The organism is Pseudomonas delhiensis (assembly GCF_900187975.1).
GTDB classification, from domain to species: domain Bacteria; phylum Pseudomonadota; class Gammaproteobacteria; order Pseudomonadales; family Pseudomonadaceae; genus Pseudomonas; species Pseudomonas delhiensis.
Window position 1 is genome coordinate 1 of the sequence record NZ_FZPC01000033.1, and the last position, 53,854, is coordinate 53,854.

Sequence of the window (53,854 nt, forward strand, 5' to 3'; positions counted from 1 at the left end):
CTGGACGAACACGAGCGAAATGATCGATACCTGACGATGCGAGTGTCACCCATGTGACTGAACTCATTTGTTACCCATGTGCTTGTCCTCTACATGCCCCGACATACGGGCCCGATGAAGCCGGGCTACTCTCGCGAATTCCCCCGCCACGGAGGCCCGCCCCGACAGCACGTCCCTGTGCTGATCGGGGCTCTCGCGACATCCATGTCGCATGACCTCCTGAGCGCCGGTTTCGCTCAGCCTTCTGAAGGGGCGCTCCGGTGCGCCCGGAGGTTTCTCTGGAAACCCGTAGGCTCGCCGGGCGCACCGGGCTACCCTGTGGCACGCTCCCCTTCGCGAACATCCTCACCTACCCTTCCCCCTCCACACCCCGCGAATTCCCTGCTCCCGCGGCTTGCGCGAAGGGGCGTGCCTCACTAACGTAGCGGCTTTCCGCAAGCCCTGTGCAGGAGCACGCTTCCATGGCCTCGCGAGCCTTCCGCCCGCTTCCCCGATTCGGCCTCGCCGCCGCCCTCAGCGCCGCCGTCAGCCTGACTGGCTGTCAGACCTGGCTGAACGACCGCTACGCCGACAGCCTGCCGCCGACCTCCGGCGTGCAGCCGCTCAAGGGCCTGGCCGAAAGCGTGTCGGTGCGCCGCAATGCCCTGGGCATGCCGCTGATCGAGACCAGCACCTTCCACGACGCGCTCTTCGCCATGGGCTACGTGCATGCCAGCGACCGCATCAGCCAGATGGTCGGCCTGCGCCTGATGGCCCAGGGGCGGCTGTCGGAGATGGTCGGCCCGGGCGCCCTGGAAATCGACCGTTTCATGCGCACGGTCGATCTCAAGCAATCCGCCAACGCCCTCTACGCCGGCGCCTCGCCGCGCCTGAAGCGCTTCTTCGAGACCTACGCGCGCGGCGTCAACGCCTACCTGTTCCGTTACCGCGACAAACTGCCGATGGACATCGCCGAGTCCGGCTACCGCCCGGAATACTGGAAGCCGGAGGACTCCGCGCTGGTCTTCGCCCTGCTCAACTTCGGCCTGGCGGTGAACCTGCAGGAGGAACTGGATTCCCTGGCGCTGGCACAGAAGGTCGGTGCCGAGAAGCTCGCCTGGCTCACGCCCATCTACCCGGACGAGGAGCTGCCCTTCGCCGAGGCCGACAAGCTCAAGGGCCTGAAGCTCGCCGGGCAGATTCCCGGCCTGGCCGAGGTGGGCGCCGCCGCCGAGACGGTGGCCAGCCTGCAGATGCTCGGCGTGGCCGCCTCCAACAACTGGGCCATCGCCCCGCAGCGCAGCCGCAGCGGCAAGAGCCTGCTGGCCAACGACACCCACCTGCCGCTGTCGATGCCGTCGATCTGGAACTTCATGCAGGTCCGCTCGCCGAAATACACCGCCGCCGGCGTCACCATCGCCGGCGTGCCCGGGGTGGTGGCCGGCTTCAACGGCAAGCTGGCCTGGGGCATGACCATGGTCATGGGCGACAACCAGGACGTCTTCCTCGAGCAGGTGCGGCGCCAGGGCGGCAAGCTCTACTACCTGGCCGACGGCCAGTGGAAGCCGGCCCGCGAGCGCGTCGAGACCTTCTTCGTCAAGGGCCAGCGCCCAGTGCGCGAGACCATCTACGAGACCCGCCACGGCCCGCTGCTCAACAGCGCCCTGCTCGGCGCGAAGAAGAACGACCTGCAGCCGCTGCCGCTGTCCAGCGGCTACGGCCTGGCCTACCAGAGCATCCAGGCGGTATCGGACAGGAGCCTGGATGCCTTCTTCGACCTGTCGCGGGCCAGGAGCGTCGAGCAGGCCTTCGACGCCACCCGCGAAATCCGCGCCATGCCGCTGAACATCGTGTTCGCCGACGAGAAGCACATCGGCTGGCAGGTCACCGGGCGCTTCCCCAACCGCAAGGACGGCCGCGGCCTGCTGCCCTCCCCGGGCTGGGACGGGCGCTACGACTGGGATGGCTACGCCGAGCCGATCCTCCACCCGTCCGACCAGGACCCGCAGCAGGGCTGGCTGGGCACCGCCAACAACCGCACCGTGCAGCCCGGCTATGGCGCGCAGCTGTCCAGCTCCTGGTACTACCCCGAGCGCGCCGAGCGCATCGCCCAGCTGGCGAACGCCAGCAACCGACACGACGCGCGCAGCATGATCGCCATGCAGTACGACCAGACCACGCCCTTCGCCGCCAAGCTGCAGGGCATGCTCGACGCGCCCGGCATGGCCGGGCCGCTGAAGCAGGCGATCCAGGCCCTGCCCGCCGGCCAGCGCGAGCTCGCCCGCGAGGCCCTGGACCGGCTGATGGCCTTCGACGGCAAGCTCTCCGCCACTTCCGCCGATGCCGCCCTCTACGAAGCCTTCCTGCAGGAAAGCGCCCGGCAGATCTTCCTCGACGAACTGGGCCCGGAAGACAGCCCGGCCTGGAAGGCCTTCGTGCAGAACGCCGACCTTTCCTACTCGGCCCAGGCCGACCACCTGCTGGGCCGCGACGACAGCCCGTTCTGGGACGACGTGAAGACCCCGCAGAAGGAAGACAAGCCGGCCATCCTCGCCCGCAGCCTGGCTGCCGCCACCGCCTTCTGCGAACAGAAGCTCGGCGCCGACCGCCGCGCCTGGCAGTGGGGCAAGCTGCACACCTACGACTGGGTCAGCGACAGCACCAAGATGGCGCCCTACCTGGACGCCGGCCAGCGCGCCAGCCTGGGGGCGATCAAGGGCTACCTGGACCGCGGCCCCTACCCCGCCGGCGGCGACCACAGCACGCTGAACGTGTCCGCCTACGCCTGGGGCCAGGACTTCGACACCTGGCTGATCCCGGCCATGCGCATCGTCGTCGACTTCGGCCAGAGCGAGCCCATGCTGGGCCTCAACAGCAGCGGCCAGTCCGGCAACCCGGCCAGCCCGCACTATGCCGACGGCATCGACGCCTGGCTGAAGGGCGACTACATGAGCTTCCCGTTCCAGAGCCAGAACCTCGACCGCGTCTACGGCAGCAAGCGCCTGACCCTGGTGCCGCAGAAATAGTCGGCCGGCGCGGGAACTTCCGCCGCGCCGCCGACTCCTAACTGTCGACTTACTCCATGATCATCTTGAAGGCACCCTCGGGTGCCTTTCTTTTTTGGTGCCTGCGCCACAACCGGCGCACCAGGCTGTTACCGAAAGCCCCGCCCCCTCGCCCCGTTACGGGGCATCGCTTCCCCGACCGGCTGCTATACCTGTCGTAGGAACGCGCCTGTCGTCCGCCTCCTACCGCCGAGGCCCGTGGTTGCGCCCCTGGTTCGAAACTTGCTGTCACATTGATGTTATGCCTTTCGTTCCACTGCTTGAATCAACCACCAAGGATTCCAACCGATGAAAAAAGCATGGCTGACCCTCTCCGCCCTGGTGCTGCTGGCTGGCGCCGGAGCCCTGCAGGCCAAGGAATGGAAAGAAATCCGCTTCGCCACCGACCCGTCCTACGCGCCCTTCGAGTCCAAGGCGCCGGACGGCAGCCTGGTCGGCTTCGACATCGACCTGGGTAACGCCATCTGCGCGCACCTGAAGGTCAAGTGCGTATGGATGGCCAACGACTTCGACGGCATGATCCCGGGCCTGAAGGCTCGCAAGTTCGATGGCGTGATCTCCTCGATGACCGTCACCGAGGCGCGCCAGAAGGAAATCGACTTCAGCGACAAGCTGTTCACCAGCCCCACCGCGATGATCAGCAAGAAGGGCTCGGGCCTGGAGGCCACCGCCGCATCCCTCAAGGGCAAGACCGTCGGCGTCGAGCAGGGCACCATCCAGGAAACCTTCGCCAAGGCCAAGCTGGAGCCGGCCGGGGTCAACGTGAAGAGCTACCAGAACCAGGACCAGGTCTACGCCGACCTGGTGTCCGGGCGCCTGGACGTCTCGCTGCAGGACATGCTGCAGGCCGAGCAGGGCTTCCTCACCACCGACCAGGGCAAGGGCTTCGAGATCAGCAAGCCGGTGCACGACCCGCTGATGCCGGCCGACATCGCCATCGGCATCAGGAAGGGCAACAACGAACTGCGCGAGATGATCAACAAGGGCATCAAGGCGATCCACGCCGACGGCACCTACGACAAGCTGCAGAAGAAATACTTCGGCGACATCGACATCTACAACGACTGACCCGCGCCCGCCGCCCCCGGCCGCCGCCAAGGCGGCCGGGGGCGGTCTATTCTGCTGACAAGGCACAAGGAGTTTCCTGCGCATGCTCCAGGACTTCTTCCGGACCCTGGCCGAGAACATGAGCCTCAAGGGTTACGGCTCCATCCTCCTCGACGGCACCTGGATGACCGTCAAGCTGTCGATCTGCTCGCTGCTGCTGTCGGTGCTGCTGGGCCTGCTCGGCGCCAGCGCCAAGCTGTCCGGCTCGAGGCTGCTGCGCTTCCCCGCCATCGCCTACACCACGCTGATCCGCGGCGTGCCCGACCTGGTGCTGATGCTGCTGATCTTCTACAGCCTGCAGACCTGGCTGGCCGACATCACCGACTACATGGAGTGGGACTACATCGAGATCGACCCCTTCAGCGCCGGCATCATCACCCTCGGCTTCATCTACGGAGCCTACTTCACCGAGACCTTCCGCGGGGCCATCCTCGCCGTGCCGCGCGGCCAGCTGGAAGCCGCCAGCGCCTTCGGCCTGACGCGCCTGCAGCGCTTCCGCTTCGTGCTCTTCCCGCAGTTGATGCGCTTCGCCCTGCCAGGCCTGGGCAACAACTGGATGGTGCTGATCAAGTCCACCGCGCTGGTCTCCATCATCGGCCTCTCCGACGTGGTGCGCGCGGCCCAGGACGCCGGCAAGAGCAGCTACCGGCTGCTGTTCTTCCTGCTGGTGGCGGCGGCTATCTACCTGCTTTTCACCACCGTTTCCAACATCGTGCTCAACGCCCTTGAGCGCCGCTATGCCATCGGCGTGCGCGAGGCCCTGCGATGATCGAGTTGCTGCAGCAGTACGGCAAGGCCTTCCTCTGGACCGACGGCTACCACATCACCGGCCTGGCCATGACGCTCTGGCTGCTGACGGTGTCCATCGCCTTCGGCTTCACCTTCGCCATCCCCCTGTCCATCGCCCGCGTCTCGCGCAACCCGCTGGTGCGCTGGCCGGTGCAGTTCTACACCTACGTGTTCCGCGGCACGCCGCTCTACATCCAGCTGCTGGTCTGCTACACCGGCATCTACAGCGTGGCGGCGGTGCGCGAGCAGCCGATCCTCGACGCCTTCTTCCGCAACGGCCTGAACTGCACGCTGCTGGCCTTCGCCCTGAACACCTGCGCCTACACCACCGAGATCTTCGCCGGGGCCATCCGCAACATCGCCCACGGCGAGGTCGAGGCGGCCCATGCCTACGGGTTGAGCGGCTGGCGCCTGTACCGCTACGTGATCATGCCCTCGGCGCTGCGCCGCTCGCTGCCCTACTACAGCAACGAAGTGATCCTCATGCTGCACTCCACCACCGTGGCCTTCACCGCCACGGTGCCGGACATCATGAAGGTCGCCCGCGACGCCAACGCCGCCACCTTCCTGTCCTTCCAGTCCTTCGGCATAGCCGCGGCGCTGTACCTGGTGACCTCCTTCACCCTGGTCGGCCTGTTCCGCCTGGCCGAACGCCGCTGGCTGGCCTTCCTCGGCCCCAGCCATGGCTGAACCCCATCCACCCACGGCCGCCAGGGGGCGGCCGGCGCACCCGAGGACTCCATGACCACACTGAAGATCGAAGGCCTGTACAAGCGCTACGGCGACAACGAAGTGCTCAAGGGCGTTTCCCTGGAAACCCGCACCGGCGACGTGGTGAGCATGATCGGCGCCAGCGGCTCGGGCAAGAGCACCTTCCTGCGCTGCATCAATTTCCTCGAACAACCCGACGAAGGCAGCATGAGCCTGGACGGCGAGGTCGTGCGCATGGTCCCCAGCCCTGGCGGCATGCGCGTGGCCGATGCGGCGCAGCTGCAGCGCATCCGTACCCGGCTGGCCATGGTGTTCCAGCACTTCAACCTGTGGAGCCACCTGACGGTGCTGGAGAACATCACCCTGGCCCCGCGCCGCGTCCTGGGCATCGAGCGCAAGGAAGCCGAGGAGCGCGCGCGCAGCTACCTGGCCAAGGTCGGCCTGCCTGCGCAGGTGGAGGACAAGTACCCGGCCTTCCTCTCCGGCGGCCAGCAGCAGCGCGTGGCCATCGCCCGCGCCCTGGCCATGGAGCCGGAGATCATGCTGTTCGACGAACCCACCTCGGCGCTGGACCCGGAGCTGGTGGGCGAGGTGCTCAAGGTGATCAAGGCCCTGGCCGAGGAAGGCCGCACCATGATCCTGGTGACCCACGAGATGGCCTTCGCCCGCGAGGTCTCAAGCCAGGTGCTGTTCCTCCACCAGGGCCGCGTCGAGGAACAGGGCCCGCCCCAGGAGGTGCTGGGCCAGCCGAAGAGCGAGCGGCTGCGGCAGTTCCTCAGTGGCAACCTGAAGTGAGGTCGGCGCGGTTGTTCGTTCTCACCGGCGGCCCCGGTTCGGGCAAGACCAGCCTGCTGGAACACCTGCGCGGCCGCGGCCTGGCCTGCGTCGGGGAAGGCGGCCGGGCGATCATCCGCGAGGAACTGGCCCACGGCGGCAACGCCCTGCCCTGGGGCGACCGCCAGGCCTTCTGCCGGCGCATGTTCGAGCACGCCGCCAGCACCTACGCCGAAGCCCACGAGTCCGGCGGCACCTGGCTGTTCGACCGCGGCCTGCCCGACGTGCTCGGCTACGCCCGGCTATGCGGCCTGGCGGTGGATGCGGACCTGCTGCAGGCGGCGCGGCAGTTGCGCTATCAACCCCTGGTACTCCTGGCCCCGCCCTGGGAAGCCATCTACCACAACGATGCCGAACGCAAGCAGGACTTCGCCGAAGCGCAACGAACCGCGGCGGTGATGCGCGAAGTCTACGGCGAACTGGGCTACCAGGTGGTCGAGCTGCCGCTGGCCGGCCTGGAAGCGCGCGCCGACTTCGTCCTGGAACACCTGCAGGCCTGAGGACGGAAGGGGGCCAGCCCTGGCGTCGGCGTGGCGGCGAAGTCCGCTACCCTCTCCCCAGCCCTCTCCCGCAAGCGGGAGAGGGAGTCGTTCGGCGTCAAGCGAAGCCCAACGGTCATCCCGCACACCCGCCCTGCCCGCTCTCGTAGGAGCGAGCTTGCTCGCGAACGGAGCTACCGGCTGACTCCATGCCCCCTCGCCCTGCCCAACGGTCCCCTCTCCCGAAAGCGGGAGAGGGCGCCGTCCGCAGCAGCCGGGCAGCGACATCGCTAGCCGGTTGGCCCGCAATCGCGCGCAGGGCGCGCTCCTACAGGGGGCCATGCCGCCCTCTTCCCCCCAGGCAACAAAAAACCGGGCCATGGCCCGGTTTCCCGTATATCCGCCTTCGGCCTCAGGCCTTGGGCAGGGTCACCCCGGTCTGCCCCTGGTACTTGCCACCACGGTCCTTGTACGACACTTCGCAGGCTTCGTCCGACTGCAGGAACAGCATCTGCGCCACGCCCTCGTGGGCGTAGATCTTCGCCGGCAGGTTGGTGGTGTTGGAGAACTCCAGGGTCACGTGGCCTTCCCACTCCGGCTCCAGCGGGGTGACGTTGACGATGATGCCGCAGCGCGCGTAGGTGCTCTTGCCCAGGCAGATGGTCAGCACGTCGCGGGGGATGCGGAAGTATTCCACGGTGCGCGCCAGGGCGAAGGAGTTCGGCGGGATGATGCAGACGTCGCTGTTGATGTCGACGAAGCTCTTCTCGTCGAAGTTCTTCGGGTCCACCACCGCCGAGTGGATGTTGGTGAATACCTTGAACTCGGCCGCGCAGCGCACGTCGTAGCCGTAGCTGGAAACGCCGTAGGAGATCACCCGGCTGTCGTCGGCGCCGCGCACCTGGCGCTCGACGAAGGGCTCGATCATCCCGTGCTCCAGGGCCATGCGGCGAATCCACTTGTCCGATTTGATGCTCATGGCGGGCGTCCCGTAGCTGCTGAAAAATGAAACGCGAATCTTACCGGCAGGCGCGCCGCCCGGCAAAGGGGCGCGCCGGGCGGCCTTGTCGCAGGGTCAGTCCTCGCTGATGGAGATGCTCGGCATGGCCGGCGCGTCCTTCTCGCTCAGGGCGATGCGCGCACCGACGCAGCGGGCCATTTCCTGGTAGATCATCGCCAGTTGGCTTTCCGGGTCGGCGATCACCGTCGGCCTGCCGCCGTCGGCCTGCATGCGGATGGCCATGGACAGCGGCAGCGAGGCCAGCAGCTCCACGCCGTACTGCGCCGCCAGCTTCTCACCGCCGCCCTCGCCGAACAGGTGCTCGGCGTGGCCGCAGTTGGAGCAGATGTGCACCGCCATGTTCTCAACCACCCCCAGCACCGGGATGTTGACCTTGCGGAACATCTCCACGCCCTTCCTGGCGTCGAGCAGGGCCAGGTCCTGCGGGGTGGTGACGATCACCGCGCCGGCCACCGGGACCTTCTGCGCCAGGGTCAGCTGGATGTCGCCGGTGCCCGGCGGCATGTCGATCACCAGGTAGTCCAGGTCGTTCCAGGCGGTCTGGGTGATCAATTGCAGCAGCGCGCCGGAAACCATCGGCCCGCGCCACACCACCGGGGTGTTGTCGTCGGTGAGGAAGGCCATGGACATGACTTCCACGCCATGGGCCTCCAGCGGCACGAACCACTTCTGCTCGCGCACCTTCGGCCGGGTGCCCTCGGGAATGCCGAACATGATGCCCTGGCTGGGGCCGTAGATGTCGGCGTCGAGGATGCCCACCCGCGCGCCCTCGCGGGCCAGCGCCAGGGCCAGGTTGGCGGCGGTGGTGGACTTGCCCACGCCGCCCTTGCCGGAGGCCACGGCGATGATGTTCTTCACGTTGCTCATGCCCGGCACCTGGGCCTGGGCCTTGTGCGCGGCGATCCTCACATCCACCTTCACCTGGGCCGACTCCACCCCGTCGGCGGCCTCCAGGGCCATCTGCACGGTCTGCGCCAGGCCATTCCTGAACAGGCCGCAGGCGTAGCCCAGCTCCAGGCCCAGGGCAACGCGGCCGCCCTGGATGTCGAGGTCGCGCAGGTAACCGGCGTCGAGCAGGTTCTGGCCGGTGTGCGGGTCGGTGATCTGGCGGAGGACGGCCTCCACCGTGGCGCGGGTGACGACGCTCATGGGTTCTCCCGAAAAAAGGCTGAGCACGGTAGGAGGGAATTCTAACAGCAGCGGCAGGCTACAGGCTGCAGGCTTCAGGCGAACAGCAGGCAGCGAACGCTCTTCGCTCCTGCCTGCAGCCTATGGCCTGCCGCCTGTAGCCTGTTGTGGCCTGCAGCTTGCCGCTTCCTATATAGTTACCGACTTCCCTCGTTTTGCCCCAATGGCCTGAGCATCATGTCCGAAAACCGCCAGATCCTCGTCACCAGCGCCCTGCCCTACGCCAACGGCTCCATTCACCTGGGCCACATGCTGGAATACATCCAGACCGACATCTGGGTGCGTTTCCAGAAGATGCGTGGCAACCAGGCGGTGTACGTCTGCGCGGACGACGCCCACGGCTCGGCCATCATGCTGCGCGCCGAGCGCGAGGGCATCACCGCGGAACAGTTGATCGACGCCGTGCGCGCCGAGCACATGGCCGACTTCGCCGACTTCCTGGTGGACTTCGACAACTACCACTCGACCCACTCGCAAGAGAACCGCGAGCTGTCCTCGGCCATCTACCTGAAGCTGCGCGACGCCGGGCACATCGCCACCCGCCCGGTGACCCAGTACTTCGACCCGGAAAAGCAGATGTTCCTGGCCGACCGCTTCATCAAGGGCACCTGCCCGAAGTGCGGCACCGCCGACCAGTACGGCGACAACTGCGAGGCCTGCGGCGCCACCTACGCGCCCACCGAGCTGAAGGACCCGAAATCGGCCATCTCCGGCGCCACCCCGGTGCTCAAGGAGTCGCTGCACTACTTCTTCAAGCTCCCGGACTTCGACGCCATGCTCAAGCAGTGGACGCGCAGCGGCAGCCTGCAGGAGTCGGTGGCCAACAAGATCGCCGAATGGCTGGACGCCGGCCTGCAGGAATGGGACATCTCCCGCGACGCGCCCTACTTCGGCTTCGAGATTCCCGAGGCCCCGGGCAAGTACTTCTACGTCTGGCTGGACGCCCCCATCGGCTACATGGCCGCCTTCAAGAACCTCTGCGCGCGCCGCCCGGAGCTGGACTTCGAGGCCTTCTGGAACAAGGATTCCAGCGCCGAGCTGTACCACTTCATCGGCAAGGACATCGTCAATTTCCACGCGCTGTTCTGGCCGGCCATGCTCGAAGGCGCCGGCTACCGCAAGCCGACCGCGCTGAACGTGCACGGCTACCTGACCGTCAACGGCCAGAAGATGTCCAAGTCCCGCGGCACCTTCGTCAAGGCGCGCACCTACCTGGACCACCTGGACCCGGAATACCTGCGCTACTACTACGCTTCCAAGCTGGGCCGCGGCGTCGACGACCTCGACCTGAACCTCGAGGACTTCGTGCAGAAGGTCAACTCCGACCTGGTCGGCAAGGTGGTCAACATCGCCAGCCGCTGCGCCGGCTTCATCCACAAGGGCAACGCCGGCCTGCTGGTGGACGCCAACCCGGCGCCGGAACTGGTCGAATCCTTCCAGAGCGCCGCGCCGAGCATCGCCGCCGCCTACGAGGCCCGCGACTTCGGCCGCGCCATGCGCGAGATCATGGCCCTGGCCGACCAGGCCAACGCCTGGATCGCCGACAAGGCGCCCTGGGCGCTGAACAAGCAGGAAGGCAGGCAGGCCGAGGTGCAGGCCATCTGCGCCCTGGGCGTGAACCTGTTCCGCCAGTTGGTGATCTTCCTCAAGCCGGTGCTGCCGAAGCTGGCCGAGGCCGCCGAAGCCTTCCTCAACGTCGCCCCGCTGAAATGGGCCGACCACGAGAACCTGCTGGCCAACCACCAACTGAACCCGTTCAACCCGCTGATGACCCGTATCGAACCCGCGAAAATCGAAGCCATGATCGAAGCCTCCAAGGAAGACCTCGCCGCCGCCAACCAGCCTAAGGGCAATGGCGAGCTGACCAAGGACCCGCTGGCCGCGGAAATCAACTTCGACGCCTTCGCCGCCGTCGACCTGCGCATCGCGCTGATCGAGAAGTGCGAGTTCGTCGAGGGCGCCGACAAGCTGCTGCGCCTGTCCCTGGATATCGGCGACGAGAAGCGCAACGTGTTCTCCGGCATCAAGAGCGCCTACCCGGACCCGAGCAAGCTCGAAGGCCGCCTGACCCTGTACGTGGCCAACCTGGCCCCGCGCAAGATGAAGTTCGGCGTCTCCGAAGGCATGGTCCTGGCCGCCGGCCCCGGCGGCGAGGAAATCTACCTGCTCAGCCCCGACAGCGGCGCCAAGCCGGGCCAGCGCGTGAAGTAAGCGACCTGCGCTGCCCACGACGCCGGCCCCTGGGCCGGCGTCGTCGTTTCCGCCTTGCCCCACTCCAGCCATGCGCATAACCTATGCGCATTCGCCGCGGAGGTTCCCATGCACACGACCTACGATCCCCAAGCCCCGAAGAAAGCCACCAACCTCAGCCTGAACAGCGACCTGCTCAAGCAGGCCCGCGAGCTGGACGTGAACCTCTCGGCGGTGCTGGAGGAAGCGCTGGCCGACGTGGTGCGCGAACGCCTGCGGCAACGCTGGCTGGAACAGAACCGCCAGGCCATCGACGCCTACAATCAGCATGTGGACGGCGCCGGCGTGTTCGCCGACGACCTGCGGAGCTTCTGATGCCGCAGTTCGACCTGTACCGCAACCCCAGCCCGCGCAGCCGCGAGGATATCCCGCTGCTGCTGGACGTGCAGAGCGACCTGCTCGCCTCGCTGAACACCCGCGTGGTGATCCCGCTCAGCCGCGGCAAGGGCCTGGCCGGCATCGAGCGGCTGATGCCCGAGGTGACGGTGGAGGGCGAGAAGCTGCTGCTGCTCACCCCGCAGATGGCCGGCGTGGCGCGCCGCGAGCTGGGCAAGCCGGTGGGCAGCCTGGCGCACCTGCGGTTGGACATCATCGCCGCCATCGACCTGCTGATCACGGGAATCTGAGCATGCCCAAGTTCCACCGCCCGGCCCGAGGCGCCCGGCCATGACCGAACTCGCCCTGATCCTGGTCAGCGCCATCCTGGTCAACAACTTCGTGCTGGTGCAGTTCCTCGGCCTGTGCCCGTTCATGGGCGTGTCGCGCAAGATCGAGACGGCCATCGGCCTGGCCCTGGCCACCACCTTCGTGCTGACACTGGCCTCGATCTGCAGCTACATCCTCCAGCGCTACGTGCTGCGGCCGCTGGACCTGGAGTACCTGCGCACCATCGGCTTCATCCTGGTGATCGCCGTGGTGGTGCAGTTCACCGAACTGCTGGTGAAGAAGAGCAGCCCGCTGCTGTACCGCGTGCTGGGCATCTTCCTGCCGCTGATCACCACCAACTGCATCGTCCTCGGCGTGGCCCTGCTCAATGCCAACAAGCCCGAGTACGGTTTCCTGCAGTCCAGCGTGCAGGGCTTCGGCGCCGGCCTGGGCTTCTCCCTGGTGCTGGTGCTGTTCGCCGCCCTGCGCGAGCGCATCGCCCTCGCCGACGTGCCCGGGCCCTTCCAGGGCGCGGCCATCGGCATGATCACCGCCGGGCTGATGTCCCTGGCGTTCATGGGCTTCACCGGGCTGATCAAGCTATGACTGCCGTGCTGCTCGCGGTCGGCGTGCTGCTGGCCCTGTGCCTGGCCAGCGGCGCCCTGCTCGGCTACGCGGCGGTGCGCTACCGCGTCGAGGGCGACCCGGTGGCCGAACAGGTCAACGCCCTGCTGCCGCAGACCCAGTGCGGCCAGTGCGGCTACGCCGGCTGCAAGCCCTACGCCGAAGCCATCGCCCAGGGCGATGCGATCAACAAGTGCCCGCCCGGCGGCAGCACCACCATCGCCGCCCTCGCCGACCTGCTCGACGTCGAGGCTCCGCCCCTGGACGCTCCGGCGCAAACCCCGCCGCGTGTGGCCTTCATCCGCGAGGCCGAGTGCATCGGCTGCACCAAGTGCATCCAGGCCTGCCCGGTGGACGCCATCGTCGGCGCCGCGCGGCAGATGCACACGGTGATCGCCGCCGAATGCACCGGCTGCGACCTGTGCGTGGAGCCCTGCCCGGTGGACTGCATCGAGATGCGTGACCTGCAGGTCGGCGTACGCGAATGGAAATGGCCGCTGCCCGCTGCCCGGCTGATCGCCAGCGACCGGGAGCAGGCCGCATGAACGCCAGGGCCTGGGACTTCCCCGGCGGCCTGCGCCTGCCGACCCACAAGCAGCAATCCACCGCCGGCCCCATCCTCCGGGCGCCGCTGCCCAAGCGCCTGGTCCTGCCACTGCAGCAGCACATCGGCGCGCCCGCCCTGCCCTGCGTGGACGTTGGCGAGCGCGTGCTCAAGGGCCAGATGATCGCCAGCCCCGGCAGCGCCATCAGCGCCGCCGTGCATGCACCGACCTCCGGCACGGTGGTGGCCATCGGCGAGCAACCTTATCCACACCCTTCCGGCCTGCTGGCCGAAGCCATCGTCATCGACGCCGACGGGCTGGACGAATGGGCGCCCTTGCAGCCCTGCCCCGACTACCGCCAGGAAAGCCCCGCCGCCCTGCTGGAACGCATCCGCCAGGCCGGCATCGCCGGGCTCGGCGGCGCCGGCTTCCCCACCGCCGCCAAGCTGGCCGCGCGCGCCGCCGAGGACCTGCACACCCTGGTGATCAACGGCGCCGAGTGCGAGCCCTACATCAGCGCCGACGACATGCTGATGCGCGAACGCGCCGCCGAACTGGTGGAAGGCATCGAGATCCTCATCCACCTGCTGCAACCGCAGCAGGTGCTGCTCGGCCTCGAGGACGACAAGCCGCAGGCCATCGAGGCCCTGCGCCAGGCCATCGGCGAGCGCGCCATCGAGCTGCGCGTCGTCCCGACCAAGTACCCCTCCGGCGGCGAGCGCCAGCTGATCCAGTTGCTCAGCGGCCGCGAGGTGCCCAGCGGCGGCCTGCCGGCGGACATCGGCATGGTCTGCGTCAACGTCGGCACCGCCGTGGCGTTGCGCGATGCACTGATCCTCGGCCGCCCGCTGATCTCGCGCATCACCACCCTGACCGGCGCCGCCCTGGCGCGGCCGATGAACGTCGAGGCGCTGCTGGGCACGCCGGTCGGCGAACTGCTGGACTTCGCCGGCCTCGACCACGACAGGCTCGGCCGCCTGCTCATGGGCGGCCCGCTGATGGGCGTCACCCTGGGCGACCTGCAGGCCCCGCTGGTCAAGACCGCCAACTGCCTGCTGGCCGCCACCGCCGAGGAACTGCCGGCGCCACCCGTCGCCCTGCCGTGCATCCGCTGCGGCGATTGCGCCCAGGCCTGCCCGGCCAGCCTGCTGCCGCAGCAGCTGTACTTCTTCGCCCGGGGCGACGACCACGAGCAGCTGCAGGCCTACAACCTGTTCGACTGCATCGAGTGCGGCGCCTGCGCCTACGTCTGCCCCTCCAGCATCCCGCTGGTGCAGTACTACCGCGCGGCCAAGGCGGACATCCGCGAACTGCAGCTGAAACAGCAGAAGGCCGAGCACTCGCGCCTGCGCTTCGAGCACCGCCAGGAACGCCTGCGCCGCGAGGAGCAACGCAAGGCCGGGGAACGCCAGGCCCGCCTGGAACGCGCCGCCCGCGCCCGCGAGGCCCAGGCCGCCGCGCCGCTGGCGGAAGCGCCGCAATCGGCCATCGCGCGCGTGAAGGCGGAAAAGGCCGTGGGCAACGCCGGCGCCGACCTCAAGCGGCTGAAGATCGAGGCCAGCATGGCCCGCGTCGCCCTGCAGAAGGCCGAGAAGCAACTGGCCGCCCACGACACCGAGCAACTGCGCGCCCAGGTCGAGGCCCTGCGCCAGGCCGCCGAACAGGCGCGCCTGGCCCTGGAGGCCGCCGAAGCCGGGCCGGCCCCCGCCGCCCCCGTGCCGGAAGCCCGCGATGAAGCGGCCCTGAAGAAGGCGAAGATCGACGCCGCCATGGCCCGCGCCCAATTGAAGAAGTCCGAGAAAGCCTTCGGCGAAGCGCCCGACGCACAGCAGCAGGCCACCCTCGCCCAGCTGCGCGAAGCCGCCGAGCAGGCCGAGCGCCGCCCGGCGCAGTTGCAGGCGGAGCCCGAACCCGCGTCGGCACCGGCCGGCGACGGCATGGCGCAACTGAAGAAGGCCAAGGTCGCCCTGGTCACCCGCCGCGCCGAGCTGCGGAAAGCCGAGCAGGACGGCGCCGGCGAAGCGCAGCTGGCCCTGCTGCGCGAAGCCCTGGCCGAGGCCGAGCGCCAACTGCACGCCGCCGAGGACGCCAGCGGCAAGCCGGCGCCGGACCTGCAGCGCATCGACAAGCGCCCGGTGGACGCCGCCACCCGCGCCCTCAAGACCGAACTGGCCTACGCCCGCGCCGACCTCAAAAAGCTCGAACGCGAAGGCGCCGACGAAGCCCGCCTGGCCGCCGCGCGCGAGCGCCTGGCGGCAGCGCAAAGCGCGCTGGCCGCGCGCGATACGGAGTAGCCCATGGCCCTGCCGCGTTTTTCCTCGCCCCACGCCACCGGCGCCAACCGCACGCAGAAAGTCATGCTGCAGGTGCTCGCCGCGCTGGTGCCGGGCGCCCTGGCGCTGATCGCCCTGTACGGCGTCGGCCCCCTGTTCAACCTGCTCTGGTGCTCGGCCGTGGCCCTGGGTACCGAAGCGCTGATGCTGTACCTGCGCAAGCGCCCGCTGGCGGTCTTCCTCCAGGACGGCAGCGCGCTGGTCACCGCCGTGCTCCTGGCCCTGGCCCTGCCGCCCTACGCGCCCTGGTGGCTGAGCCTGCTGGCCACCGCCTTCGCCCTGGTGTTCGGCAAGCACCTGTACGGCGGCCTCGGGCAGAACCCGTTCAACCCGGCGATGCTCGGCTACGTGGTGGTGCTGGTGTCCTTCCCCCTGGAAATGACGCGCTGGCCCAGCCCCGACGCCGGCCTCGGGCTGGTCGACGGCCTGTCGCGCATTCTCGGTCTCGGCGCGCCGCCGCCGGACGCCTGGGCTGGCGCCACCGCGCTGGACGTGCTGAAGAACAACCACAGCCTGACCATCGACGAGCTGGTGACGCAGAGCACGGCCTTCGGCCATGTCGGCGGGCGCGGCATGGAGCTGGTCAACCTGGCCTTCCTCGCCGGCGGCCTGTACCTGCTCTGGCGCAAGCTGTTCACCTGGCATGCGCCGCTGGGCATGCTCGGCGGCCTGTTCGTCATGAGCCTGCTGTTCTGGAACGGCTCGGGCTCGGATTCCCACGGCTCGCCGCTGTTCCACCTGTTCGGCGGGGCGGCCATGCTCGGCGCCTTCTTCATCGTCACCGACCCGGTCTCCGGCGCCACCAGCAACCGCGGGCGCCTGGTGTTCGGCCTGGGCGTGGGCATCATCACCTACGTGATCCGCGCCTGGGGCGGCTACCCCGACGGCGTGGCCTTCGCCGTGCTGCTGATGAACCTGGCGGCGCCGACCATCGACTACTACACCCGCCCGCGCACCTACGGGCACAAGAAGCCCAGGCGCGGCTTCAAGCTGGGGGAATGAGATGGCCGACAGCCGCCGCTCCATGCTGAAGAACGCCCTGCTGCTGGGGGCCTTCGCGGTGCTCTGCGTGGGCCTGGTGGCGGTGGTCCACCAGTTCACCCAGGCGCGCATCGAGCAGGCCCAGCGCGAGGCGCGCGGGCGCCTGCTGCTGGAGCTGCTGCCGCCGGGCAGCTACGACAACCACCCGCTGGACGCCCCCGTCGAGGTCTTCGAGCCCAAGCTGCTGGGCAAGCCGCAGCCGGCCCAGGCCTTCGTCGCCCGCCTGCAGGGCCGCGCCACCGGCGTCATACTTCCGGCCACGGCGCCGGACGGCTACAGCGGCGCCATCGAGCTGCTGGTGGGCGTCAGCGCCGAAGGCCGCCTGCTCGGCGTACGGGTGGTGGCGCACAAGGAAACCCCGGGCCTGGGCGACAGGATCGAACTGGCCAAGAGCGACTGGCTGCACGGCTTCGACGGCCGCTCCCTGGCCGACCCCGGCGAGGCCGGCTGGAAGGTGAAGAAGGACGGCGGCCGGTTCGACCAGTTCGCCGGCGCCACCGTCACCCCGCGCGCCATGGTCAAGGCCACGCACAAGGCGCTGCAGTACTTCGACGCGCACAAGACCGAGCTGCTGGCGCCGGCGGCCGGAGGCGAGGCACATGAATAGCTACCGCGAGATCGCCCGCCAGGGCCTGTGGCGGAACAACCCCGGCCTGGTCCAGCTGCTGGGCCTGTGCCCGCTGCTGGGCACCAGCAACTCCATGGTCAACGCCCTGGGCCTGGGGCTGGCGACCGTCTTCGTGCTGGCCTGTTCCAACGCCGCCATCTCGGCCACCCGCCGCTGGCTCAGCGAAGCCGTGCGGCTGCCGGTGTTCGTACTGATCATCGCCGCGCTGACCACCTGCATCGAGCTGCTGATGCAGGCCTGGACCTTCGAGCTGTACCAGATCCTCGGCATCTTCATCCCGCTGATCACCACCAACTGCGTGATCCTCGGCCGCGCCGAGGCCTTCGCCGCGCGCAACGGCATCGCCCGCTCGGCCTTCGACGGCCTGATGACCGGCGCCGGCTTCGCCCTGGTGCTGCTGGTGCTGGGCACCTTGCGCGAACTCATCGGCCACGGCACCCTGCTGGCCGACATGAACCTGCTGTTCGGCCCGGCCGCCGCCGGCTGGAAGCTGCAGATAGCCGACTACCAGGGCTTCCTGCTCGCCGTGCTGCCGCCCGGCGCCTTCCTGCTGCTGGGCCTGCTGATAGCCCTGAAGAACCGTATCGATGAAAGCCTGGCGGAACGCGCCAGGGCGCAGGCGGGCAACGTACCCGCCGCAGAGCGCCAGCGCGTCCGCGTGACCGGAGTGATCGAATGAATGCCGCCAAGCGCGCGGAGATTTTCCGCCGTCTGCAAGAAGACAACCCCGACCCCAAGACCGAACTGGCCTACGACTCGCCCTTCGAGTTGCTGATCGCGGTGATCCTGTCCGCCCAGGCCACCGACGTCGGGGTGAACAAGGCCACGGCCAGGCTCTACCCAGTGGCCAACACCCCGGAAGCCATCTACGCCCTGGGCGTGGACGGGCTGTCGGAGTACATCAAGACCATCGGCCTGTACAACAGCAAGGCGAAGAACGTCATCGAGACCTGCCGCATCCTCATCGAGAAGCACGGCAGCAAGGTCCCGGAGAACCGCGAGGACCTCGAGGCGCTGCCCGGCGTGGGGCGCAAGACCGCCAACGTGGTGCTCAACACCGCCTTCCGCCAGTTGGCCATGGCGGTGGACACGCACATCTTCCGCGTCGCCAACCGCACCAACATCGCGCCGGGCAAGAACGTCCTGGAAGTGGAGCGCAAGCTGCTCAAGTTCGTGCCCAGGGAATACCTGCTGGACGCCCACCACTGGCTGATCCTGCACGGCCGCTACGTCTGCAAGGCGCGCAAGCCGCAGTGCGGCAGCTGCCGGATCGAGGACCTGTGCGAGTACAAGCACAAGACTTCCGACGATTGAGTGCTATCGTCAAAAGCATCGCCGCTCATTGAAAAAATCTTTTTTACCGCCCCGAGCTTTGTCGCTATAAGGGGCGCCAAGCACACCCCGCACGCTGGAGTGATCGTTATGGCCGATAAAGAAGATCTCGAGCTCGAAGACGAAGTGAGCACCGACGATGCCGACGACAGCGTCGAAGCTGCCGCCGAAGTCGCCAAGACCAACCTGACCAAGCGCCGCATCATCGACAACTACCTCGAAGAGCGCCGCCTGCAGCGCCAGCTGTCGGACTACGATTTCGACCTCTGAGCCTTGCCTGCATGAAAAAGCCCCGCACTTGGCGGGGCTTCGTTTTTCCGGCTCACGCGTCCGGCACACCTGCGCTCATTGAAAGACCATATTGTCCTCGGCCAGCACGACGCTTCCCCCGTACAGTGCCTGCAAGCGAGACAGCAGGTCGCTGCGCGCCTCCCCGTGCGTCAGCACGTGGGTGCCGATCAGCAGCCCGGGTTTCACCTTGGCCATCAGCGCCGCCAACTGCGTTTCCGTGGTATGGGCATCGAGCATGTAGTCGCGCCACTCCCCCGGAAGCTTCTCGGTGCCCGCCGAGCTCATGACTTCGCTGATGACGATGTCGCTGCCCGCCAGCTTCTCCTCCAGTGCCGGGGTCAAGCGGTATGAATAGTCGCCGGTGATGGCGATCACCAGGTCCGGGGTTTCCACCCTGTACCCGTATGTCCTGTCGGGGTCCCAACTGCCATGGACGACCTGGAAGGCGGAAACGCGAACGTTCTCGTCGGCGAAGACCAGGCCGGGGGCCGAGAACTCCCTGGTTTCCACGGTGATGCCTGCCTTGTTCCTCGTCCTGGCCGAAGCCAGGCGATAGTCTATCCACGCCTTGTTCCCCTCCAGCACGCCACGCACCAGCGCCTCCGTGCCCGGCGGGCCATGGACCCGGGCCGGTCCCTGGCGGCCGTATATCCAGAAGCGCAGGAGAAACGCCGGCACATCGAGGACATGGTCGCTGTCCAGGTGCGTCAGGAACAGCTTGTCCATGTAGCCGGCGCCCGGGTATCCGGTGGGCATCTTCCACGCGGGGAAGACCTTGCCGTCCGCATACCTGGACAGGTTGTTCATGCTGCCATGCCCGGCATCGAACACGTAGACCTGGTCCTTCACCACGATCGCGATCGATTGCCCGGCCTTGTTCGGCTCGAGGATGGGGCTGCCGGTCCCCAGGAAGACGATGCGCGTCTGGTAGTCCCTGCCCGTGCCCATGAGCCGGCCCAGGTCGACACTGCGGTAGAGGGGAGCCTCGTCCCGGGACGCGGCGATGCCCGGCGAACCGAGGCAACAGAGCGACAGCAACAACAGGATCAGCTTGTTGTTCATACCCCCTCCTCAGAAACCCTTGTGGATATTGGCGATCACCCGGGTACCCTGGCCCCGGTTCCTGGCGTCGAACTCCTCGTACCAGGCCACCCCGAAGCCCAGCCGTGCCTGGCGATGGAAATAGGAGAAGGCCGGCCCGAGCGCGGAGACGGACTCCTTCGAGCGGCCGACCCTGCGCCCGTCGATGCGATCGTCGTGCAACTGTTCCAGCCTGTAGCCCGCCAGGCCCAGCCTGAGGCGCTCCGATACCAGGTAGCCGCTCGACAGGCTCAGGTTCATGGCCGCACCGGGCTGGACGCTCCGGGCCCGGCCGCCGACGGGGTCGTCGTTGCGCTCGCTCCAGACATACCCGAGGTTGAAGCTGTGGCTCCAGCGCCCACTGAAGTAGGTGCCGGCGAACATGGGGTTCAGGTAGAGGTAGTTGCTCCCGACATTGACCTGCTGCCTGGCGTCATAGGCGCCGGTGGGCAAGGTCAGCGCCAGGATCGACTGCAGGGTGAGCCGCCCGGAGCCGAGCGGCATGTCGCGCCAGGTCAGCTTCACCGGCCGCAGGGTGATGTCGCCCACGCCGGAATCGCGTCCCCTGGCTCCTCCTTCGACATCGATGTCCGAGTGGATGACGGGCAGCCTGACCGTGAAACCGTATTCGGCGCCAAACACCTTCTGCGAGGTATTGAGCGCATATTGAAAAATGCTGGTGCTTATTCGGTTGTTCTTTTCCCCGGGTGTTTCCTCTCCGTAGCCGTCCTTTATGTTTTCAACCGAATAGAAGTTCTGCTGAAACATCAGGTGGTGCCCCGGCCTCGCCAGGCCCTCGGCGAAGAAACCGCCGCCTAGATTGACCGGCGGCAGCTTCACCGGATCGACGTTCCTTGCCAGAACCGGCTGTTGCAACAGGTAGCCCACGACACTCAAGGCAAAAAGTGGCGCCTTCATTTCCATTCCTTTTCTTGTTCTTCGTCGCCCTCGGCCAAGCCCTCTGCGCAACCGCAATCGTCATGTCGACGAACGGCACAAAGAAGGCTCGAAATCCGCAATGGCTATTCGATAGAGCGCCATTGGCAGCGCTCCCCCGGCTCCTCCCTGAGCAAGGCTCTGATTCAGCTACTTCCCCCATGAAACAATGTTTCCCCGGGGAAATAGCAGAAGACATGCCAGCCCATTGGGCTCGGCAGTAGATCCGTGTTTCAGGCATTAAACCTTTGGAATCAGCCAGTTGAATGAAAAACTCGCCGAGTGCCGATACGCCGGCCAAGGTTCGACGTTTCAATGCTGAACAGGGGGGTGAACCGACGTGCGAGGTGGGGCGGCCATGCCCAGGTCCCTACCGATGCCTGGTTCATTCGGTAACATCGCGGCGGGCATGAAAAAGCCGCCTGGCCGAAGGGGCCAGGCGGCTCGAACTTGGTGTCGGAGGCCGGCTGCTCGCCTCCAGGGGTAACCTCAGTCCTTGCGCTGCGGCGACAGCAGCTCGATCTTGTAGCCGTCCGGGTCCTCGACGAAGGCCAGGATGCTGGTGCCGTGCTTCATCGGGCCCGGCTCGCGGGTGATCTTGCCGCCGCGGGAGCGGATGTCCTCGCAGGCCTTGTAGACGTCGTCCACTTCCAGGGCGATGTGGCCGTAGCCGGTGCCCAGCTCGTACTTGTCCACGCCCCAGTTGTAGGTCAGCTCGATGACGCTGTTCTCGTCCTCGGCGCCGTAGCCGACGAAGGCCAGGGTGAACTGGCCGTCCGGGTAGTCCTTGCGGCGCAGCAGGGTCATGCCCAGGACTTCGGTGTAGAAGGCGATGGACTTGTCCATATCGCCGACGCGCAGCATGGTATGCAGCAGTCTCATGGGGTGCGTACTCCTCAATCAGGCCCTGTTCCGGGCTTCCAAAACACGAACCCCGGCTCGTGGCCGGGGTTCGTCTGGCTCAGGGGTGCAAGCTTATCAGAACAGCTTGCGGCCCTTGTTCGCGGCGATGCGCATGCGCAGCGCGTTGAGCTTGATGAAGCCTGCGGCGTCGGCCTGGTTGTAGGCGCCGCCGTCTTCCTCGAAGGTCGCGATGTTGGCGTCGAACAGCGAGTCGTCGGACTTGCGGCCGACCACGATGACGTTGCCCTTGTACAGCTTCAGGCGCACCACGCCGTTCACGTACTCCTGGGAGGCGTCGATCATCTGCTGCAGCATCTCGCGCTCCGGGCTCCACCAGTAGCCGGTGTAGATCAGCTTGGCGTAGCGCGGCATCAGCTCGTCCTTCAGGTGGGCGACTTCGCGGTCCAGGGTGATCGACTCGATGGCGCGGTGGGCCTTGAGCATGATGGTGCCGCCGGGGGTCTCGTAGCAGCCGCGGGACTTCATGCCGACGTAGCGGTTCTCGACGATGTCGAGGCGGCCGATGCCGTTGATGCCGCCGATGCGGTTCAGCTCGGTCAGCACCTGCGCCGGGGTCATTTCCTTGCCGTCGATGGCGACGATGTCGCCCTTGCGGTAGGTCAGCTCGATGTAGGTGGGGGTGTCGGGGGCCTTCTCCGGGGAGGTGGTCCACTTCCACATGTCTTCTTCGTGCTCGGTCCAGGTGTCCTCCAGCACGCCGCCCTCATAGGAGATGTGCAGCAGGTTGGCATCCATGGAGTACGGCGACTTCTTCTTGCCGTGGCGCTCGATCGGGATGCCGTGGGTCTCGGCGTAGTCCATCAGCTTCTCGCGGGACAGCAGGTCCCACTCGCGCCAGGGAGCGATGACCTTGACGCCCGGCTTGAGCGCGTAGGCGCCCAGCTCGAAACGCACCTGGTCGTTGCCCTTGCCGGTAGCGCCGTGGGAGATGGCGTCGGCGCCGGTCTCGTTGGCGATCTCGATCAGGCGCTTGGCGATCAGCGGACGGGCGATGGAGGTACCCAGCAGGTACTCGCCCTCGTAGATGGTGTTGGCGCGGAACATCGGGAAGACGAAGTCGCGGACGAACTCTTCTCGCAGGTCCTCGATGTAGATTTCCTTCACACCCAGGGCCTTGGCCTTGGCGCGGGCCGGCTCGACCTCCTCGCCCTGACCCAGGTCAGCGGTGAAGGTCACCACTTCGCAGTTGTAGGTATCCTGCAGCCATTTCAGAATCACCGAGGTATCCAGGCCACCGGAATACGCCAGGACTACCTTCTTCACGTCCGCCATGCCATCACTCCACGGGGGGTTGTCACGAAAACCGCCGATTCTACTGCTGCGTTTCGGGAAATTATAGAGGCGCGACAGCTTTTGACGACAAAGCGACAGATTCTATCGAGGGTGCGACTAGGCGCCGCGGGCGCTCGGCTGGCCCGGCGGCGCCGAGGCCGGGGCGTTGCCGGCCGGCGCCTTGGCCTGCGGCGCGGCGGGCGCCGGGGGCTCGGGCGGCGTGGCGCCGGGCTGTGCGGCATTGGGCGCGGCGGCGGGCGCCGGCGGGGTTTCCGGCAGCGCCTCGCGGGACAGGTGCAGGGTCACCCGGCGGTTGCGCGCGCGGTTGGCCTCGGAATTGTTCTTCACCAGCGGGTAGCGCTCGCCGTAGAAGCGCACGGTGATCTGCTCCTCGGGCACGCCGTGGGCCTTCAGGTACTCCATCACCGCCATCGCGCGGCGCCGCGAGATGTCGCGGTTGCTCAGGCGGTTGCCGCTGTTGTCGGAATGCCCGTCCAGCTCGATGCGGTTCACCGTCGGGTCGGCCTTGAGGTATTGCAGGACGATGTCCAGCTTGGCGCGGGCCACGGCGTCCAGGGCATCGCCGCCGCCGGGGAAGCCGACCTGGGCCTGGCGCACCTGGTCGAAGTTCACCGGCAGCATCTTCGTCGAGCAGTCCTGCAACTGCGCGTAACCGTCGGCGAAACGCGCCGGCAGCAGGCGCACCCGCAGGTCCTGGCCACCCGCCGCCCGCAGGCGCACCTCGGGGCTGCGCCCTTCCAGCACGCCGTCGAGCAGGCGCCCGGCCTGCTGCTGGCTGCTGGTGAAGGGCACCTCGCCGGCGACCAGGGCCACCGGGCCCAGGTCGATGTCGCCCTGGGTCGGCCGCCACGGCGGCGCCGCCGCCAAGAGCGTCGCCGAACCGCCGCCGGCCCAGTTGCGCAGCGGCTTGAGGCGGAAGGTCGGCTGCTCGCCGGCGCGCCAGACGAACTCGCCGACGCCGAAGCCATCCACCTGTTGCGACAGGCGGCATTCGAACTGGTCGCCCGCCGCCGTCCAGCGCGCGTTCTCCAGGCGCGTCTGGAAGGTCAGCCCCCAGGCCGGCACGCTGGCGCACAGGCCGAGCAGGAGAAGGTAGGAATGGCGCACGGATGGCTCCGGGTAATGCTGGAAAGTACCCAGGAGATATCGGACAGGGCCGGTAAAACTTGATAGCGAGTGCCGGCGACGGGCTTTTCCGGTAGCATTTCCCCACTTAACTCCGCTGCAAATCGTCCTCTGGTATCCCCATGTCCGACCGCCTGACCCTGCTGCGCCCCGACGACTGGCACATCCACCTGCGCGACGGCGCCGCCCTCGCCCAGACCGTCGGCGATGCCGCGCGCACCTTCGGCCGCGCCATCGTCATGCCCAACCTGGTGCCCCCGGTGCGCAACGCCGGCGAAGCCGACGCCTACCGCCAGCGCATCCTCGCCGCGCGCCCGGCCGGCAGCCGCTTCGAACCGCTGATGGTGCTCTACCTCACCGACCGCACCAGCCCCGAGGACGTGCGCAACGCCAAGGCCAGCGGCTTCGTCCACGCCGCCAAGCTGTACCCGGCCGGCGCCACCACCAACTCCGATTCCGGCGTGACCAGCATCGACAACATCTTCCACGTGCTCGAAGCCATGGCCGAGGTCGGCCTGCCGCTGCTGGTGCACGGCGAGGTGACCCGCGCCGAGGTGGACGTGTTCGACCGCGAGAAGCGCTTCATCGACGAGCACCTGGCCCGCGTGGTCGAGCGCTTCCCCACCCTCAAGGTGGTCTTCGAGCACATCACCACCGGCGACGCGGCGCAGTTCGTCCTGGCCGCCCCGGCCAACGTCGGCGCCACCATCACCGCCCACCACCTGCTGTACAACCGCAACCACATGCTGGTCGGCGGCATCCGTCCGCACTTCTATTGCCTGCCGATCCTCAAGCGCAACGTGCACCAGGAAGCCCTGCTGGACGCCGCAGTGAGCGGCAGCCCGAAGTTCTTCCTCGGCACCGACTCGGCGCCCCACGCCCGCCACGCCAAGGAAGCGGCCTGCGGCTGCGCCGGCTGCTACACCGCCTACGCCGCCATCGAGCTGTACGCCGAGGCCTTCGAGCAGCGCAACGCCCTGGACAGGCTGGAAGCCTTCGCCAGCTTCCATGGCCCGGACTTCTACGGCCTGCCGCGCAACGCCGAGAGCATCACCCTGGTCCGCGAGGAATGGCAGGCGCCCGCCAGCCTGCCCTTCGGCGACCATGAGGTGGTGCCCCTGCGCGCCGGCGAAAAACTGCGCTGGCGCCTGCTGGAGGCCGGCGCATGAGCGAAGAGCAGTACGAAGAAGAGTTCGACGGCAACTTCCCCCCCGGCCCGCGCCACCCCATGGCGCGCCGCTTCCGCGGCTACCTGCCGGTGGTGGTGGACGTCGAGACCGGCGGCTTCAACTGCGCCACCGACGCCCTGCTGGAAATCGCCGCGGTGACCATCGGCATGGACGAGAACGGCTACCTGTTCCCGGAACATACCCACTTCTTCCGCGTCGAGCCCTTCGAAGGCGCCAACATCGAGGCGGCGGCCCTGGAGTTCACCGGCATCAAGCTCGACCACCCGCTGCGCATGGCGGTGCCCGAGGAGCAGGCGCTCACCGAGATCTTCCGCGGCGTGCGCAAGTCGCTGAAGGCCAACGGCTGCAAGCGGGCGATCCTGGTGGGCCACAACAGCAGCTTCGACCTCGGCTTCCTCAACGCCGCGGTGAACCGCACCGGCCTCAAGCGCAACCCGTTCCACCCGTTCTCCAGCTTCGACACCGCCACCCTCGCCGGCCTGGCCTACGGCCAGACGGTGCTGGCCAAGGCCTGCCAGGCCGCCGGCATGGAGTTCGACAACCGCGAGGCGCACTCGGCGCGCTACGACACCGAGAAGACCGCCGAGCTGTTCTGCGGGATCGTCAACCGCTGGAAGGAATGCGGTGGGTGGATGGAGGATGAGGACTGATTTTGGTCCTTGAGCCACTGCCATGAAAAAGCCCCGCCGATGCGCGGGGCTTTTTCGTTGGGGGTCTTCGTGCCACTGCAGAGGCTGGCAGGGCCTGCGGGTCCGATCGCGGACGGAGTCCGCTCCTACGACCGCGCCTCCTGGAACCATTGGTTCAGGATCCGTCCTACGGGTTCCGGCGTTCGCGGGACTGACGAGGGGAAAGGATGGCGCCTTGCTTCCCGGCCACTCAGGCCAGCCCTCTCCCGCTTGTGGGAGAGGGCTGGGGAGAGGGAGTGGAGCCAGTCAGAAACACAGCCGCCGCCGGTAAGCACCGTTCGCGAGCACGACAAGGAGCGGACTCCATCCGCGATTGGATTCACCAGCCACGCCGGACGCCCCGATGGCACGGCCAACGGCGGATAACCGCGAACGGTTATTGCCCTACGGCGAGGCGGGCCTGACTCACCCTTCGCCGCTCAAAAAGACCATTCGTCGCCATGCCGGAATGTCGCCCACCAAACTTTGACAATCATTCTCATTAACATTAGTATCGACGCCAACAACCCCACACCAGTAGTGCTATCCATGTACGTCTGCCTCTGCCAAGGTGTTACCGATACCCAGATCCGCGACGCGATCTACGAGGGATGCTGCAGTTACCGCGAAGTGCGCGAGAGCACCGGCGTCGGCACCCAGTGCGGCAAGTGCGCCTGCCTCGCCAAGCAGGTGGTGCGCGAGACCCTCGGTGACCTGCAGGGCGCGCAATCGATGAACTACTCGCTGGCCTATGCCGCCAGTTGAGCGATGCCGATTCGGCATACGCCAGAAGAACCGGGCCCAGGCCCGGTTTTTTTATGCCCGCAATTCAAGGGTTTAGCGCCTAACTGCGGAATGAAAACATTCGTATTCATATTCCTTTTTATAACGAAATCAATAGCTTACGTTTGACATCCGGTTATAAGAGGCCCAAAATTTCAGTCCTACCCCACTCCATACGGCAGGACTCGGCATGAAAGGCGACAAGAAAGTCATCCAGCATCTGAACAAGGTCCTCGGCAACGAGCTGATCGCCATCAACCAGTACTTCCTGCACTCGCGCATGTGGAACGACTGGGGCCTGAAGCGCCTCGGCGCCCACGAGTACCACGAGTCGATCGACGAGATGAAGCATGCGGACAAGCTCATCGAGCGCATCCTCTTCCTCGAGGGCCTGCCCAACCTGCAGGACCTGGGCAAGCTGCTGGTCGGCGAGAACACCCAGGAAATGCTGCAGTGCGACCTGAACCTGGAACTCAAGGCCGCGAAGGACCTGCGCGACGCCATCGTGCATTGCGAAAGCGTGCATGACTACGTCAGCCGCGACCTGCTCAAGAACATCCTCGAGTCCGAGGAAGAGCACATCGACTACCTGGAGACCCAGCTCGGCCTGATCCAGAAGGTCGGCCTGGAGAACTACCTGCAGTCGCACATGCACGAAGACGACTGACGGCCATGGGCGCCGCCCCGCGCGGCGCCCCCGTTCCTCCCTATCCCGCCTGCTGCGGGCGGCGCACCAGGTGCGCCCAGAACAGCAGCCCAGCGCACAGCCCCACCACCACCAGCAATGCCAGGCGCAGGCCGATGTGCTCGGCCAGGATGCCGATCAGCGGCGGCCCCAGCAGCAGCCCGCCATAGCCGAACGACGCCACCGCGGCGACGCCGCTGGACGCCTCCACGCCCGGCCGGTTGCCGGCCGCGCCGATGAGGATCGGCACCACCACCGACAGGCCCAGGCCGACCAGGGCGAAGCCCGCCACCGACAGCTCGACGCGGCCGCCGAACAGCGCCAGCAGCATGCCGGCGATGGCCAGCAGGCTGAGCCCGCGCACCAGGGCGACGTCGGCGACGTGCAGGCGCAGGCGGTCGCCGAACAGCCGGCCGACCACCATGGTCGCCGAGAAGGCGGCGAAGCCCAGCGCCGCCACCCGCTCCGAAGCGCCCAGGACGCTGTGCAGCAGCAGCGCGCTCCAGTCCGCCACCGCGCCTTCGGAAACGAACGCGCAGAGCGTCAGCAGCCCCAGGCCGACCAGCGCCGCCGGCGGCAGCCGCGGACCGCGCCGGCGCGGTTGCGCCTCGGCCTGCGGTTCGCTGCGCCCCTCCAGCAGGCGCCGGCCGAACAGCGGCAGGGCCAGCAGCGCCAGCACGGCGAGCAGGCTGAAATGCCAGAACGGCGTGAGCCCCGCCAGCAACGCCGCGCCCAGCGCGCCGAGCAGGCCGCCGAGGCTGTACATGCCGTGCAGGCTGGACAGGCAGGGCCGGCCCAGCAGGCGCTCCACCTCCACCGCCTGGGTGTTCATCGCCACGTCCAGGGTGGCGAAGGTCAGCCCCACCAGCAGCAGCGCCAGGGCCAGCGCCCACCAGCCGTGGCACAGCCCCAGCAGCGGGAACACCAGCAGCAGCGCCGCGGCGCTGGCCAGGGTCACCCGCCGGCTGCCGAGGCGGCGTACCAGGGCGCCGGCGAAGGAGAACGCCAGCAGCGCACCGAGCCCGGCGCCCAGCAGCGCCTGGCCCAGGGCCTGTTCATCGACGCCGGTGAGGCTCTTCAGCGCCGGGATGCGCCCCATGACGCTGCCATGCACCAGCCCGCCCGCGCCGAAGCAGAAGGCGCAGGCCCAACGGGCCGCGCGGGCCCTCTTGCGGTCGTCCATCGGTTCGAATCCTTTCCCCGCACAAATGAAAAACCCCGCGCTGGCGCGGGGTTCTTCGCTACGACGGCTACGCCGTCGATCAGGCTTCGGCGTTGCCGACGGCCTGCTTGATCAGCGGCTGCAGTTCGCCCTTCTCGAACATCTCGACGAGGATGTCGCTCCCCCCGACCAGCTCGCCCCCCACCCACAGCTGCGGGAAGGTCGGCCAGTTGGCGTACTTCGGCAGGTTGGCGCGGATTTCCGGGTTCTGCAGGATGTCGACGTAGGCGAATTTCTCGCCGCAGGCCATCAGCACCTGCGCGGCGCGGGCGGAGAAGCCGCACTGCGGAGCGTTCGGCGAACCTTTCATGTACAGCAGGATGGGGTTGTTGGCGATCTGCTCTTTGATGGTATCGATGATGTCCATTGGCTAACCTCGGCTGAACTTCGCTACTGCCCGGCCATGCAGCCGGTACTTTGCCGACAGTGTACCGGAAAGCCGAGCACCGCGCTCGGCTTTGCCGCCGACCTCAGGCCGCCTCCACCTCCACCGGCACGCCGTTGAGCGCGGCGTTGCCGGACAGCGCGTCCAGGTGGCGCTCGTCGGTCAGGTCGTTGGCGCTGGCGCCGCCCTGCTCGCTGGCGATGGCCAGTTGCACCCCGGGGCGCGCATGGCCCCAGCCATGGGGCAGGCTGACCACCCCGGCCATCACCTCGTCGCTGGCCGCCACCTCGATCTCGACGCTGCCCACCCGCGAGCGCACCCGTACCCGCTGGCCGTCCAGCAGCCCGCGGCTGGCCAGGTCCTGCGGGTGCATCAGCAACTGGTGGCGCGGCTTGCCCTTCACCAGGCGGTGGTAGTTGTGCATCCAGGAGTTGTTGCTGCGCACGTGGCGGCGGCCGATCAGCAGCAACTGGCCCTCGGCCGGCGCCGGGGTGTCGGCGAAACGCCCGAGGTCGGCGAGGAACAGCGCCGGCGCGGCCTCCACCTGGTGGCTGGCGGTCTTCAGCCGCGCTGCCAGGTTCGGCCGCAGCGGGCCCAGGTCGAGGCCGTGGGGGTGCTCGCGCAGGCGCGCCAGGCTCAGCTTGTGCTCGCTGGCATCGCCGTAGGGGCCGAAGCGCAGGCCCATGTCGATCATCTGCTCCGGCGGCGCCGTCGGCTTCAGCTCGGTGCCCTGGCGCGCGGCGTAGGCCCTGGCCAGGCCGACGAAGATCTCCCAGTCGTGCAGCGCGCCGGCCGGCCGGGGCAGCACCGCCTCGTTGAAGCGGGTGACGTTGCGCACCGCGAAGACGTTGAAGGTGGTGTCGTAGTGCTCGTGCTCCAGCGGCGCGGTGGGCGGCAGGATGAGGTCGGCGTAGCGCGTGGTCTCGTTGATGTAGAGGTCGATGGCGAGCATGAACTCCAGGCCGTCCAGGGCCTGCTCCAGGCGCCGCCCGTTGGGGGTGGAGAGCACCGGGTTGCCGGCCACGGTGATGAGCGCGCGGACCTGGCCCTCGCCCTCGCTGAGCATTTCCTCGGCCAGGGCCGCCACCGGCAGCTCGCCGCCGTATTCCGGCAGGCCGGACACCCGGCTGCGCCAGCGGCCGAAGGCGCCGCCGGAGGTACTGGCCACCAGGTCCACCGCCGGCGTGGTGCAGAGGCTGCCGCCGACGCGGTCGAGGTTGCCGGTGACCAGGTTGATCAGTTGCACCAGCCATTGGCAGAGGGTGCCGAAGCGTTGGGTGGACACGCCCATGCGCCCGTAGCACACCGCCTTGTCGGCGGCGGCGAAGTCCCGGGCCAGGGCGCGGATGTCCGCCGCCGGCACGCCGCAGCGCCGGGCCATGGCCTCGACGCCGAAGGGCGCCAGCGCCGCGCGCACCTCGTCCAGCCCGGCCACCGGCAGGTGGCTGGCGCGCCCCAGGTTCTCGCCGAACAGCACATCGAGGATGCCCAGCAGCAAGGCCGCGTCCTGCCCCGGGCGGACGAACAGGTGCTGGTCGGCCAGCGCCGCGGTCTCGGTGCGCCGCGGGTCCACCACCACCAGGCGGCCGCCGCGGGCCTTCAGGGCCTTGAGGCGCTTTTCCACGTCCGGCACGGTCATGATGCTGCCGTTGGAGGCCAGCGGGTTGCCGCCGAGGATCAGCATGAAGTCGGTGTGGTCGATGTCCGGGATGGGGATCAGCAGGCCGTGGCCGAACATCTGCTGGCTGACCAGGTGGTGCGGCAGTTGGTCCACCGAGGTGGCCGAGTAGCGGTTGCGCGTCTTCAACTGGCCGAGGAAGTAGTTGCTGTGGGTCATCAGCCCGTAGTTGTGCACGCTGGGGTTGCCCTGGTACACGGCCACCGCGTCGCTGCCGTGGCGCTCGCGGATCTCCGCCAGGCGCGCGGCGACCAGTTCGAAGGCCTCGTCCCAGGCGACCGGCTGCCACTCGCCGCCGACCCGCCGCATCGGCTGGCGCAGGCGGTCGGGGTCGTTCTGGATGTCCTGCAGGGCCACCGCCTTGGGGCAGACGTGGCCACGGCTGAAGCTGTCCTGGGCATCGCCCCTGATCGACAGGATGCGCTGCTCCTCGGTCTCGATGGTCAGGCCGCAGATGGCCTCGCACAGGTGGCACGCACGGTGGTGGAGGGTCTTGCTCATGGCTCGCCTCTTGTTGTTGCGCCGGCCTTCGCGGGCCGGTCGTTACCAGAGCGAGCACTATGGAACGGCGCAGCGGCGAACGCCACAAGCCTAAGTGCAGTGAATCGCGGGATATAGGCGCGAATCGGGGCCGCGCAGCTGCCCGGCGGGGGCTCCGCGGCAAACTTGCGTCAATGCGTAATTTCCTTATGAGGACGTATGGGGCGCATAGGGGATTCCTGCGCTTCTGCAGCCCCCTAAAACCCCCTCGAAATCGCCAGATTGGTACAAAAAGTGGTACGAACCAATCTGGCTGTCTTGCCCGTTCTGGGCGCCCTACTCCCCCTTCGAAAACGCCCCTCCGATAGCGGCGCCTTAATCATGCGCATGGCCATCAAGGCTCACACCTACCAAAGGCATCGGTTAAACCGACGAACGGTTATTGTGGGTAACAATGTTACCCAATAATCTACGCCCATGCCAGCCACAACGGCGAGGCGAACTGAGGATCGACGAATGTCAAAAGTCACCCTGAACGGCCAGCAGATTGATTTCGACGCCGCCGTAAATCTGATGGACGCAGAGCTTCGAGAGGAGTTGCACAGCGCTCAAGAGTGGACCAACGATCAGGAGTTTCTCGACGCCTACGTGCAAGCCCATGCCGCGAAGTTCGACGGCGAAGAATTTCAGGTCGCCTGACCTAAGAAACCCACCACAGTGGCGAGGCGAAGACAGGGAACGAAGCCATGAAGATCACCAACGATACCACCACCTATCAGGTCGCTGAGTTGATGGGGACTGAGGCCGATGAACTGGACGGGCGGATCATGCTGGGGCTGCTGAGTCGCGAATGCGTGGTGGATACCGACGATCTGACCGAAGATGAATGGCTAGCGCTCATCGACGAGTCGCAGAAAATTCGCCGAACGGAATATGAGGACGCCTGACATGGCCGTTTCACGCGCCGACATTGAGCTTTACATGCGCGGCTTCATCGTGCTGGAAACGACTGATTCGGGCTGGGCATGGGGCATCGACAATGCCGGCGCGGAAGGTGACATCCAATACGGTAACGTCGAACTGATCGAGCATGACGACGGCTTGGCTCTTCGCGGGACCGTCAGCAAGACACAGCAGGAAGCAGTGGAAAAGGGCCTGCGCTACATATGGGCATGCAGACCGGACATCGTAGCCATTGCGAGGAACGATGCCATTGCAGCAGAGAAGTACCGTGCGGAAACCTGACGCTTCCAACCATAACCCAAACCCGCGCTACCTGCGCGGGCTGGTTGAACGGTCCGGCAAGAGTCAGCGCCAGGCAGCCGAATTGCTTGGTCTGAGCTGGGAGGGCTTTCGCAACTACCTGCGCGATGAATCCCACCCTCTCCATCGCTCCGCACCGTACACAGTCCAGTTCGCCCTGGAATGCCTGGCAGAAGCAGAATGATGGGCGCACCGCACGACATACCTCAGCGCAACGCGGCATACGCCGCCTCGCAGGCTAGCCCCCGGGCTCTGGACTGGTCAGCAATGTCTGCCAGGCGCCCCGCTCTTTCGTCAGCGCGCTTGAGCACGTCGGCGAGCACTCGGGCTGCAGCGGCAGCTGCCTTGCTTGCTCCGGCAGTGCAGGTATCGCCGCGGGCTTCACTTGCTGCCAGTCGGGTTGCGAGCTTGTCGGCGGCGTCCCGCAGGCTGCCAGCAGAAGCACGAGCAGCGGCAGCATCCATTTGAGCTTTGTCGATTGCACGTTGGCCGTCCTCGGCGAGTTTGTTGATGGACTGTTGGCGGTTCTGCTCGATGACGCGCTGTTCGGCCTGGGCCTGGGCGGTAGCCGCGGCATCGGCGGCCAGGTGCTGGTCCCACTTAGCCTGCCAGGCTGCATCCGTCGTCGTTACGCCGTGGCGCCAGCATCCAATGCCCACGGCGGCGATGATCAGTACCATCAGGAGTTGGCGCCAGTAGCTGAGCAGCCAGGTCATGCCAGCACCTCCTTTGCCCGCCCCCACAGCGCCAGGCGATCCGCCTGACCATTCAGGCCGCCGTTGATCACTCGGGTGATCTGCTCGAAGCGCCCGGCATCGGCCAGCTCATTCAGGCCATGGTTCGCCCACCACCAAGCGGCAGAGGTCGCGGCCCACTCGGCCTGCTCCAGCAGTTCAGGCTGGTCGAGCAGCGGCAGGCCCAGGGCGGCGCCGGCCTTCCGGTAGTTCTCCCGGCCGGTGATCTGGATCAGGCCGCGGCCCATGAACCGCTTGCCGTCGCCGGGCTGGGTATTGCCCAGATCCTTGCGGCCCTCGTAGCCCTTCTGCGCTGCGGTAGGGCCCCATATCTCGCGCACATAGCGCAGCTGCCCCGACTCGTGGCCGATCTGCGCCAGGAACGCAGCCTGGCGCACTGGCGAGTCGATCCGGTAGCGCTGCATGGCTCGGTTCAGCGCAGGCACAAAAACGCCGGCTCGAGGGCCGGCGCTAGGGAGAATGCGCAGGAGCTGCGCTTCGGTAAGGGGCATAGCTCATCACCTGGGACTGGTAGCAAATCCATTCGGTTAATTTTGCCAGTATGGATTCACCGAGATTCATGTTGTAAATTCTGATACATACCGCATGTCAAACCATCAGTTAACAAGGAAGAAACATGATCATTGATCCAATATTCAGAATGTCAAAGCCAAATAAATATGATCAGGTTTCATCAACTCTTGAACACTCAGGATGGAAGTCTTTTGAGCGACCAATGCCAGAGTTCTTCAACAGGGCTTCTCAGTTAGCAACTGGCGCGATAATCGATGTAGGAGCCAATACGGGGTTTTATTCATTACTCTCAGCATCCGTATCAGAAAGCAAAATATATGCATTCGAGCCGGATCCAGAGATAATCCCAATTCTCCTTGAGAATATCTCAATTAATGATTTCTCATCAAAAATAGACGTATCAACTACTGCACTAAGCAGCAGGCATGGTACATCAATGCTTTACATCCCGGATCAAAGCCATGGATGCGTTGAGACATCCTCATCTTTAAACAAAGAATTCAAGGAATCTCATTCGGATTGCAAGCCTGTGGCCGTCGAGACAATCGACAGGATCTTCTCTCCGGCTCTTCGAAAGAAAGAAAAAATCTCCCTAATAAAAATTGATGTAGAAGGCCATGAGGCAGAAGTTCTGAGGGGGGCAGAGAAAACTATTCGCAGGTGCAGGCCGGTAATTTTTATAGAAATACTACCAGCGGCAGACAACGACTATCTGAATGAATTCATAAAAAGATTCAAATACAAAGATATTGTCATGAATGAACAAGGCGCCATCCTCCAAGAGAGCGTAAAATTTCACAAAGATGGATGGAATCACATATTCTGCCCTGAAGAAAACGTTAATAACTTTCTTCAGGAGGCATAAACGATGTTCCATCGAACAGCCATCCTTGTGATGGCCGTTCTTCAGTTTCAGAGACTTCGATCAGATCAGCCAGGAATTCAGCTGAGAATCGATGCTCCATAGGAATCTCATGTCCTGCCAGGGCCATTGCTGCCTGGTAGGGCTCTTCTCCATAGACTTTCCGGAAATTCTCATCAGGCGCCTCATAAAGAACGCCATTGATTACCTCAACGACTACACCATCCTCAATGCGCACGTACACGCCCATTATGCATACTCCTCTACGATAATCAGACCATCCCCACCTCTTCCACCCACTCCGCCAGCGGCTGGGGTGTTATTGCTAACCCCACCACTGCCGCCGCTACCAAACTGCCCCGCATTGCCTGCCTTGGTAGTAGAGGTAACAGAAAACCCACCACCATAGCCAAACCCGGAATTCCCGCCATTCCCTGAGTTATACGTCGAGGGCCCGAAGGAAACTCCAAATACACCAGGAGCCCCTTGGCCGCCGACGAATGAATTAGTCCCGTAAACGTTACCTCCGCCACCACCTGCTGCAGTAAATGAAGTCGAAAGTTGACCCGCCCCCACACCACCGCTGCCTCCAGCGCAGGAAGATATTGAGCCAAAGCTAGTGGTTCCTCCAGACGAGCCGTTGCTGGGGGTAATAGATCCTCCGTTTCCGCCACCTCCGATAGTGACAGGAACACCACCAGAAAATCCTGTAGTCAGGAATAGATCTGCATAAGCACCTGCACCGCCGCCACCCCCGAGAGATACGGTCGTGGAGGACGTGAAACCTGCGCCACCGCCACCGCCACCCGCGCCAGAAATTCGAACTCGAATCTTCGAGGTCTGCGGCAGCGACGTGAATACAGTTGCACCGGTCGTAGTGCCAGAAGCGCCGTCATAGGAAACGGTTTGTACACCGCCAACGAGGTAATACACGCTACGGCGAAGTAGGCGGCCGGCACCAGGATCGGCCCAGTTTGCACCGCCCGTATCCGGATTGTTGGAGTTATTGTCTGAAGTGCTCAGCCAGAAGCCGGAGCCATCGGACTTTTGCAGGAGCGCTCCCTTCGGATAGCCGCCCACGGCCGCAGCAAAGGCACCGTCATAGTTGAATTGGCCGCCAGCATTCTGCCAGCGCAGAACGGCAGTGATGGCATTCAGGATGCCATTCATGTCCGTGCCGAAAGGAGGAACACCACCTGCCACAATGGGCGTGCGAGTCAGCGGCGGAAAACCGTCGGTATACGATGCCCGTCCATCAGTCACGCCAATCTGCGATGCAACGGGAATAGTCTGTTTATCGCCATCATCAGCGAACGGCTTCTGGATCTTGCCGGGTACGTTACTAGCTTGCATAGATGACTCCGCCTTCTCCGAGGAAAACGCCTTGGTCGAATGGTTGTCCGCCGGCTTCTGCGAAGCCGAAAGTGGTAGATGGATCGAGTTGAAGGATGATGCTCAGTGCCACGCCTGCCGGTCTGGCTATGGCACCAGAGCGCAGGATGATTGCGGCATCGACCGCCGAAAGATCGAACTCGAATACGAAGCGCATTCCCATCCCGCCCGTATCCTGGACGTAACAACGCCCCTTGCTGCCGAAGATGAAGCGGAGCATCCGGTTCATTGACGGTGCTGTGCAGTCGGAGATGTTCGACATCGCCTTCAGCAGAATCAGTTGCCGATAGGCTTCGTCCGAGAGCTCGTAGGTTTGCGTGGGCAGCGGACCGTCATAGAACGGTGCCTGGTCGAATGGCTGCACACCGGTAGAAGCAGTGGCTTCGGTGAAGGCCTCGTCGAACCCGAAATAGGTGACAGCTTGGTCGACCTGCAGCAGGCGGGAGACGTTGACGATCTTCCCCCAGATGTCGAGGCCGAAACCCTGGGCCGTGGCCACGTTCCACACCACGTCATAGAACGCATCGATATCGACCGATGGATCGATACTCTCGTTGAAGTACTGCAGCAGCCCGGTAATCGTTGGGCTATTTGCATACTGCGCTAGAAAGGTGTCCCGATAGTTGTTCATACCAGGAGCACCTGAATGTTGGAGCTGTCGAGAGTCGGACGCTGGTCAATCCCGAAGGCGAGAGAAACAGCTGCTGCTGACGAATCGAAGCCCATGGTGATCGATTCGATGTTGACGTTCGAATTCACGGCGGCAACGCCAGCGTAGTACCGCCCGGCGTAGATGGTCGAGCCGATACGCGCCCTGCTCCCGCCATCCGCTCCATTGAAGGAATTCACCACTGCTGCCCGAACCAGGTCCACGATGTTGGCCGGCAGCAGCGGATCGGTGGCGATCTGGATCTTGAAGAAGGCCGGAGTCGCATCAGGCGTCTTCCAGGTCACCGTGTACTGCGGATAGGGCTTCTCGTAGCCCTCCGAATCCTCGATGACATAGCTGGTGTCGCCGTTGTAGTTGCAGCCCAGTGACTTCTTGCCCCAGATCGCTGCGGCGATATCTGCTGCTACGCCGCCGACCACGGCGACATACACGGAATGGGGAGCCAGTGGGTAACTCGTGGCTCCGTAGTTCACCGTCGTGCCCGCAGGGTTGTCGACCACGAAGGCATCGAGGACATCCGCTACAGCCAGTACGCGGCCGAGGATACTCTGCGTGGAGTTCACCCCATTGGCCGCCACGGACAATTTGCGCCGGTACTCGAAATCGGCGCGCGACTCGACGTCAGTCCCCAGCGTTCCGGCGGCAAGATTCTCCACGCGATCCCAGCCAGGCACCGCGGAGTAGATCTTCGCCAGGTTGCCGATCGGGCAAGCGATAGGACCAGTAGTCGAGTTCTGGAAGTCCACATCCACTGAACCGCTGGACGGGATCGTCGCATCAGACAGGCTGAAGTAGATATAGCCGTTAGTATCCTGGGCGGCCGAACCGGCAGGAATGACGGTGCCGACCAGGCCTGTGCAGGTCCCGGTGACCACAGTTCCAGAAGCAGAGATGCGCTCAAGGAAGTAGATCCTTCCGATTGCATCCTGCCACCGGCCATCGGCCTTATCCGGGTCGACGTTGTTGACCACTTCGGCAATCTGGTCGTTCTTGTCGCCAATGATGGCGGTGGTGGTCTGGGCGATCTGCCCTTGCGGGGTGGTCAGGCCTGGATTTACGCCGCCGCCGAATGCCTGATTGATGTCGGCCTGGACACCCGTGAGGATGTCGGTTTCCTGCGGCAGGGTGACGCCGTTGGCATCGATTACCACGCTGGGAACGTTGGTGGTCATTAGAACGAGACTCCCGCTTCCTGTCCGTCGGTGTCGATGATCTGGATCTGCCCGGTCAGGCCGCGCTCAGTGAACGAAACGGCGATGGTCTTGACCTGTGCCACCTTGGGCACCGTCAGGGCCGCCACTTCGATCTTCTTCTTGATGAGGGAAATCGGTGGGTACTTGCCGAGAATCTGCTGCCAGTACGGCAATCCGAGAGTGGTGTCGTACCAGCACTCCCCGAGGAACGTACGGACGGCGCTGGCGACGTCCTGGGCGATGGCATAGGGTTCAGTAGCAAGGGCCACATTCCCCTCCCCATCCAACACCAAATCCCATGCGCTGCGGTCGAGTAGCAGTGTGCTTGCCATGTGAGGTTCCGATTGAATCTTCCAGTTGAGATGCCAGACCTTCCCGACCTCTCCCAGCGCTACGCCCTGGTCATTGCCTTCCAGTCCTCACGCGCAGCCGATTACCCCATCGCGCTCTCATTGGCGCGACGGGCCAGCTACTTCGTGGAGGTAACCAAGGGCAACGTCGACTATCACGTGGCGGCGTTCGAAGCGACGGCGCCGGACATCGCCAGGGCGGTATCGATCGCCGACATGCTGGCCAGGGTGAAAGGAACGTTCTTTTCCGTCAGGGGACGGCTGTTCAAGGACGATGGCAACGTGCTGCAGGTGCTGCACTGCCTGAACGAGTCATTCCGGGTGAAGGACTACCGGTCGCATTGCCACGTGGTCTTCCCAACCCAGTTCCCGCTTGGGATTCCGCAGGTGCACGTCAAGATTCCACATCTGGGCAAGAAGGACATGCTGATCATCCCCTGCGCCTTCGCAGCCAAATACACTGGCTGGGCTCTTACCCGGGAACATCCCGGAGCGCTACAGGACCAGTTCCGAGATGTCTGCGTGACGCATGGGTGTGACTGGTGCCCAAGGTGTAATCCCGATGACTTGAGATCACCTCAAGTACTCGGAGGACCAGAAGTATCGCTTCCGCTCGCCACGCCGGAATGAGTGTGCGTCTTGTCGATCGACACGCCGTCGTTCTTCACAGTGCCACCGTTCACGGACAGATTGCCGTTGATGGTGGTGTTGCCATCGATCACTGCCGCAGGTGCCTGGATGTGAACCTGTGTCGGTGACACCAACTCGATCCCGCTTTCATTGAAACGGACGTACTGCGCCGGCGCTGCAGCGATGATGCTGCCGAGGTAGACCGCATCGGCCGGATCGTTCTGTCGACTTGAGCCCGGGGGAGCCTCGCTTCTGGACGACTTCACTGCACTGATGTCGCGGTCGCAGAACACGGCAATGCCGATGTCTCCAGCCTGGGGATCGAGGATCACCGCGTTAGCACCGCCCTGGATGCGCATGTAGGGTGCGTTGTAGATGGTCGCATGCGGCGTCACATCGCCCTCACCGTCGATCTGCTGCACAAGCGGAAGCAGGCTCACGTAGCCAATCGGAGAAACCCCACCCGCATTCGTGACCGAAATAACCTTCACCGGCCTGGCCATCCAGCGCCCACTGAAGAACGCACGAATGACAGCCTCCAGCGCGTTGATGTCGCTGTTCTTGTCGGATGAGCCGAGAAGCGGCTGGCTACCATTTGGAGACATTCAGGACCAGTCCTTCTTTCGCGAGATGCATCGTGGTGAACCAGGGGCCTTGGGGATACACCGTACTCAGTTCGTGCCGCATGGAGTGGATTACCCACTCGCCGCGGGCTTTCTCGACCGAGCTGTCCAACTGCACGCGCCGCCCAAGAGAGGCTTCGGGGTTGAACTCAGTGACGATCTGAATGCCTGTGCTGGTGAAGACCGGGTAGCCAACGAGGCCGGTGGCCGGCGAAATCTGGAGGAAGTCCTCGCCGAAAGCCGAACCGTTCGGCCAGATGGAGAGGATGCCGTTCTCGATCTTGCAGAGCACCCTGGCGGCGTTGCACACCGACTTGACCTGTTGGATCAGCGTTCCCGGAAGGTTTGGGTTGCTCAGTTGCACCGAGACGCCGTGGTTTTCGAATCCATAGCCCATCTGCTTGGCCAGGGCTTCGACGATCGTCGCTACGTCAGTGCTGCCTTCGTAGCTATTCGCTGCAGCCGGTGCCACCTGAAACAGGTAGCCCGGCCTTGCGTTCAGGTCGAAGGCTATGTCGGGAGCCCCGGAGTAATTCACCACACCGGCGATCATGGTCCCGTCGAAAATCTTCTTGACGCCCTTGATGGGGTCGCCTGCGCTGACGCTGATCTCCGCCCCGCGAACGGCCAGGGCATGCAGCTGGTTGGTGCTGAACTTGTTCATGTCGGTCATCTTCATGCCGAACACGCGCAGTTGCAGCTCGCCCAAGGTCAGGATGCCCCCGGACTGTGCCAGGATCAGCTCTACCCGATGGCCGCGAAGAGAAACCTTGTCTTGGCCCTGGTCGTTCAAGCTCCCGTCACGAAGGCGAAATGTCAGTTCGATTTCCCTCGTAACGAAGCTCATGGGGCGATCCTATTTGACCAAGTACTCGGTGGGTGAACGAAGGCAAAGCTCGTAGTAGGCGGCAGCAGCGCTGTTTGGCGTCGTGAGGAATGTCCGATTATCAGCAAAGACGTGATCGGTGATTCGATCAGCCCAAACGCGATGGGGCATGTCGTACAGCCCAGCATCGGCAAGCTGCCGGCCGATACCTGCCTTGGCCTGCTCCAATGTCCAGCCTTCCTGCCTCGCCGAAACGATCCAGGCATAGCCATTGGATTGCCGTACACATCCGAGCGTGATGCGGTCCGCCTCGGCCTGTTGGGCAGACTTCATCACCGGCGCCGGCTTAGCCGATCCAACTTTCGGCTCCGCGCTATCAGGAACTCCTTTGGCGTGGCGGATCAATATGCACTCCTGCTCAGAAGGTGCCGGGATTCGCTGTTCCACCGGGATGGACTTTTCCATCTTCATGCAGGTCATCAGCAGCACCTTGTCCGCGCTGATCTGTTCCGCCATTGCTGCGGGCGCCATCAAGGCGACCGCCAATACCCATGCCTTCATGTCCATCTCCACTGAGTACCTGGCCCAAGCATATCTGCGATCAGAGGGCCTATGCAGTCACCGCAATCGTCTTGATGCGCTTCGGTGCAGTGGGAGTCGGAATGGTGTGCGGCCCAGCACTGACAGTTTCCTGCGCAGACGTACCGTCGTCGAAGCCATAGGTCTGCGTGGTGAAACCGGAAGGCACCGTGATTGTGGCCACGTCAGCAGCGCGGGTGACCTGGGAACTGGTGGTGGGGATATAGCTGGTGGGGAAGGCGCCTGCCTCGAACTGAGGACATTCGACGATTAACCCATCCGTCGTATTGACTGTAGTTACCGAAGACGAAGAGGTAGACGGGCCAATAAGTCCGCGAATGTTCTCCCCAGTGATCGTGGTTGCGGTAAGAGAAACAAGCCAGCGCCCATTCCCAAGGGGTATAGCCGTTGCCACGGCATTATTGAAGCCAGAGCCAAAATAGCTTATGGCACTCAAAACGCCATTCGCCAAGTTGACCAGGACGCGACACCCCGAGTTAATAGTTGTTGCACCCTGTAGTTGAATGTAGGCGGCGGTAGCCCCGTCCGACTTCACTATCCAACTGATTGTTTGGACGGTGCCTGAAATTCCGACCGACTGATAAAACTGCGGCTGAATGCCGTTTGATGTCGGCGCCAAACTGAACGCGGAGTTATCCCCGAACACCGAAGGCTGCCCGGAGGCTACGGTGAATTGGCCCTTCACCCAGGAGGCCGACGTAAGATTTGTCGATTGCAAGAACAGATTCGTGCGCTGCTCCTCGATCAGCAGCCCGCGCAGTGTCAGCGTGACCGGGTCGTAGTCGAAGCGGGGTTGGTCATTCGCCGCAACCTGCAGGACTGCCGTCGGATCAAAGTAAGTGCCAATGCTCGGGCGCGTCAGCGACATGATCCCGGGTAGTTGGGTAGCCATGGTGAAGGCCTGGCCAATCTTCACGGTTTGCGCGGAGGTTGCGGTGCGACCGAGGTTGTCCTTTGCCTTCAACGTGAACGAGACGATCGTCAGGCCGGCGGTCGGAGTACCGCTGATGACGCCGGTCGAACCATCCAGGGACAGGCCGGCCGGAAGCGAACCGACCACGCTCCACGAAAGGGCGGAATTGGCCATCTGCCCTTGCAGGGTGATCGATGACGAATACGGCACTCCCTGAATCCCATTCGCCAGGGCGCCAGTTAGCACGAGAGGATGAGCAGCGGCCCATGTGTTGGCGGCGTTGATCCTCGACTGGAAGTCGATTGAGGCCCGAGCGGCTTTCTCGATCAGGTCTTCCGGTGACAGGTACATCAGCACCCAGCGGCTGCCGAGGCCGGAGAAAACCGGATCATCCGTGCCTTCGGTATCCATGAAGGCCAGATCACCGACGAACCCCAGGTAAGCCTGACGCACGCACCGAACGCGGTCCCGGCAGAGAACCCCAGTCAGGATGGTTTCGCCCTCTAGGCTCACGTCCAGGTACATGCCGGTCGACTTCTGGTAGACGTTCAGCACGCAATTCTGCTGGGCAAGAACGACCTTCAGCGTCTGCGAAGCGACGGCAGCGAGCGGGATGATCTGCATGGGGCTCTCTAGGCAATGGCGCTGGCGTCGAAGGACGCTTCCTGCTGGGTATTGGGCGTTACAGGTTGGACAGCGCCGATGCTCGTCACCGGCTGCCCTTGGGGCTCTGCGGTGGCCGAATAGATCGCCACTGCCGTCTGCCGCACCTCTTCGAACTGGGCATCGACGGTCAGCAGGGTGACGCCCTGGTTCGAAGTGCGCCTGTAGTCGAAGCGCACCAGGTTGACGTTCTGGTAGGTGAAGTCTGGGGTAACGAGGTCATAGAGCTCGGTCGTTTCCTTCAGCAGTTCCAACTGCTGAAGGAACTGATCCCGCCCCATCACCCCCTGGCCTCCGCAGGTCATCAACAGGCGAATGTCATAGGGCAGCGCGACCTTGTTGTACGACGAGAACGAACCGAGCTCGACCGGGTACTTCGAGATGCGCTGTTCGCCGCGGTAGTCGAAGGCGATCACCGAGTCAGGCAGGATGATCTGGGCGCCGTTCTTGTCGTACAGCCCCCACTCCGGCCCAAGAACACCGTCCAGGAAGCCGAAGAAGTCGGCCCCTAGAATAGTCCCCAGAATATCGCTGACCGCGCCAATACCAACCGCGCTCCGGCGCACATCGGGAACGCCGGGCGCTATGGGAACGTCAGGGAAGTCGATCAAGGACATCAGTTCATCCCCGTGGCGGAAGAGTTGATCAACTGGTTCTGGCGCAGCGCTTCACCCATATCCCTGGCAATTCCTGGGGCATCAGTGGCCTGCGTGTTGACGGTCATCTGCTGGATGTTGACTTCGCTTGTCGTCGTAGAGACTTGCGAGGGAGCTACGTTCGCCCCGGCGCCGATGCGCATCTCGCCTGGGCGCACGCCCATCTGATCGCGTTCCAGGGCCAACCTTTCCTCGGCGGTCATCTGGAACTGATCGCCAGCAGTCGTTCCGTAGATCGACTGGGCCAGCATCCCACGGCGGCTTGCTTCAGCATCTGCTCGCGCAGGGCGCTCGTATTGCCGAGAGACAATCCCACCAGCCTCGTAGGCAGATCGAGCCTTGCGCAGCGCATCCCCGGCAGACTTCTCCTGCCCCTGAGTGAGCTCGTAGTGGATGAACGCCAACTGCTCGTCCAGGGATGAGGCTCGGATGTCCTTCCCGGCGAATGCCCGGAACCCCGCCTGGCGGTCGGGGTGCCATTGGGCAAGCCCATAGGCCTTCCCGCCATCGCCAACCGCAGAGGGGTTAAAACCACTCTCCACGCTCAGGTTCGAGGCAATCCCCACTGCCTGCTCACGGCTCCAGCCCTTCGACTGGAAGTAGTTGGCCACGTAGTCAGCCATGGCTCGGCCACCGTTGACCTTGCCATTGGCCGCATCCATGGTGTTGACCGAATCCTGGGCACTCTCAACTCCGAGAGCAGCAGCGCCGCGGTTCAGCCATTCTCCGATGAAGTCACCAACCGCCGTGCCACTGATGAAGTTGTCGTTGAGATAGGTGCCGGCCTGGTAACCGGCGTATCCAGCGATCCCTATCGCTCCAAGGCGCGATGCCATGGCCAGTGCGCTACCACCCACCCCCAGGAACATGCCAATCCCCTTGGAGGCCACGGCAAATGCCGCGCCGAGGGCCAGGATCTTGGTGGTCGCCCCGCCAGTGTCCTGATCCAGGTCCCGGAGCATCTGGACAAGATCCTTGCCGCCTTCCACCAGGTCGGTGAAGAACTTCTGGATCTCGGCCCGGTGCTCGTTCACCCAGGCGCCGAAATCGCGCAGATCCTTGGTCAACTCGACCAATGCAGGGCCCATGGCCTCGAAGATGGCCTGTCCAACACCGTTGGCCTGAGCAGTGAACTCACCCCACACCCGCTGGGCTTCCTGGGCGCGCTTGACGCTCTCTTCGGTCACCCCCGAAGAGCGATACATCTCGCCATTTAGGTCCTGCACTGCCTGTCGGCCCTGACGCAGGAGGTTCAGGGTGTATTGGTCAAGTCCAAGTCCTTGGGCTATACGGATCTGGTCCTGAGGGTCATACCGCTGGAGAGCATCGGCTACATCAAGGAGAATATCCTTGAATGGGCGCATCTTGCCGGCGGAGTCGGCTACGTTCACGCCGATGGCGCGGAACATCCCCACCACTGGAGAGTCCTCGCCGAGCTTGAACGCCTCGATGCCGGACGCGATGTTCTGCAGGCTGGCCTGGAAGCCTTCAGCGGAGCCGCCGACGGTCTTGACCGTCTTGCCCCATGCATCCAGTTCCCGGGCGCTCATTCCCAGGTTCTTGGACAGATACCCGAGTTCGGCCTGTCCCTTCACCGTACTGGCGATGAAGTCCTTCAGCCCGTTGGCACCGATGGCCACGGCGAACAGGCCGAGGAGTTCGTTCCGCACACGGCGGAAGCCCTCGGACATGACCTTGGCTTGGGCGGCGATCTGCTTGGCGCTCGCCTCGGATTCACGCACGAAGCGCTTCTGCGCATCCGCCGCTTCCTTCTCGCCCTTCTTGAAGCCGGACGAATCCAGCCCCAGCGTGACCACCAGAGCATCGATTACTGTGGCCATGCGTTATTCCTGGGCGGCTAGATTGCGGTTGTGGGTGTCAACCGAGTTGACCTCGATCAGCCACCATAGGTCCTCGAGACCATAGACGGTGTCGAGTTCATGGAGAGTCGCAAGGCGAGACGAAATCACCGTGGCGATGGTGGGCGGCAGGTTCAGGTAGTCGACGATGCCGTGACGTCTTATGCCGGCGACGGGGCCGAAGTCGATTGACCGTCGCCGATAGAAAAACCCGAGTGCAGGCTCAGCACCTGCGCGCGGATCTTCAGCCGGGTGGCGATCTCCTCGATGTCGTCTTCCACCAGCGGGCGGACGATGGACGGGTTGGATGTGCTGGGCATGATCTGCACGCACGCCATCATCTCGTCCATCAACGGCTCGGCCTGGTCGAACGGAATCTTGGCCAGCGCCTGGACGCCCATGCGCACGATGCCGGCGAAGCCGAGGTCAGCCACCCCATCGGGTAACTCGACGCCCGATTGGGCCATTGCCAGGAACGCACGCATGGCCCATTTCTCGGCCTGGGATGCCGGCATCTCGGTGATGACGAACACCTTGCCCTTGTCACGCCCGGCGTCCGTCACCTGGTACTGAGCAGTCTTGCGAGCCATCAGTTGTTCTCCGCGATTACGCGTTCCCAGGTGATGATGAACGGCACCGGCTGCAGGGTGCGGCGGTTACCCGGGAATGGGTTGCCGCTGGTGAGTACGCCGTTCTGCAGCGAGTACTTCCGGCCAATGGCAGGAAGGATCACCGTTCCATTGCAGCGGTAGACTTCGCGCGCCGTGCGCTGGGCCAGTTGCCAGTTCTCGAAGATGATCAGGGATGGCGAGTCCGGCATGATCGTGATCGTCATGCGCGTCGGGTTGAAGATGAAGCCGGCCGACATGTGCCCGTCCACGCCCATGACGATTTCGGCCTGCTCCACGGCGTCTGCGGTGAATGCATCATCCGCTGCATAGCCCTGGATGCTCTGGGGCGACGGGTACAGGTCGGTTACCGCGATGGCGAGACTGGAGTTCGCCGAAGTAATAGTTGCCATTCGGTGCGCTCCTTACTGGATTTCGATCGAGGCGAGAGTCAGGCGCTGAACGCTGCCGCCATCGGTGTAGTACAGCGTCATGCTCGGGCTGCGCCGTTCCGCACGGATGGCAGCGGTGGCCGGCACGATCTGCAGGTAGTAGCCCTTGGCTTCCAGAGCGGGACTGATGTCCGAACCCACGGCGAATTGGATCTCGGCCTTCTGGGCATCCGACAGGGCCACACCGGTGCGAATGGCGCCGAAGTTCACCGCGGCGGAAATGGGATCCTGGCAGGCCGCATCGATCAGGGCATAGCCCTGGTTGTTGTAGGGAATCGAGCCCACGTTCTGCAGCAGAGTGATCATCGCCAGCTGCAGGTTGGCGTTCAGCCAGATCTGGTTCAGGTACGAATCCACCCAATCCCATTCGCCAGAGATGCTGCCCGGGTACATGAAGTTGAAGTTCTGAGTGGCGTTCGCGTAGATGCCGTAGAAGTTGTAACCGTTTGCCTCCAGAGACGACGCATCCGACGCATTGCTCGCCGAAGCCGCCAGGCCGGACTGGTTGCGGAACGCCAGGGTAGCGCGGCCATTCAGGCGGTCGAAGTCCAGGGAGGCGGCGAAGCCCAGCACGAAGGCCGCATGAGTCTGGTTGCCGAATACCGGAATCGAGCCGACCAGCTGATTGGTCTGCAGGTAGTAACCCCAGGTGGTGGTGTTGCCGGCCACCTTCGCGTTGACGTCGGTATCCCAACCCACATAGGCGTAGCGGTCGTTCTGAGCGTTCGTCCAATCAGAGAAGGCCGATTTGTCTGCGGTCACCGGCTCCCAGGTGGTGCTGAAGCAACCCCAGTTCTGGGTGGATGCCACCACCGCGGGCATGGCGGTCGCCGGCGTCGAAGCGACGGCGCCAGCGGAAGTCACGGCGCCCGTTGCCTGGGTGAGTTTCAGGCTCGCCGACAGGGTGCCAGACGCGAAGCTGACAGTGGACGAGGCGCCGGTGGTGCTGGAAGTGAACACGAAGGCTGCGTGCTGCGCATCGTAAGTCACGGTGCCGCCCAAGCCCGTAAAGGCTGCCTGGATGATGGTCGCGGCATTCGAGAAGCTGGTCGCAGCGGTCAGGCTGATGTTGCTGGACGTCTTCGCAGTGCCGTCGATGGTGATGGTCAGTACGCCCGACAGGGCTTTCAGCTGGGTGAGCGTCATCGACGACAGATCACCGCCCCGCATGAAACCCGCCACAGCAGTGGTCGGATAGGCCCAGAAGTACAGCAACCCCGGGCGCTTGGTGCAGTTGGTGTAGCCGCTGAAGTAAATGGCGGCCATCTGCGCTTCGACCGAAGAAGCGCCAAAGTAGTCGGCCACGTCTTCCTTGGTAGCGAAGGGAACGGCTTGACCAGTAGGGAGGGAGGCGTTCTGCGAGAGGATCAATCCATTCAGGTCGACCGCGCTACCGGCAGCAGCCAGCACGCCCGGATTGACTTGGACAATCTGGGAGATTGGGATAGTGGACATCAGGGTTCTCCGGCGGGAACTTGGTGTCGACCTCGACGAGACCGATCTGCAGGTCATCAGCGAACTGCTGCGGCGAAGTGACGATGGGGTTGAATTGCATGTACAGCTCGAACGTCCAGCGGTCCTCGTATTGGGCCTCGCTGTTGGTCATGACGTTCTGTTTGGGATCGGTTGCGTAGAACGGCTGCAACGGCCCGGAAGCCATCTGCTCAGTCGCGTACTCGCTGCGGAACAGGGTGGCGATGATGTTCGAGTTGGCCGAGGCATCCGGTCCGTAGACGTCAAGCTGAACCCGGAACTGAGTTGTTCGGGTGTCGTGTCGCTCATCGTCATCAGGGCTGTAGGTCACGACGTTGGTAGACAGGCCGTCGATGAACAGCGGCGTCATCATGACGAAGGAGCCCTTGGGCATCGCCACCTTGTTCCCCTGGGCCTTGAAGACCTGGAAGTTGTTGCCCAGGACCTGGAGCAGGAACGACCGCAAGCCGGCAAACAGGTCGGACTCAGTTACGTTGACAGTTGCAGGCATGCCAGAACCCTCGTCCAATCTGGCCACAGTTCCGTCACGGCCACGACCAGCCACTCTTCCGACTTCGAGGGGATCAGGATGATGTCCCCGCCCTTACCGTCCGGACGGTTGACGCTGTACCAGTTGCCGTTGATGTAGAACAGCGCGACCACACCCGACAGGTTCATCCCGTCGATGTGCATCAGGTCCTTCTGGGTGAGCGCCTGGCGCTGAACCGCGACATCGACCGGATCGCCGAACTGCGGCTCTCGCGTGCCATCAGGATTCGTCACCCATCCGCCGCTGGAAGGCTTGATCTGCGCCGGGATGTTCGGGTTCACAGCCTGCGTGACGCTGTTAGCTATTCCCCGCAGGTTCATCTTTGCGGACCTCGTAGTCGACGCTGTTGATCATGTGAGCGGTGTCGATCAGGGGCTTGTCGAAGCCGGCCTTTGCCGACTTCTTCCGGGTGCGCGGAGAGAGCGGCGGCGACGTGAACTTCCGGATCGAATCCTGGATGTCTGCACGCACCAGTTCCCCGGTGAGCGCCAGGGCCCTGTCGGTGCTGTTTCCGGCATGGATGAGTTTGCCCAGGCCTTTGGCCCAACGCTTCCCGTTCGCCGCAATCGCTTCACGGAAGAACGCCCGCGGTGGCCGGTTCATGGCGGGGTCGCCGAACTCGTTCGCCGCGGCGACCAACGCGACAGGCGTGCCGTCGGGATAGGTCGCCCCCTCTAGAAAGCCGGCGCGCAGGATCTCGTTGTCGTTCAGTCGAGTCGCCAGGTCACGGATGTACTTGCTGATCCGGTCGCCACCTTTCACGGCACCCATGGGAAACGATTCCTCCACGTGATCTCGCGGGAACGGCCGGGGATGTACTGCATGGTCCGGAACGGCGCCGTAGCCTGCCAGAAGGCAGCCCCGTACTTGGTCTGGAGGAACCAGGCCGCCGTGAAAGGAACCTGCCCCATGTCGGTTCCGACAGAGACTGATCCTTCCGTGGCATTGTTGATCCGCCCCACCAGAGGCGAGGCGGATTCGCCATTCACCCCAGCATTGATCGCCGCGATGTGCGCCGTGAGCATCCAGAGCAGCACCGTCCGAAAGCCGAGGTCGGTCACCCGGCTCTCGTCGGTGTTGTCCAGGTAGATCGTCGCCTCGTAGAAGTAAGCGGTCAGCAGGCTATCCGAAACGGAATCGAACTCCGGGTAGCGCTGCTTGAACGCCGCCGGATCGAAGACGACGACGCCCATGGCTTACTCCTCGGCTTCGGCCGGCTTCAGGTCTTTCCCGGGTTTCTTGGGATCGATGCCTTCGAAGCCATTGGCTTCACGTTCACGCTCGGCGACGGTCTTGTCGGCTTCGCGCTCGCTGTTGGCGATGAACACCAGGCCGTTGGCGACGATGGGGTTCTTCGCTTCAGCCTTCAGCCACGCCTCGATGAAGTCCTTGTCGACGTCGCGGGTGATGCCGAAGCCGCCGATGAGGCTGGAGCTGTTGGAGCCGACCAGGGTGACGACCTTGCCGTTCAGTTCAGCGTGGAGTCCGTGCGGGAGCTTGCAGCCTACGATTACGGTTGCCATGGATTACACCCCCAGCATCTGAGCGATGGCGACGGGGCGGCGGATGATGGTGCCCCAGCCGCCGGCGGATTTCTTCTGCTTGAAGGACGACAGACCGACCTTGACCGGGTGCGCACGCATCTTCTCGGTGAAGGCTGCGTAGGCGGTCGATTGGCCTTCGATCTCGTCGACGATCAGCTGGACCAGTTCACCGGAGGTAGTGCTGTACTCGACAGCGGTCTCGATGCGCAGGTTGGGGAAGTTCTTCTTCAGCTGGTCGGTGACGTTGACGTTGTACTGGTTGGTCTTGGTCAGGTTGACCTCTGCAGTCGGCGACATGGTCAGCGTCATGCGCACGTCGCGCTCGACCAGGCCTTTCAGCTGGGCCTGCAGCTGCTTGTACAGCACTTGGCTGATGTCGTCGTAGACCTGCTGGCCGTCCTTGTCCGCCCACAGGCGGCTGGAGCCAGTGCCGGTAGCCAGCGGCTGAACCGGAGTGCTCAGGCTCGGATCGTTCAGGGCGCCGTAGTTCTGGATGCCTGCCACGCCGAAGAAGTACATCTTGTTCAGCGCTTTGTTGATGGTCAGGGCGCTGGCGATGTTCAGGCGCGCGGCATAGTCGATGCGGCCCAGGCCCATCATCTCCAGTTCGCGCTCGCCCCATTGGGTGACGGTCTGGAAGTGGTAGGACTGGCGCGGCACCCAGTTCACGTTGGCCGAGGACTGGCCGGCGTTGCTGAAGTCGCCGTAGGTGTCGACTTCGCCAGTAGACTCCACGACCGGGAACTGGCTGGACATGGTGGTCCAGTCGCCCTTCTTGGCCTCGCCGAAGATCTGTGCGGCCTTCATCGGGGTGACCAGCACCTGGATCAGCTCCGGATCGAGGTAGTTCGCCAGGTACGCCGGAATGCCGGCGTTGCTGACGGTCACCAGGCCGGGCTGGGCGTCCATGGCGATGTTGTAGTCGGTGCGAACACCGTCAGCCAGGTAGGCGCGCACGGTGTCCATGAAGTGGACGCCGTAATCGGCGCCGAGCTTGTGCAGATCGGAACGGATATCCATGGTCAGAGTACCCAACTGGAGATTTTGATCAGTTCGTTGGCAGCGCCAGCGCTGGCCACGGACCACTTGGTTTCGGTGAAGCCGGCGACAGTGGCGCCCGCGGCGTCGGTCTTGATGGTGCCGTCGGTGTTCGAGGCGAAGACCTTCTGGCCGACAGTGGCGATGGTCGCGGAGCGCGCCCAGAAGTCGCCCTGGTTGTGCACGGTCACGGCGAAGCCCTGCGGGATCACCATGGTGGCTTCGCTGAGCAGGTTGAAGTTCAGCGCTTGGTGGTCGCGATGGATGAAGCCTGCCGGCACACCCGAGCCAGCATTGCTGACGGTGTTGCCCGACACCCAGGCGAAGCGGCCGACGGTCACGCCACCGGAGGCAGCGACCATGATGCCGTCGCTCGGGAGCACAGAAGCGCGCGGGTTGGCGGAAGCGAAATCGCCCTCAACCGCGGGCGCCGGATATTGGTTCACAGTGGTTTGGAAGCCCATGGCATCACACCTTCAGTACGCGGCCGGCGGTCGGGAACCGAGCGGCGAAGTCCTTGGAATGGGCAGCGTCCATCGCGAAGCTGTCCGGTTTCTTGTCGCTTTTGGTCTTGGCCATGGCGATCAGGGCCTTGTAGGCACTCGGGTGGACGCCTTTGTGCTCGATGCCCAGGCTGTCCAGGGCGAAGCGATAGACGTCCTCGGCGCTGTCCATGGCGGCGATCTCGCCGACCAAGGGACGCACATCGGCCTCGGCCTCACGGAGTGCCTTGACGGCCTGGAGAGCGTCCTTCTTGGCGTCGGCACGGATCAGGGCGATGGCGGCGGAGTCCATGGCTTTCGGCTCGTCCTTCTCGTCGTCTTCGTCCTCAGCCTTTTTGTCCTCATCGTCCTCATCGACCGCTTTCTTGTCCTTTTCCTCATCGTCCTCGTCTTCAGCGGGCTTCTCTTCCTCCGCTTCGTCCAGGGCGAACTGGATGGACTTGGTGAGGGCCTTGATGTCGATTTTGGCGCCGGGGAATGCCTTGGCGGCGTCCTCGGCCAGTTTCTCGGCCGTGGTCACCTTGGCAGTCAGCTTCCGGATGTCGGCCGGTGCGCTGTCCTGAGCCAGCTGCGGCAGCAGGACGGCATGAAGGGCCGCACGTGCAGCGGCGGCTTTGCTCAGTTTCATAGGGGTAAGTTCCTCGGGTAGTGAATCGCTGACGAGGACGTCAGCACCGGCACGGCCAACAGGGACCAGTGCCACGTGATTGCCCACGATCTCGGTCATGCGACCGTCGTAAGGCACGCCCTCGGGAGAAACGCCGGGCGTCATGTCCGCGACGTAGCGATACGCCGAGGACAGTTCTCGTTGTTCGTTGGTGTTGATGCCGGCAATGGCCGATGCATCCCATATCACCAGGCTGTTGCGCAGGAAGGGGTCGACGAACTCGGCATTGCTGCCGGTAGCCCCTACCACGAACTCTTTCTGCGGATCCGCAGCGCTGACTGGGATGTGCTTGCTCAGCAGCGGGATGCTATTGAAGGAGGCCACTGCCTTGGCCAACTCGCCGGGATCGCGGTAGAGCTGGTAGATCCGGTCAGGATCGAGCCCCATCGCTTCACCGCCAGGAATCTCCCGGCCGAAGTAGGGGCAGACGTTCGCCTTGCTGATCGGGCTCACAGAGACGTGCAGGCGGCCGTCGGCGTCGATCCGGCGTACCGTGGCGCGATCGAAGGCGATTCGCTCGCCACGCGCGCGCTGGAGGCCTTCCGTGAGCAGGTCCTGGGCGTGCTCAGGCTCTTTGCTTTCCTCGCCTACCCACTTGGCGAAGAGGTCGACCAGATTGCCCCAGTCCTCGTCGCTCATGTCGGCGGCATAGGCCGGGCGCATCGGGCTCTCTTCATCCACGCCGGCAACACGATACGCAATCGCCGCAGCCTGCTCGCGTGGATGGCCAGCCCGGATCAGCTCCGCGATGTTGGCCGAGATGTCAGCCTCGGAACTGCCTTTCTTCAGCGGCATGACGTTCAATCCTTATCGAGAAAGCCCAGAGCGGCACCCAGATGGGTTTGCCACAGAGGCAGCGGGCGCAATTGATGGCGACGAGCAGAGGCCACACCCACCGGCGCAGCTTCACCGTGGCGGTCAGGGCTGATGTGGCCATATGTCCTCTCAGTCGAAGCCCGGAATCACCGGCGACCAGGTACACCGGCAGTTGATGGCCTCGCCAGGCATCAGCCATTCGCCGTCGATGTACATACCCTTGGCCAGTTCGAACTGCTTTCCGTCGGCAGCGACGTGTGACTTCCGTGGTTCAGCGCCGGCATGAGAGTGACGCCAGATGCCATGCGTGACGCCAAGCGACTGCTGCCGGGCCGCCGTCATTGCCGACGTGGCCTTGTTGTTCTGATCCCTGGCAATGAGCGCAGCACGGCGTTTCGTGATGCCATAGCGGGCCTGCAGGTCCTTGGTCAGCGATCCAAGGTCTCGGCCTCGCTGTACTGACTGCATCACCATCGTCTCGACCTGAGTCAGGTACTGCTCAGGGATGCTGCGGATCAGATTGACGTTCTCGTTGATCACGCCTTGGTAGGCCGTGCGCATCGGCTCAGTCATCTTGAATTCGACGGTGAAGCCCATGTCGCTCAGCGCGGAACGGAGCGACACATCCGAGGTAGTCAGGGACTTGTCCGCAAACCGCCTGGCCAGTTTCTCGGCCATCACGTCGAAATGACGCTCCCAACGCTGAGTCAGCCTGCGCATCGCGTTGCGCATCACCGTCGCCGGGTTGGCATCCTGGGCGAAAGGCGTATCACGGTAGGCAGCCTTCAGCCAGTAGACGACCGAGTTCTGCATGTCGTCGATCGCGTCATCGAGCTGCTTCTGGTACCAGGCGCGGATTCCGGCGTTAGGACGAACCTGCCGGATCGTCCGGGGCGTCTTTTTCCGGTTCTTCGTCCGCGTCGAAGTCATCGCTCAGTTCCAGGGCGTGGTATGGGCTGTCCGGATCAGAGGCCAAGCGCTCCCGCACGTCCTCGGGGCCAAGTACGCCGTGGTCGATGTAGACGGCATCAGTGTCAGCATCAGCCTTCCGGATCTCGGACAATTCCTTCTTGCTCATCTCGTACAGCGGGACGAACTCAAAGGTGATGTCCGGATCGATCTCG

General features: G+C 64.6%; 63 protein-coding genes (1 of these 63 cut by a window edge). 27 read left to right on the top strand and 36 right to left on the bottom strand.

Going from position 1 to position 53,854, the window contains the following annotated elements; translation table 11 throughout:
• Positions 1–461 precede the first annotated feature (461 nt).
• The 6 genes from CHC02_RS24940 to CHC02_RS24965 all read left to right on the top strand — a co-directional run bounded on the left by CHC02_RS24940 (position 462) and on the right by CHC02_RS24965 (position 6,985).
• Positions 462–3,005 (top strand): penicillin acylase family protein, encoded by a 2,544-nt coding sequence (locus tag CHC02_RS24940; RefSeq protein ID WP_089394086.1) that lies wholly within the window; start codon positions 462–464, stop codon positions 3,003–3,005.
• Between the two features lie 327 nt (positions 3,006–3,332).
• Complete coding sequence (locus CHC02_RS24945; protein WP_089394087.1) at positions 3,333–4,112, top strand: ABC transporter substrate-binding protein; 780 nt, start codon at positions 3,333–3,335, stop codon at positions 4,110–4,112.
• An 82-nt stretch (positions 4,113–4,194) separates the two neighbouring features.
• A complete protein-coding gene (locus CHC02_RS24950) occupies positions 4,195–4,920 on the top strand; it encodes an ABC transporter permease (RefSeq protein WP_089394088.1) in 726 nt (241 codons plus the stop codon).
• Entirely contained in the window at positions 4,917–5,630 is a 714-nt protein-coding gene (locus CHC02_RS24955; protein ID WP_089394089.1) for an ABC transporter permease, read from the top strand. The genes CHC02_RS24950 and CHC02_RS24955 overlap by 4 nt, the downstream gene beginning before the upstream one ends.
• Positions 5,631–5,681: 51 nt before the next feature.
• Positions 5,682–6,446, top strand: coding sequence for an ABC transporter ATP-binding protein (locus tag CHC02_RS24960; RefSeq protein ID WP_089394090.1), 765 nt, complete (start codon positions 5,682–5,684; stop codon positions 6,444–6,446).
• Between the two features lie 11 nt (positions 6,447–6,457).
• A complete protein-coding gene (locus CHC02_RS24965; protein WP_089394091.1) occupies positions 6,458–6,985 on the top strand; it encodes an AAA family ATPase in 528 nt (175 codons plus the stop codon).
• Between the two features lie 391 nt (positions 6,986–7,376).
• Here CHC02_RS24965 and dcd read toward each other — a convergent pair whose 3' ends face one another.
• Together dcd and apbC are read right to left on the bottom strand one after the other, a co-directional pair.
• A complete protein-coding gene (gene dcd / locus CHC02_RS24970) occupies positions 7,377–7,943 on the bottom strand; it encodes a dCTP deaminase (RefSeq protein ID WP_009620709.1) in 567 nt (188 codons plus the stop codon).
• Between the two features lie 96 nt (positions 7,944–8,039).
• Positions 8,040–9,134 carry an iron-sulfur cluster carrier protein ApbC gene (apbC, locus tag CHC02_RS24975; RefSeq protein ID WP_089394092.1) on the bottom strand — a complete coding sequence of 365 codons (1,095 nt, stop codon included), beginning with the start codon at positions 9,132–9,134 and terminating at the stop codon, positions 8,040–8,042.
• A 216-nt stretch (positions 9,135–9,350) separates the two neighbouring features.
• Between apbC and metG the strand changes: the two genes are divergently transcribed.
• The 11 genes from metG (at position 9,351) to CHC02_RS25030 (ending at position 18,841) form a co-directional block, all read left to right on the top strand.
• Positions 9,351–11,384, top strand: coding sequence for a methionine--tRNA ligase (metG, locus tag CHC02_RS24980; protein ID WP_089394093.1), 2,034 nt, complete (start codon positions 9,351–9,353; stop codon positions 11,382–11,384).
• 108 nt (positions 11,385–11,492) lie between these two features.
• Positions 11,493–11,738 carry a type II toxin-antitoxin system CcdA family antitoxin gene (locus CHC02_RS24985; RefSeq protein WP_043272502.1) on the top strand — a complete coding sequence of 82 codons (246 nt, stop codon included), beginning with the start codon at positions 11,493–11,495 and terminating at the stop codon, positions 11,736–11,738.
• Positions 11,738–12,049 carry a CcdB family protein gene (locus CHC02_RS24990; protein ID WP_089394094.1) on the top strand — a complete coding sequence of 104 codons (312 nt, stop codon included), beginning with the start codon at positions 11,738–11,740 and terminating at the stop codon, positions 12,047–12,049. The genes CHC02_RS24985 and CHC02_RS24990 overlap by 1 nt, the downstream gene beginning before the upstream one ends.
• A 40-nt stretch (positions 12,050–12,089) precedes the next feature.
• Positions 12,090–12,674, top strand: a complete 585-nt coding sequence (gene rsxA / locus CHC02_RS24995) for an electron transport complex subunit RsxA (RefSeq protein ID WP_089394095.1) — start codon at positions 12,090–12,092, stop codon at positions 12,672–12,674.
• Positions 12,671–13,237: an electron transport complex subunit RsxB gene (rsxB, locus tag CHC02_RS25000; protein WP_089394096.1), complete on the top strand. Its 567-nt coding sequence runs from the start codon at positions 12,671–12,673 to the stop codon at positions 13,235–13,237. The genes rsxA and rsxB overlap by 4 nt, the downstream gene beginning before the upstream one ends.
• Positions 13,234–15,531: an electron transport complex subunit RsxC gene (rsxC, locus tag CHC02_RS25005; protein ID WP_089394097.1), complete on the top strand. Its 2,298-nt coding sequence runs from the start codon at positions 13,234–13,236 to the stop codon at positions 15,529–15,531. Before rsxB ends, rsxC begins: the two co-directional genes overlap by 4 nt.
• Before the next feature lie 3 nt (positions 15,532–15,534).
• On the top strand, positions 15,535–16,572 hold the full coding sequence (locus tag CHC02_RS25010) for an RnfABCDGE type electron transport complex subunit D (RefSeq protein WP_089394098.1): 1,038 nt from the start codon (positions 15,535–15,537) through the stop codon (positions 16,570–16,572).
• 1 nt (position 16,573) lies between these two features.
• A complete protein-coding gene (gene rsxG / locus CHC02_RS25015; protein ID WP_089394099.1) occupies positions 16,574–17,218 on the top strand; it encodes an electron transport complex subunit RsxG in 645 nt (214 codons plus the stop codon).
• Positions 17,211–17,918, top strand: a complete 708-nt coding sequence (locus CHC02_RS25020) for an electron transport complex subunit E (RefSeq protein ID WP_089394100.1) — start codon at positions 17,211–17,213, stop codon at positions 17,916–17,918. Before rsxG ends, CHC02_RS25020 begins: the two co-directional genes overlap by 8 nt.
• On the top strand, positions 17,915–18,553 hold the full coding sequence (gene nth / locus CHC02_RS25025; RefSeq protein ID WP_089394101.1) for an endonuclease III: 639 nt from the start codon (positions 17,915–17,917) through the stop codon (positions 18,551–18,553). Before CHC02_RS25020 ends, nth begins: the two co-directional genes overlap by 4 nt.
• A 108-nt stretch (positions 18,554–18,661) precedes the next feature.
• On the top strand, positions 18,662–18,841 hold the full coding sequence (locus tag CHC02_RS25030) for a PA3496 family putative envelope integrity protein (protein ID WP_074976686.1): 180 nt from the start codon (positions 18,662–18,664) through the stop codon (positions 18,839–18,841).
• Between the two features lie 75 nt (positions 18,842–18,916).
• Here CHC02_RS25030 and CHC02_RS25035 read toward each other — a convergent pair whose 3' ends face one another.
• The 5 genes from CHC02_RS25035 to CHC02_RS25055 all read right to left on the bottom strand — a co-directional run bounded on the left by CHC02_RS25035 (position 18,917) and on the right by CHC02_RS25055 (position 24,202).
• Complete coding sequence (locus tag CHC02_RS25035; protein WP_089394102.1) at positions 18,917–19,924, bottom strand: MBL fold metallo-hydrolase; 1,008 nt, start codon at positions 19,922–19,924, stop codon at positions 18,917–18,919.
• A 9-nt stretch (positions 19,925–19,933) separates the two neighbouring features.
• Positions 19,934–20,860, bottom strand: coding sequence for a SphA family protein (locus tag CHC02_RS25040; protein ID WP_167364844.1), 927 nt, complete (start codon positions 20,858–20,860; stop codon positions 19,934–19,936).
• 507 nt (positions 20,861–21,367) lie between these two features.
• Positions 21,368–21,760: a lactoylglutathione lyase gene (gene gloA / locus CHC02_RS25045; protein ID WP_009618415.1), complete on the bottom strand. Its 393-nt coding sequence runs from the start codon at positions 21,758–21,760 to the stop codon at positions 21,368–21,370.
• Positions 21,761–21,856: 96 nt separating this feature from the next.
• On the bottom strand, positions 21,857–23,074 hold the full coding sequence (locus tag CHC02_RS25050; RefSeq protein ID WP_089394104.1) for an argininosuccinate synthase: 1,218 nt from the start codon (positions 23,072–23,074) through the stop codon (positions 21,857–21,859).
• 117 nt (positions 23,075–23,191) lie between these two features.
• Positions 23,192–24,202 (bottom strand): flagellar protein MotY, encoded by a 1,011-nt coding sequence (locus CHC02_RS25055; protein ID WP_089394105.1) that lies wholly within the window; start codon positions 24,200–24,202, stop codon positions 23,192–23,194.
• Between the two features lie 140 nt (positions 24,203–24,342).
• On the opposite strand from CHC02_RS25055, the gene pyrC reads away from it, so the two are divergent.
• The 4 genes from pyrC to bfrB all read left to right on the top strand — a co-directional run bounded on the left by pyrC (position 24,343) and on the right by bfrB (position 27,528).
• Positions 24,343–25,389, top strand: a complete 1,047-nt coding sequence (gene pyrC, locus CHC02_RS25060; RefSeq protein WP_089394106.1) for a dihydroorotase — start codon at positions 24,343–24,345, stop codon at positions 25,387–25,389.
• Entirely contained in the window at positions 25,386–26,060 is a 675-nt protein-coding gene (gene rnt / locus CHC02_RS25065) for a ribonuclease T (protein WP_089394107.1), read from the top strand. The genes pyrC and rnt overlap by 4 nt, the downstream gene beginning before the upstream one ends.
• A gap of 567 nt (positions 26,061–26,627) precedes the next feature.
• Positions 26,628–26,843 (top strand): bacterioferritin-associated ferredoxin, encoded by a 216-nt coding sequence (locus tag CHC02_RS25070; protein ID WP_089394108.1) that lies wholly within the window; start codon positions 26,628–26,630, stop codon positions 26,841–26,843.
• A 208-nt stretch (positions 26,844–27,051) separates the two neighbouring features.
• Positions 27,052–27,528: a bacterioferritin BfrB gene (gene bfrB, locus CHC02_RS25075; RefSeq protein ID WP_009618404.1), complete on the top strand. Its 477-nt coding sequence runs from the start codon at positions 27,052–27,054 to the stop codon at positions 27,526–27,528.
• A gap of 40 nt (positions 27,529–27,568) precedes the next feature.
• Here the strand turns inward: bfrB and CHC02_RS25080 are convergent, their stop codons facing one another.
• The 3 genes from CHC02_RS25080 to CHC02_RS25090 form a co-directional block, all read right to left on the bottom strand.
• A complete protein-coding gene (locus CHC02_RS25080) occupies positions 27,569–28,729 on the bottom strand; it encodes an MFS transporter (protein ID WP_089394109.1) in 1,161 nt (386 codons plus the stop codon).
• Between the two features lie 79 nt (positions 28,730–28,808).
• Complete coding sequence (gene grxD, locus CHC02_RS25085; RefSeq protein WP_058070522.1) at positions 28,809–29,135, bottom strand: Grx4 family monothiol glutaredoxin; 327 nt, start codon at positions 29,133–29,135, stop codon at positions 28,809–28,811.
• Between the two features lie 103 nt (positions 29,136–29,238).
• Positions 29,239–31,332, bottom strand: a complete 2,094-nt coding sequence (locus tag CHC02_RS25090; protein WP_089394110.1) for a molybdopterin oxidoreductase family protein — start codon at positions 31,330–31,332, stop codon at positions 29,239–29,241.
• 495 nt (positions 31,333–31,827) lie between these two features.
• On the opposite strand from CHC02_RS25090, the gene CHC02_RS25095 reads away from it, so the two are divergent.
• The 4 genes from CHC02_RS25095 to CHC02_RS30610 are packed head-to-tail and all read left to right on the top strand — an operon-like array spanning position 31,828 to position 32,758.
• Complete coding sequence (locus tag CHC02_RS25095; protein WP_089394111.1) at positions 31,828–32,010, top strand: hypothetical protein; 183 nt, start codon at positions 31,828–31,830, stop codon at positions 32,008–32,010.
• Positions 32,011–32,057: 47 nt separating this feature from the next.
• Positions 32,058–32,258 (top strand): hypothetical protein, encoded by a 201-nt coding sequence (locus CHC02_RS25100; RefSeq protein WP_089394112.1) that lies wholly within the window; start codon positions 32,058–32,060, stop codon positions 32,256–32,258.
• A 1-nt stretch (position 32,259) separates the two neighbouring features.
• On the top strand, positions 32,260–32,556 hold the full coding sequence (locus CHC02_RS25105) for a hypothetical protein (RefSeq protein WP_089394113.1): 297 nt from the start codon (positions 32,260–32,262) through the stop codon (positions 32,554–32,556).
• Positions 32,519–32,758 (top strand): helix-turn-helix domain-containing protein, encoded by a 240-nt coding sequence (locus CHC02_RS30610; protein WP_089394114.1) that lies wholly within the window; start codon positions 32,519–32,521, stop codon positions 32,756–32,758. The genes CHC02_RS25105 and CHC02_RS30610 overlap by 38 nt, the downstream gene beginning before the upstream one ends.
• A gap of 22 nt (positions 32,759–32,780) precedes the next feature.
• Here CHC02_RS30610 and CHC02_RS25115 read toward each other — a convergent pair whose 3' ends face one another.
• Complete coding sequence (locus CHC02_RS25115) at positions 32,781–33,290, bottom strand: DUF2514 family protein (RefSeq protein ID WP_089394115.1); 510 nt, start codon at positions 33,288–33,290, stop codon at positions 32,781–32,783.
• Positions 33,287–33,820, bottom strand: a complete 534-nt coding sequence (locus CHC02_RS25120; protein ID WP_089394116.1) for a glycoside hydrolase family 19 protein — start codon at positions 33,818–33,820, stop codon at positions 33,287–33,289. The genes CHC02_RS25115 and CHC02_RS25120 overlap by 4 nt, the downstream gene beginning before the upstream one ends.
• 125 nt (positions 33,821–33,945) lie before the next feature.
• Between CHC02_RS25120 and CHC02_RS25125 the strand changes: the two genes are divergently transcribed.
• The gene (locus CHC02_RS25125; protein WP_089394117.1) at positions 33,946–34,707 is read left to right on the top strand and encodes an FkbM family methyltransferase; all 762 of its coding nucleotides are present in this window, start codon (positions 33,946–33,948) and stop codon (positions 34,705–34,707) included.
• Here the strand turns inward: CHC02_RS25125 and CHC02_RS30030 are convergent.
• The 5 genes from CHC02_RS30030 to CHC02_RS25140 are packed head-to-tail and all read right to left on the bottom strand — an operon-like array spanning position 34,682 to position 38,291.
• Positions 34,682–34,954 carry a hypothetical protein gene (locus CHC02_RS30030; RefSeq protein ID WP_139210240.1) on the bottom strand — a complete coding sequence of 91 codons (273 nt, stop codon included), beginning with the start codon at positions 34,952–34,954 and terminating at the stop codon, positions 34,682–34,684. The genes CHC02_RS25125 and CHC02_RS30030 overlap by 26 nt on opposite strands.
• On the bottom strand, positions 34,954–36,057 hold the full coding sequence (locus CHC02_RS30035; RefSeq protein WP_139210239.1) for a hypothetical protein: 1,104 nt from the start codon (positions 36,055–36,057) through the stop codon (positions 34,954–34,956). Before CHC02_RS30035 ends, CHC02_RS30030 begins: the two co-directional genes overlap by 1 nt.
• The gene (locus CHC02_RS25130) at positions 36,047–36,727 is read right to left on the bottom strand and encodes a DUF2612 domain-containing protein (protein WP_089394118.1); all 681 of its coding nucleotides are present in this window, start codon (positions 36,725–36,727) and stop codon (positions 36,047–36,049) included. The genes CHC02_RS30035 and CHC02_RS25130 overlap by 11 nt, the downstream gene beginning before the upstream one ends.
• Entirely contained in the window at positions 36,724–37,938 is a 1,215-nt protein-coding gene (locus tag CHC02_RS25135) for a baseplate J/gp47 family protein (protein ID WP_089394119.1), read from the bottom strand. Before CHC02_RS25135 ends, CHC02_RS25130 begins: the two co-directional genes overlap by 4 nt.
• Positions 37,938–38,291 (bottom strand): contractile injection system sheath initiator, encoded by a 354-nt coding sequence (locus CHC02_RS25140; protein WP_089394120.1) that lies wholly within the window; start codon positions 38,289–38,291, stop codon positions 37,938–37,940. The genes CHC02_RS25135 and CHC02_RS25140 overlap by 1 nt, the downstream gene beginning before the upstream one ends.
• Before the next feature lie 30 nt (positions 38,292–38,321).
• On the opposite strand from CHC02_RS25140, the gene CHC02_RS25145 reads away from it, so the two are divergent.
• Complete coding sequence (locus CHC02_RS25145; RefSeq protein ID WP_089394121.1) at positions 38,322–38,939, top strand: hypothetical protein; 618 nt, start codon at positions 38,322–38,324, stop codon at positions 38,937–38,939.
• On the opposite strand, the gene CHC02_RS30040 is transcribed toward CHC02_RS25145, so the two are convergent.
• The 19 genes from CHC02_RS30040 to CHC02_RS25235 all read right to left on the bottom strand — a co-directional run.
• Positions 38,888–39,544 (bottom strand): hypothetical protein, encoded by a 657-nt coding sequence (locus CHC02_RS30040; protein WP_139210238.1) that lies wholly within the window; start codon positions 39,542–39,544, stop codon positions 38,888–38,890. The two genes, CHC02_RS25145 and CHC02_RS30040, sit on opposite strands and share 52 nt — an antisense overlap.
• A complete protein-coding gene (locus tag CHC02_RS25150; RefSeq protein ID WP_089394122.1) occupies positions 39,528–40,409 on the bottom strand; it encodes a baseplate hub protein in 882 nt (293 codons plus the stop codon). Before CHC02_RS25150 ends, CHC02_RS30040 begins: the two co-directional genes overlap by 17 nt.
• Before the next feature lie 9 nt (positions 40,410–40,418).
• Positions 40,419–40,949 carry a hypothetical protein gene (locus CHC02_RS25155; RefSeq protein ID WP_139210237.1) on the bottom strand — a complete coding sequence of 177 codons (531 nt, stop codon included), beginning with the start codon at positions 40,947–40,949 and terminating at the stop codon, positions 40,419–40,421.
• 49 nt (positions 40,950–40,998) lie between these two features.
• Positions 40,999–42,525, bottom strand: a complete 1,527-nt coding sequence (locus tag CHC02_RS25160; RefSeq protein WP_089394124.1) for an Ig domain-containing protein — start codon at positions 42,523–42,525, stop codon at positions 40,999–41,001.
• 8 nt (positions 42,526–42,533) lie between these two features.
• On the bottom strand, positions 42,534–43,181 hold the full coding sequence (locus tag CHC02_RS25165; protein WP_089394125.1) for a phage baseplate protein: 648 nt from the start codon (positions 43,179–43,181) through the stop codon (positions 42,534–42,536).
• The gene (locus tag CHC02_RS25170) at positions 43,181–45,061 is read right to left on the bottom strand and encodes a phage tail tip lysozyme (protein WP_089394126.1); all 1,881 of its coding nucleotides are present in this window, start codon (positions 45,059–45,061) and stop codon (positions 43,181–43,183) included. The genes CHC02_RS25165 and CHC02_RS25170 overlap by 1 nt, the downstream gene beginning before the upstream one ends.
• A gap of 179 nt (positions 45,062–45,240) precedes the next feature.
• Complete coding sequence (locus CHC02_RS25175; RefSeq protein WP_089394127.1) at positions 45,241–45,669, bottom strand: hypothetical protein; 429 nt, start codon at positions 45,667–45,669, stop codon at positions 45,241–45,243.
• The gene (locus CHC02_RS25180) at positions 45,669–46,100 is read right to left on the bottom strand and encodes a phage tail fiber protein (protein ID WP_089394128.1); all 432 of its coding nucleotides are present in this window, start codon (positions 46,098–46,100) and stop codon (positions 45,669–45,671) included. The genes CHC02_RS25175 and CHC02_RS25180 overlap by 1 nt, the downstream gene beginning before the upstream one ends.
• Before the next feature lie 12 nt (positions 46,101–46,112).
• Positions 46,113–47,594, bottom strand: coding sequence for a DUF3383 domain-containing protein (locus CHC02_RS25185; RefSeq protein WP_089394129.1), 1,482 nt, complete (start codon positions 47,592–47,594; stop codon positions 46,113–46,115).
• Complete coding sequence (locus CHC02_RS25190) at positions 47,530–48,123, bottom strand: phage neck terminator protein (protein ID WP_089394130.1); 594 nt, start codon at positions 48,121–48,123, stop codon at positions 47,530–47,532. Before CHC02_RS25190 ends, CHC02_RS25185 begins: the two co-directional genes overlap by 65 nt.
• Positions 48,102–48,482 carry a hypothetical protein gene (locus CHC02_RS25195; RefSeq protein ID WP_089394131.1) on the bottom strand — a complete coding sequence of 127 codons (381 nt, stop codon included), beginning with the start codon at positions 48,480–48,482 and terminating at the stop codon, positions 48,102–48,104. Before CHC02_RS25195 ends, CHC02_RS25190 begins: the two co-directional genes overlap by 22 nt.
• Positions 48,460–48,933, bottom strand: a complete 474-nt coding sequence (locus tag CHC02_RS25200) for a hypothetical protein (RefSeq protein ID WP_089394132.1) — start codon at positions 48,931–48,933, stop codon at positions 48,460–48,462. Before CHC02_RS25200 ends, CHC02_RS25195 begins: the two co-directional genes overlap by 23 nt.
• Complete coding sequence (locus tag CHC02_RS25205; RefSeq protein WP_089394133.1) at positions 48,921–49,355, bottom strand: DUF4054 domain-containing protein; 435 nt, start codon at positions 49,353–49,355, stop codon at positions 48,921–48,923. Before CHC02_RS25205 ends, CHC02_RS25200 begins: the two co-directional genes overlap by 13 nt.
• A gap of 3 nt (positions 49,356–49,358) precedes the next feature.
• Positions 49,359–49,685, bottom strand: a complete 327-nt coding sequence (locus CHC02_RS25210) for a hypothetical protein (RefSeq protein WP_089394134.1) — start codon at positions 49,683–49,685, stop codon at positions 49,359–49,361.
• A gap of 3 nt (positions 49,686–49,688) precedes the next feature.
• Positions 49,689–50,726 (bottom strand): DUF2184 domain-containing protein, encoded by a 1,038-nt coding sequence (locus tag CHC02_RS25215; protein WP_089394135.1) that lies wholly within the window; start codon positions 50,724–50,726, stop codon positions 49,689–49,691.
• Positions 50,727–50,728: 2 nt separating this feature from the next.
• On the bottom strand, positions 50,729–51,208 hold the full coding sequence (locus tag CHC02_RS25220; RefSeq protein WP_089394136.1) for a structural cement protein Gp24: 480 nt from the start codon (positions 51,206–51,208) through the stop codon (positions 50,729–50,731).
• 4 nt (positions 51,209–51,212) lie between these two features.
• Positions 51,213–52,709, bottom strand: a complete 1,497-nt coding sequence (locus CHC02_RS25225) for a DUF2213 domain-containing protein (RefSeq protein ID WP_208604363.1) — start codon at positions 52,707–52,709, stop codon at positions 51,213–51,215.
• A gap of 150 nt (positions 52,710–52,859) precedes the next feature.
• Positions 52,860–53,660, bottom strand: a complete 801-nt coding sequence (locus CHC02_RS25230) for a phage head morphogenesis protein (protein WP_208604362.1) — start codon at positions 53,658–53,660, stop codon at positions 52,860–52,862.
• A protein-coding gene (locus CHC02_RS25235; RefSeq protein WP_208604361.1) for a DUF1073 domain-containing protein crosses the window boundary here: on the bottom strand, positions 53,596–53,854 show its end. 1,241 nt of this gene lie beyond the right edge of the window; only the last 259 of its 1,500 coding nucleotides appear in the window; the start codon falls outside the window, past its right edge; the stop codon is at positions 53,596–53,598. Before CHC02_RS25235 ends, CHC02_RS25230 begins: the two co-directional genes overlap by 65 nt.

Bases quoted from the DNA above. Each gene is read 5' to 3' on its own strand.
- CHC02_RS25040 (WP_167364844.1), bottom strand. From the start codon at position 20,860: ATGAAGGCGCCACTTTTTGCCTTGAGTGTCGTGGGCTACCTGTTGCAA.
- CHC02_RS25155 (WP_139210237.1), bottom strand. From the start codon at position 40,949: ATGAAGGCATGGGTATTGGCGGTCGCCTTGATGGCGCCCGCAGCAATG.
- CHC02_RS30610 (WP_089394114.1), top strand. From the start codon at position 32,519: ATGCCATTGCAGCAGAGAAGTACCGTGCGGAAACCTGACGCTTCCAAC.
- CHC02_RS25185 (WP_089394129.1), bottom strand. From the start codon at position 47,594: ATGTCCACTATCCCAATCTCCCAGATTGTCCAAGTCAATCCGGGCGTG.
- CHC02_RS25120 (WP_089394116.1), bottom strand. From the start codon at position 33,820: ATGCCCCTTACCGAAGCGCAGCTCCTGCGCATTCTCCCTAGCGCCGGC.
- metG (WP_089394093.1), top strand. From the start codon at position 9,351: ATGTCCGAAAACCGCCAGATCCTCGTCACCAGCGCCCTGCCCTACGCC.
- CHC02_RS25150 (WP_089394122.1), bottom strand. From the start codon at position 40,409: ATGAGCTTCGTTACGAGGGAAATCGAACTGACATTTCGCCTTCGTGAC.
- CHC02_RS25190 (WP_089394130.1), bottom strand. From the start codon at position 48,123: ATGCCTGCAACTGTCAACGTAACTGAGTCCGACCTGTTTGCCGGCTTG.
- pyrC (WP_089394106.1), top strand. From the start codon at position 24,343: ATGTCCGACCGCCTGACCCTGCTGCGCCCCGACGACTGGCACATCCAC.
- apbC (WP_089394092.1), bottom strand. From the start codon at position 9,134: ATGAGCGTCGTCACCCGCGCCACGGTGGAGGCCGTCCTCCGCCAGATC.
- gloA (WP_009618415.1), bottom strand. From the start codon at position 21,760: ATGAGACTGCTGCATACCATGCTGCGCGTCGGCGATATGGACAAGTCC.
- CHC02_RS25030 (WP_074976686.1), top strand. From the start codon at position 18,662: ATGGCCGATAAAGAAGATCTCGAGCTCGAAGACGAAGTGAGCACCGAC.
- CHC02_RS25130 (WP_089394118.1), bottom strand. From the start codon at position 36,727: ATGAACAACTATCGGGACACCTTTCTAGCGCAGTATGCAAATAGCCCA.
- nth (WP_089394101.1), top strand. From the start codon at position 17,915: ATGAATGCCGCCAAGCGCGCGGAGATTTTCCGCCGTCTGCAAGAAGAC.
- CHC02_RS24955 (WP_089394089.1), top strand. From the start codon at position 4,917: ATGATCGAGTTGCTGCAGCAGTACGGCAAGGCCTTCCTCTGGACCGAC.
- CHC02_RS25165 (WP_089394125.1), bottom strand. From the start codon at position 43,181: ATGTCCTTGATCGACTTCCCTGACGTTCCCATAGCGCCCGGCGTTCCC.
- CHC02_RS25170 (WP_089394126.1), bottom strand. From the start codon at position 45,061: ATGGCCACAGTAATCGATGCTCTGGTGGTCACGCTGGGGCTGGATTCG.
- CHC02_RS25200 (WP_089394132.1), bottom strand. From the start codon at position 48,933: ATGGGTGCCGTGAAAGGTGGCGACCGGATCAGCAAGTACATCCGTGAC.
- CHC02_RS25020 (WP_089394100.1), top strand. From the start codon at position 17,211: ATGAATAGCTACCGCGAGATCGCCCGCCAGGGCCTGTGGCGGAACAAC.
- grxD (WP_058070522.1), bottom strand. From the start codon at position 29,135: ATGGACATCATCGATACCATCAAAGAGCAGATCGCCAACAACCCCATC.
- dcd (WP_009620709.1), bottom strand. From the start codon at position 7,943: ATGAGCATCAAATCGGACAAGTGGATTCGCCGCATGGCCCTGGAGCAC.
- rsxC (WP_089394097.1), top strand. From the start codon at position 13,234: ATGAACGCCAGGGCCTGGGACTTCCCCGGCGGCCTGCGCCTGCCGACC.
- CHC02_RS24940 (WP_089394086.1), top strand. From the start codon at position 462: ATGGCCTCGCGAGCCTTCCGCCCGCTTCCCCGATTCGGCCTCGCCGCC.
- CHC02_RS25145 (WP_089394121.1), top strand. From the start codon at position 38,322: ATGCCAGACCTTCCCGACCTCTCCCAGCGCTACGCCCTGGTCATTGCC.
- rnt (WP_089394107.1), top strand. From the start codon at position 25,386: ATGAGCGAAGAGCAGTACGAAGAAGAGTTCGACGGCAACTTCCCCCCC.
- CHC02_RS24950 (WP_089394088.1), top strand. From the start codon at position 4,195: ATGCTCCAGGACTTCTTCCGGACCCTGGCCGAGAACATGAGCCTCAAG.
- CHC02_RS25080 (WP_089394109.1), bottom strand. From the start codon at position 28,729: ATGGACGACCGCAAGAGGGCCCGCGCGGCCCGTTGGGCCTGCGCCTTC.
- CHC02_RS24960 (WP_089394090.1), top strand. From the start codon at position 5,682: ATGACCACACTGAAGATCGAAGGCCTGTACAAGCGCTACGGCGACAAC.
- CHC02_RS25160 (WP_089394124.1), bottom strand. From the start codon at position 42,525: ATGCAGATCATCCCGCTCGCTGCCGTCGCTTCGCAGACGCTGAAGGTC.
- CHC02_RS25205 (WP_089394133.1), bottom strand. From the start codon at position 49,355: ATGGGCGTCGTCGTCTTCGATCCGGCGGCGTTCAAGCAGCGCTACCCG.
- CHC02_RS25230 (WP_208604362.1), bottom strand. From the start codon at position 53,660: ATGACTTCGACGCGGACGAAGAACCGGAAAAAGACGCCCCGGACGATC.
- CHC02_RS25225 (WP_208604363.1), bottom strand. From the start codon at position 52,709: ATGCCGCTGAAGAAAGGCAGTTCCGAGGCTGACATCTCGGCCAACATC.
- CHC02_RS25140 (WP_089394120.1), bottom strand. From the start codon at position 38,291: ATGGCAAGCACACTGCTACTCGACCGCAGCGCATGGGATTTGGTGTTG.
- rsxA (WP_089394095.1), top strand. From the start codon at position 12,090: ATGACCGAACTCGCCCTGATCCTGGTCAGCGCCATCCTGGTCAACAAC.
- CHC02_RS25050 (WP_089394104.1), bottom strand. From the start codon at position 23,074: ATGGCGGACGTGAAGAAGGTAGTCCTGGCGTATTCCGGTGGCCTGGAT.
- CHC02_RS30035 (WP_139210239.1), bottom strand. From the start codon at position 36,057: ATGCAAGCTAGTAACGTACCCGGCAAGATCCAGAAGCCGTTCGCTGAT.
- CHC02_RS25220 (WP_089394136.1), bottom strand. From the start codon at position 51,208: ATGGGCTTCCAAACCACTGTGAACCAATATCCGGCGCCCGCGGTTGAG.
- CHC02_RS30030 (WP_139210240.1), bottom strand. From the start codon at position 34,954: ATGGGCGTGTACGTGCGCATTGAGGATGGTGTAGTCGTTGAGGTAATC.
- bfrB (WP_009618404.1), top strand. From the start codon at position 27,052: ATGAAAGGCGACAAGAAAGTCATCCAGCATCTGAACAAGGTCCTCGGC.
- CHC02_RS25105 (WP_089394113.1), top strand. From the start codon at position 32,260: ATGGCCGTTTCACGCGCCGACATTGAGCTTTACATGCGCGGCTTCATC.
- rsxB (WP_089394096.1), top strand. From the start codon at position 12,671: ATGACTGCCGTGCTGCTCGCGGTCGGCGTGCTGCTGGCCCTGTGCCTG.
- CHC02_RS24990 (WP_089394094.1), top strand. From the start codon at position 11,738: ATGCCGCAGTTCGACCTGTACCGCAACCCCAGCCCGCGCAGCCGCGAG.
- CHC02_RS25100 (WP_089394112.1), top strand. From the start codon at position 32,058: ATGAAGATCACCAACGATACCACCACCTATCAGGTCGCTGAGTTGATG.
- CHC02_RS25135 (WP_089394119.1), bottom strand. From the start codon at position 37,938: ATGACCACCAACGTTCCCAGCGTGGTAATCGATGCCAACGGCGTCACC.
- CHC02_RS25115 (WP_089394115.1), bottom strand. From the start codon at position 33,290: ATGACCTGGCTGCTCAGCTACTGGCGCCAACTCCTGATGGTACTGATC.
- CHC02_RS25175 (WP_089394127.1), bottom strand. From the start codon at position 45,669: ATGGCTCGCAAGACTGCTCAGTACCAGGTGACGGACGCCGGGCGTGAC.
- CHC02_RS25215 (WP_089394135.1), bottom strand. From the start codon at position 50,726: ATGGATATCCGTTCCGATCTGCACAAGCTCGGCGCCGATTACGGCGTC.
- rsxG (WP_089394099.1), top strand. From the start codon at position 16,574: ATGGCCGACAGCCGCCGCTCCATGCTGAAGAACGCCCTGCTGCTGGGG.
- CHC02_RS25195 (WP_089394131.1), bottom strand. From the start codon at position 48,482: ATGAACCTGCGGGGAATAGCTAACAGCGTCACGCAGGCTGTGAACCCG.
- CHC02_RS25010 (WP_089394098.1), top strand. From the start codon at position 15,535: ATGGCCCTGCCGCGTTTTTCCTCGCCCCACGCCACCGGCGCCAACCGC.
- CHC02_RS25070 (WP_089394108.1), top strand. From the start codon at position 26,628: ATGTACGTCTGCCTCTGCCAAGGTGTTACCGATACCCAGATCCGCGAC.
- CHC02_RS25180 (WP_089394128.1), bottom strand. From the start codon at position 46,100: ATGGCAACTATTACTTCGGCGAACTCCAGTCTCGCCATCGCGGTAACC.
- CHC02_RS24945 (WP_089394087.1), top strand. From the start codon at position 3,333: ATGAAAAAAGCATGGCTGACCCTCTCCGCCCTGGTGCTGCTGGCTGGC.
- CHC02_RS25210 (WP_089394134.1), bottom strand. From the start codon at position 49,685: ATGGCAACCGTAATCGTAGGCTGCAAGCTCCCGCACGGACTCCACGCT.
- CHC02_RS25095 (WP_089394111.1), top strand. From the start codon at position 31,828: ATGTCAAAAGTCACCCTGAACGGCCAGCAGATTGATTTCGACGCCGCC.
- CHC02_RS24985 (WP_043272502.1), top strand. From the start codon at position 11,493: ATGCACACGACCTACGATCCCCAAGCCCCGAAGAAAGCCACCAACCTC.
- CHC02_RS25090 (WP_089394110.1), bottom strand. From the start codon at position 31,332: ATGAGCAAGACCCTCCACCACCGTGCGTGCCACCTGTGCGAGGCCATC.
- CHC02_RS30040 (WP_139210238.1), bottom strand. From the start codon at position 39,544: ATGTCTCCAAATGGTAGCCAGCCGCTTCTCGGCTCATCCGACAAGAAC.
- CHC02_RS25035 (WP_089394102.1), bottom strand. From the start codon at position 19,924: ATGAACAACAAGCTGATCCTGTTGTTGCTGTCGCTCTGTTGCCTCGGT.
- CHC02_RS25125 (WP_089394117.1), top strand. From the start codon at position 33,946: ATGATCATTGATCCAATATTCAGAATGTCAAAGCCAAATAAATATGAT.